General features: G+C 65.1%; 48 protein-coding genes and 1 tRNA gene (2 of these 49 only partly in view). 26 read left to right on the top strand and 23 right to left on the bottom strand.

Annotated elements, in window-relative coordinates; translation table 11 throughout:
* Positions 1 to 1,959 carry the 3' portion of an FUSC family protein gene (locus BMW28_RS07205; RefSeq protein ID WP_091815940.1) on the top strand. The gene continues 327 nt to the left of window position 1, outside the view, so 1,959 of the gene's 2,286 nt are visible here — the last part of the coding sequence; the start codon falls outside the window, past its left edge; the stop codon is at positions 1,957 to 1,959.
* Positions 1,960 to 2,035: 76 nt separating this feature from the next.
* Here BMW28_RS07205 and rimO read toward each other — a convergent pair whose 3' ends face one another.
* A complete protein-coding gene (gene rimO / locus BMW28_RS07200; protein ID WP_091815937.1) occupies positions 2,036 to 3,445 on the bottom strand; it encodes a 30S ribosomal protein S12 methylthiotransferase RimO in 1,410 nt (469 codons plus the stop codon).
* A 188-nt stretch (positions 3,446 to 3,633) separates the two neighbouring features.
* Complete coding sequence (phaR, locus tag BMW28_RS07195) at positions 3,634 to 4,230, bottom strand: polyhydroxyalkanoate synthesis repressor PhaR (protein WP_091815935.1); 597 nt, start codon at positions 4,228 to 4,230, stop codon at positions 3,634 to 3,636.
* Positions 4,231 to 4,327: 97 nt separating this feature from the next.
* Between phaR and BMW28_RS07190 the strand changes: the two genes are divergently transcribed.
* Positions 4,328 to 4,849 (top strand): HugZ family pyridoxamine 5'-phosphate oxidase, encoded by a 522-nt coding sequence (locus BMW28_RS07190; protein WP_091815932.1) that lies wholly within the window; start codon positions 4,328 to 4,330, stop codon positions 4,847 to 4,849.
* A gap of 7 nt (positions 4,850 to 4,856) precedes the next feature.
* On the opposite strand, the gene BMW28_RS07185 is transcribed toward BMW28_RS07190, so the two are convergent.
* The 3 genes from BMW28_RS07185 to BMW28_RS07175 are packed head-to-tail and all read right to left on the bottom strand — an operon-like array spanning position 4,857 to position 10,712.
* Positions 4,857 to 6,908, bottom strand: coding sequence for a TolC family protein (locus BMW28_RS07185; RefSeq protein ID WP_159430731.1), 2,052 nt, complete (start codon positions 6,906 to 6,908; stop codon positions 4,857 to 4,859).
* 54 nt (positions 6,909 to 6,962) lie between these two features.
* A complete protein-coding gene (locus BMW28_RS07180; RefSeq protein ID WP_091815927.1) occupies positions 6,963 to 8,225 on the bottom strand; it encodes an HlyD family type I secretion periplasmic adaptor subunit in 1,263 nt (420 codons plus the stop codon).
* A gap of 3 nt (positions 8,226 to 8,228) precedes the next feature.
* A complete protein-coding gene (locus tag BMW28_RS07175; RefSeq protein ID WP_091815924.1) occupies positions 8,229 to 10,712 on the bottom strand; it encodes a type I secretion system permease/ATPase in 2,484 nt (827 codons plus the stop codon).
* Between the two features lie 282 nt (positions 10,713 to 10,994).
* Here BMW28_RS07175 and crcB point away from each other — a divergent pair, with 282 nt between their 5' ends.
* A complete protein-coding gene (gene crcB / locus BMW28_RS07170; RefSeq protein WP_407640942.1) occupies positions 10,995 to 11,390 on the top strand; it encodes a fluoride efflux transporter CrcB in 396 nt (131 codons plus the stop codon).
* Here the strand turns inward: crcB and BMW28_RS07165 are convergent.
* The 11 genes from BMW28_RS07165 to BMW28_RS07115 form a co-directional block, all read right to left on the bottom strand.
* On the bottom strand, positions 11,387 to 11,905 hold the full coding sequence (locus BMW28_RS07165) for a DUF421 domain-containing protein (RefSeq protein ID WP_091815921.1): 519 nt from the start codon (positions 11,903 to 11,905) through the stop codon (positions 11,387 to 11,389). The two genes, crcB and BMW28_RS07165, sit on opposite strands and share 4 nt — an antisense overlap.
* 13 nt (positions 11,906 to 11,918) lie before the next feature.
* Positions 11,919 to 13,550, bottom strand: coding sequence for a nitrogen regulation protein NR(I) (gene ntrC, locus BMW28_RS07160; RefSeq protein WP_091816196.1), 1,632 nt, complete (start codon positions 13,548 to 13,550; stop codon positions 11,919 to 11,921).
* Positions 13,551 to 13,626: 76 nt separating this feature from the next.
* The gene (gene glnL / locus BMW28_RS07155) at positions 13,627 to 14,727 is read right to left on the bottom strand and encodes a nitrogen regulation protein NR(II) (RefSeq protein WP_091815919.1); all 1,101 of its coding nucleotides are present in this window, start codon (positions 14,725 to 14,727) and stop codon (positions 13,627 to 13,629) included.
* A gap of 99 nt (positions 14,728 to 14,826) precedes the next feature.
* Entirely contained in the window at positions 14,827 to 15,408 is a 582-nt protein-coding gene (locus BMW28_RS07150) for a hypothetical protein (RefSeq protein WP_234970060.1), read from the bottom strand.
* Positions 15,409 to 15,559: 151 nt separating this feature from the next.
* Positions 15,560 to 16,975: a type I glutamate--ammonia ligase gene (glnA, locus tag BMW28_RS07145; protein WP_091815916.1), complete on the bottom strand. Its 1,416-nt coding sequence runs from the start codon at positions 16,973 to 16,975 to the stop codon at positions 15,560 to 15,562.
* Positions 16,976 to 17,338: 363 nt separating this feature from the next.
* On the bottom strand, positions 17,339 to 18,205 hold the full coding sequence (locus BMW28_RS07140; protein ID WP_234970059.1) for a competence/damage-inducible protein A: 867 nt from the start codon (positions 18,203 to 18,205) through the stop codon (positions 17,339 to 17,341).
* Between the two features lie 151 nt (positions 18,206 to 18,356).
* On the bottom strand, positions 18,357 to 19,277 hold the full coding sequence (locus tag BMW28_RS07135; RefSeq protein WP_091815915.1) for an EI24 domain-containing protein: 921 nt from the start codon (positions 19,275 to 19,277) through the stop codon (positions 18,357 to 18,359).
* Between the two features lie 116 nt (positions 19,278 to 19,393).
* Positions 19,394 to 20,128, bottom strand: a complete 735-nt coding sequence (locus tag BMW28_RS07130; RefSeq protein WP_091815913.1) for a pseudouridine synthase — start codon at positions 20,126 to 20,128, stop codon at positions 19,394 to 19,396.
* 8 nt (positions 20,129 to 20,136) lie between these two features.
* Complete coding sequence (gene parC, locus BMW28_RS07125; protein WP_091815910.1) at positions 20,137 to 22,500, bottom strand: DNA topoisomerase IV subunit A; 2,364 nt, start codon at positions 22,498 to 22,500, stop codon at positions 20,137 to 20,139.
* A gap of 135 nt (positions 22,501 to 22,635) precedes the next feature.
* Positions 22,636 to 23,703: a lytic transglycosylase domain-containing protein gene (locus BMW28_RS07120; protein ID WP_091815907.1), complete on the bottom strand. Its 1,068-nt coding sequence runs from the start codon at positions 23,701 to 23,703 to the stop codon at positions 22,636 to 22,638.
* Positions 23,704 to 25,680 (bottom strand): DNA topoisomerase IV subunit B, encoded by a 1,977-nt coding sequence (locus tag BMW28_RS07115; protein WP_091815905.1) that lies wholly within the window; start codon positions 25,678 to 25,680, stop codon positions 23,704 to 23,706.
* A gap of 206 nt (positions 25,681 to 25,886) precedes the next feature.
* On the opposite strand from BMW28_RS07115, the gene BMW28_RS07110 reads away from it, so the two are divergent.
* From BMW28_RS07110 to BMW28_RS07045, 15 genes are all read left to right on the top strand, one after another.
* The gene (locus tag BMW28_RS07110; RefSeq protein ID WP_200785752.1) at positions 25,887 to 27,113 is read left to right on the top strand and encodes an MFS transporter; all 1,227 of its coding nucleotides are present in this window, start codon (positions 25,887 to 25,889) and stop codon (positions 27,111 to 27,113) included.
* Positions 27,114 to 27,124: 11 nt separating this feature from the next.
* The gene (locus BMW28_RS13010; protein WP_200785751.1) at positions 27,125 to 27,268 is read left to right on the top strand and encodes a hypothetical protein; all 144 of its coding nucleotides are present in this window, start codon (positions 27,125 to 27,127) and stop codon (positions 27,266 to 27,268) included.
* Positions 27,269 to 27,526: 258 nt separating this feature from the next.
* The gene (dapA, locus tag BMW28_RS07105; protein ID WP_091815902.1) at positions 27,527 to 28,411 is read left to right on the top strand and encodes a 4-hydroxy-tetrahydrodipicolinate synthase; all 885 of its coding nucleotides are present in this window, start codon (positions 27,527 to 27,529) and stop codon (positions 28,409 to 28,411) included.
* Between the two features lie 41 nt (positions 28,412 to 28,452).
* Positions 28,453 to 29,559 carry an outer membrane protein assembly factor BamC gene (gene bamC / locus BMW28_RS07100; RefSeq protein WP_091815900.1) on the top strand — a complete coding sequence of 369 codons (1,107 nt, stop codon included), beginning with the start codon at positions 28,453 to 28,455 and terminating at the stop codon, positions 29,557 to 29,559.
* 96 nt (positions 29,560 to 29,655) lie between these two features.
* A complete protein-coding gene (locus BMW28_RS07095) occupies positions 29,656 to 30,438 on the top strand; it encodes an MBL fold metallo-hydrolase (protein ID WP_091815899.1) in 783 nt (260 codons plus the stop codon).
* 108 nt (positions 30,439 to 30,546) lie between these two features.
* Entirely contained in the window at positions 30,547 to 32,004 is a 1,458-nt protein-coding gene (locus tag BMW28_RS07090; RefSeq protein WP_091815896.1) for a coniferyl aldehyde dehydrogenase, read from the top strand.
* A 189-nt stretch (positions 32,005 to 32,193) separates the two neighbouring features.
* Complete coding sequence (locus BMW28_RS07085) at positions 32,194 to 34,434, top strand: TonB-dependent receptor (RefSeq protein ID WP_091815894.1); 2,241 nt, start codon at positions 32,194 to 32,196, stop codon at positions 34,432 to 34,434.
* 80 nt (positions 34,435 to 34,514) lie between these two features.
* Complete coding sequence (locus tag BMW28_RS07080; RefSeq protein ID WP_091815891.1) at positions 34,515 to 35,192, top strand: Fe2+-dependent dioxygenase; 678 nt, start codon at positions 34,515 to 34,517, stop codon at positions 35,190 to 35,192.
* Entirely contained in the window at positions 35,192 to 36,388 is a 1,197-nt protein-coding gene (locus BMW28_RS07075) for an alpha-hydroxy acid oxidase (protein ID WP_091815889.1), read from the top strand. Before BMW28_RS07080 ends, BMW28_RS07075 begins: the two co-directional genes overlap by 1 nt.
* 123 nt (positions 36,389 to 36,511) lie before the next feature.
* The gene (locus BMW28_RS07070) at positions 36,512 to 37,276 is read left to right on the top strand and encodes an energy transducer TonB (RefSeq protein ID WP_091815886.1); all 765 of its coding nucleotides are present in this window, start codon (positions 36,512 to 36,514) and stop codon (positions 37,274 to 37,276) included.
* 48 nt (positions 37,277 to 37,324) lie between these two features.
* Positions 37,325 to 38,020: a MotA/TolQ/ExbB proton channel family protein gene (locus tag BMW28_RS07065; RefSeq protein ID WP_234970057.1), complete on the top strand. Its 696-nt coding sequence runs from the start codon at positions 37,325 to 37,327 to the stop codon at positions 38,018 to 38,020.
* Between the two features lie 4 nt (positions 38,021 to 38,024).
* Positions 38,025 to 38,441, top strand: coding sequence for an ExbD/TolR family protein (locus BMW28_RS07060; protein ID WP_091815883.1), 417 nt, complete (start codon positions 38,025 to 38,027; stop codon positions 38,439 to 38,441).
* Complete coding sequence (hemP, locus tag BMW28_RS07055) at positions 38,438 to 38,755, top strand: hemin uptake protein HemP (protein ID WP_327020814.1); 318 nt, start codon at positions 38,438 to 38,440, stop codon at positions 38,753 to 38,755. The genes BMW28_RS07060 and hemP overlap by 4 nt, the downstream gene beginning before the upstream one ends.
* A 106-nt stretch (positions 38,756 to 38,861) precedes the next feature.
* Positions 38,862 to 39,119: a hypothetical protein gene (locus BMW28_RS07050; RefSeq protein WP_143280555.1), complete on the top strand. Its 258-nt coding sequence runs from the start codon at positions 38,862 to 38,864 to the stop codon at positions 39,117 to 39,119.
* Positions 39,120 to 39,232: 113 nt separating this feature from the next.
* Positions 39,233 to 39,946 carry a Bax inhibitor-1 family protein gene (locus BMW28_RS07045; protein ID WP_091815878.1) on the top strand — a complete coding sequence of 238 codons (714 nt, stop codon included), beginning with the start codon at positions 39,233 to 39,235 and terminating at the stop codon, positions 39,944 to 39,946.
* A 74-nt stretch (positions 39,947 to 40,020) separates the two neighbouring features.
* Here BMW28_RS07045 and rlmD read toward each other — a convergent pair whose 3' ends face one another.
* The 4 genes from rlmD to surE all read right to left on the bottom strand — a co-directional run bounded on the left by rlmD (position 40,021) and on the right by surE (position 44,352).
* On the bottom strand, positions 40,021 to 41,676 hold the full coding sequence (gene rlmD, locus BMW28_RS07040) for a 23S rRNA (uracil(1939)-C(5))-methyltransferase RlmD (protein ID WP_234970055.1): 1,656 nt from the start codon (positions 41,674 to 41,676) through the stop codon (positions 40,021 to 40,023).
* Between the two features lie 83 nt (positions 41,677 to 41,759).
* Positions 41,760 to 42,572, bottom strand: a complete 813-nt coding sequence (locus BMW28_RS07035; RefSeq protein WP_091815875.1) for a peptidoglycan DD-metalloendopeptidase family protein — start codon at positions 42,570 to 42,572, stop codon at positions 41,760 to 41,762.
* An 82-nt stretch (positions 42,573 to 42,654) separates the two neighbouring features.
* Positions 42,655 to 43,560, bottom strand: coding sequence for a protein-L-isoaspartate(D-aspartate) O-methyltransferase (locus BMW28_RS07030; protein ID WP_091815871.1), 906 nt, complete (start codon positions 43,558 to 43,560; stop codon positions 42,655 to 42,657).
* Between the two features lie 3 nt (positions 43,561 to 43,563).
* A complete protein-coding gene (gene surE / locus BMW28_RS07025) occupies positions 43,564 to 44,352 on the bottom strand; it encodes a 5'/3'-nucleotidase SurE (RefSeq protein ID WP_091815868.1) in 789 nt (262 codons plus the stop codon).
* A 248-nt stretch (positions 44,353 to 44,600) separates the two neighbouring features.
* Between surE and BMW28_RS07020 the strand changes: the two genes are divergently transcribed.
* The 4 genes from BMW28_RS07020 to BMW28_RS07005 all read left to right on the top strand — a co-directional run bounded on the left by BMW28_RS07020 (position 44,601) and on the right by BMW28_RS07005 (position 49,252).
* On the top strand, positions 44,601 to 45,176 hold the full coding sequence (locus BMW28_RS07020) for a YceI family protein (protein WP_091815864.1): 576 nt from the start codon (positions 44,601 to 44,603) through the stop codon (positions 45,174 to 45,176).
* A 186-nt stretch (positions 45,177 to 45,362) separates the two neighbouring features.
* Positions 45,363 to 47,312 carry a DUF47 family protein gene (locus BMW28_RS07015; protein ID WP_091815861.1) on the top strand — a complete coding sequence of 650 codons (1,950 nt, stop codon included), beginning with the start codon at positions 45,363 to 45,365 and terminating at the stop codon, positions 47,310 to 47,312.
* Positions 47,309 to 48,940, top strand: coding sequence for a PEP/pyruvate-binding domain-containing protein (locus BMW28_RS07010; RefSeq protein ID WP_091815858.1), 1,632 nt, complete (start codon positions 47,309 to 47,311; stop codon positions 48,938 to 48,940). Before BMW28_RS07015 ends, BMW28_RS07010 begins: the two co-directional genes overlap by 4 nt.
* 114 nt (positions 48,941 to 49,054) lie before the next feature.
* A complete protein-coding gene (locus tag BMW28_RS07005) occupies positions 49,055 to 49,252 on the top strand; it encodes a hypothetical protein (protein WP_091815856.1) in 198 nt (65 codons plus the stop codon).
* Positions 49,253 to 49,549: 297 nt separating this feature from the next.
* Here the strand turns inward: BMW28_RS07005 and BMW28_RS07000 are convergent.
* A tRNA-Val gene (locus tag BMW28_RS07000) sits at positions 49,550 to 49,626 on the bottom strand.
* Positions 49,627 to 49,794: 168 nt separating this feature from the next.
* Here BMW28_RS07000 and BMW28_RS06995 point away from each other — a divergent pair.
* Positions 49,795 to 50,358, top strand: coding sequence for an antibiotic biosynthesis monooxygenase (locus BMW28_RS06995; protein WP_159430730.1), 564 nt, complete (start codon positions 49,795 to 49,797; stop codon positions 50,356 to 50,358).
* A gap of 143 nt (positions 50,359 to 50,501) precedes the next feature.
* Here the strand turns inward: BMW28_RS06995 and BMW28_RS06990 are convergent, their stop codons facing one another.
* Entirely contained in the window at positions 50,502 to 52,757 is a 2,256-nt protein-coding gene (locus BMW28_RS06990; protein WP_091816175.1) for a RelA/SpoT family protein, read from the bottom strand.
* Positions 52,758 to 52,844: 87 nt separating this feature from the next.
* Positions 52,845 to 53,720 (bottom strand): alpha/beta fold hydrolase, encoded by an 876-nt coding sequence (locus tag BMW28_RS06985; RefSeq protein ID WP_234970054.1) that lies wholly within the window; start codon positions 53,718 to 53,720, stop codon positions 52,845 to 52,847.
* A gap of 168 nt (positions 53,721 to 53,888) precedes the next feature.
* Between BMW28_RS06985 and BMW28_RS06980 the strand changes: the two genes are divergently transcribed.
* From BMW28_RS06980 to ribBA, 3 genes are all read left to right on the top strand, one after another.
* On the top strand, positions 53,889 to 54,671 hold the full coding sequence (locus BMW28_RS06980) for a 3-hydroxybutyrate dehydrogenase (RefSeq protein WP_091815849.1): 783 nt from the start codon (positions 53,889 to 53,891) through the stop codon (positions 54,669 to 54,671).
* A 143-nt stretch (positions 54,672 to 54,814) separates the two neighbouring features.
* The gene (locus BMW28_RS06975) at positions 54,815 to 56,038 is read left to right on the top strand and encodes a multidrug effflux MFS transporter (RefSeq protein ID WP_091815846.1); all 1,224 of its coding nucleotides are present in this window, start codon (positions 54,815 to 54,817) and stop codon (positions 56,036 to 56,038) included.
* A 208-nt stretch (positions 56,039 to 56,246) separates the two neighbouring features.
* A protein-coding gene (gene ribBA, locus BMW28_RS06970) for a bifunctional 3,4-dihydroxy-2-butanone-4-phosphate synthase/GTP cyclohydrolase II (protein WP_091815844.1) crosses the window boundary here: on the top strand, positions 56,247 to 57,343 show its 5' portion. The gene runs 49 nt beyond the window's last position; only the first 1,097 of its 1,146 coding nucleotides appear in the window; its start codon is at positions 56,247 to 56,249; the stop codon falls past the right edge of the window.

Raw genomic sequence — 57,343 nt, 5'->3', positions numbered from 1 at the left:
CAGGCGGCGAGCATGGTGCTGCTGACCTTTGGCTCGGCCCTTCTGCTGCTGTATGGCAACCGGGCCATGCCGGTGCAGTTTGCCATGCTGCTGGCGATGACGCTGTCGGTGGAACATATCGGGCAGAAGGCCGACCCGCTGGCCACGTGCGCCAGCTTCTTTCTGGGCGGGCTGTGCTATTTCGTCTACGCGCTGAGCGTAGCCTGGTGGCAGCGCCACCGCCTCAAGCAGCAGGTGCTGGCCGAATGCCTGTTCGAGCTGGCGCGCTATTTCGACATCAAGAGCGGTTTCTACGAGCGCAGTGCCGATATCGAGCAGCAGTTCACCCGGCTGATCCGGCAGCAGGTGGTGCTGGCCGACCGCCAGCAGGCGGCGCGAGATCTGGTGCTGCAGCCGCTGCAGGGCCCGCAGGATGCGCGGCTGATCCAGATCCATCTGGGCATGCTGGACGTGTACGAGCAGGTGCTCAGCACGCATACCGACTACCGTGCGCTGCACCAGCACTTCGGGCAGAGCGACATCATGCTGTTCCTGCGCGACCTGATTGCCAAGGCCACGCGTGACGTGGAGGCGGTGGCCTTTGCCGTGACGCGCGGGCTGCCTTCGGAGTCGCCCGTGACCTATGTGGCCGAGCAGCGCGCCATTGCCTTCGAGCTGCACCTGATGGAACAGGGCGAGTACAGTGTGCCGGTGTCGGACGATGTGTTTCTGCTGCTGCGCTCCACCTACTACAAGATCCTGGACACCATCACGCGCATCAAGCAGATGCATGCGGCCACGCACAGCTCGCCGGAGCAGCTGCCGGCCATCGACATGACGCTGTTCGTCTCGCGTCCGCGCATCGACTGGAATCTGCTGCAGCACAACCTGAACCTGCAATCGCCGATTTTCCGCTATGCGCTGCGCATTAGTCTGGCCATGGTGGCGGCGCTGCTGCTGGTGCAGGCCCTGCCCTACAAGGCGCATGCCTACTGGATCATGCTGACCATCGTGATCATCATGAAGCCCAGCTACAGCATGACGCGCGACCGGCGCCGCCAGCGGATGCTGGGGACGGTGCTGGGGTGCATCGTGGCGGCGGTAGTGCTGCAAGTGGTGCAAGGCACGCTTCCGTTGCTGCTGGTACTGTATCTGTCGCTGATGGTGTCGTCCACCTTTGTGCAGCTGCGCTATGTGTATACCGCTACGGCGGCCACGCTCACCGTGCTGGTGCTGCTGCACCTCACCACCAGTCAGGGCGGCCCCGGCCTGGTGATGGAGCGGCTGATGGATACCGCGCTCGGGGTGCTGATCGCAACGATGTTTGCCTATGTGTTTCCCAACTGGGAGCGCCAGGCCTTGCCCGGCCTGCTGCAGCGCCTGTTTGACGGCGCGCGCCGCTATCTGCGCGAAAGCCACGCGCTGCTGCTGGGGGATGTGACCCAGGACGAGGCCTACCGGCTCTCGCGCAAGCAGTTTCTCAACGAGATTGCGGGCGTGAACGCTGCCCTGCTGCGCATGCTGGACGAACCACGCGTGCGCCAGCGCGGGATCAGCGAAATCAACCGGCTGCTGGTGCGCACCTACCTGATGACTTCGCATGTGGCGGCGCTGCGCATGCTGCTGCGCAGGCAGCCCTGGCTGCAGCGGCAGGCAGATTACCGGCAGCAGATGCAGGAATCGATGGTGCTGACCCATGCGCTGGTGGAAGAGGCGCGCACGATTCTGTGTGTGTCGGAAGATAGTTGCGCTCCGGTGCAGGTGCTGGAACTTCCGGAGATGATGGGGGCAAACCAGCAAGGCACTGCCGACGGCATGTTGCCTGCGCCCGAAACCGCGCAACCTGAGGGGGAGCGTCTGCCCCATGCCACGCACGAGGTGCACAACGTACTGGAACACCGCATCCGTGCGCTGCGCGAGGATGCGGCCGATCTGGTGGAACAGAGCCGCCGGGTGAAGGCGGTGCTGGCGCCGGAGTAGGCTGACGCAGCCCTCGTGCGCTGCCCCAGCAGTGGTCGTGCCAAGGGGGTACTTGCACCCCGTGCAGGCGCCTCGGTCAGACGGGCAAAGCCACCAGATCGTGGCCGTCGGTGTCGACGATGCGGGCCTGCGTGAAGGTGCCGACCTTCAGGGTCTTGCTGATCTTCTGCGGTGGCAGCAGCTTGACGATGCCGTCGATCTCGGGCGCATCGGCGTAGCTGCGGCCAATGGCGCCCTTCTTGCCCTGGTTGGGCGCGCTGTCGACCAGCACCTGCATGGTGCTGCCGATACGCTGGCGCAGCTTGCTGATGGACACCTGCTCGGCCACGGCCATGAAACGGGCGCGACGCTCCTCGCGTACTTCATCCGGCAGCGCACCGGGCAGTTCATTGGCGGTGGCGCCCTCTACCGGCGAGTAGGCAAAGCAGCCGGCGCGGTCGATCTGTGCTTCCTGCACGAAGTCGAGCAAGTGCTGGAATTCTTCTTCCGTCTCGCCGGGGAAGCCGGCGATGAAGGTGCTGCGGATCACCAGTTGCGGGCACAGTTCGCGCCAGCGCTGCAGGCGCTCCAGGTTGCGCTCGCCGCTGGCCGGGCGCTTCATGCGCTTGAGCACATCGGGGTGGCTGTGCTGGAACGGCACGTCCAGATACGGCAGCACCAGGCCTTCGGCCATCAGCGGGATCAGTTCATCCACGCTGGGATAAGGGTAGACGTAGTGCAGGCGCACCCAGGCACCGTGCTGCTTCGCCAGCTCGCCCAGGGCCTGCACCAGCTCGAAGGTGCGCGTCCTGATCGGCTTACCATCCCAGAAGCCGGTGCGGTATTTCACGTCCACGCCGTAGGCAGAGGTGTCCTGGCTGACCACCAGCAACTCCTTCACGCCACCTTCGAACAGGGCCTGCGCTTCTTTCAGCACATCGCCGATCGGTCGACTGACCAGGTCGCCGCGCATGGAAGGGATGATGCAGAAGGTGCAGCGGTGGTTGCAGCCCTCGCTGATTTTCAGGTAGGCGTAGTGCTTGGGTGTGAGCTTGAGACCGGCTACGCCGAAACCGCCGGGCACCAGATCCAGGAAGGGATCGTGGGGCTTGGGGCAGTGGGTGTGTACGGCGTCCATCACTTCCTGCGTGGCGTGCGGGCCGGTAACGGCGAGCACGCTGGGGTGGATTTCCTTGACCAGGTTGTCGCTGCTGTGGCCGCTCTTGGCACCCAGGCAACCGGTGACGATCACCTTGCCGTTTTCGGCCAGCGCTTCGCCGATGGTATCCAGGCTTTCCTTGACGGCGTCGTCGATGAAGCCGCAGGTGTTGACGATGACCAGATCCGCGCCGGCAAAGGTCTTGGACGTGGTGTAGCCCTCGGCGGAGAGCTGGGTCAGGATCAGTTCGGAGTCGGTCAGCGCTTTCGGGCAGCCCAGACTGACGAAGCCGATCTTGGGCGGCTGCTGGGTAGTGGAAGCGGGGGCAATGGCGGCAGTTTCGGTCATGGCCGCTATTGTCGCAGTTTCGGCTGATGGCGGACATCCACCAACGGCCCTTCACGCCGGAAACGGCGTTTGCGCGCTACAGCGAGCGCTGATGCACCGAGCTCCCGACACTGCGACGAAGGTGCAAAAGCCCCCTGAGCGATCCGGCAGACGACTACCGACGCGCTTTCAGCTCCGCTTGCGCCTGTTCAGCGCTTGGGCGGCTGGAACGCGGCCAGCCACTGCTGCATGTTGGCCTGGTACTGATGCTGCAACTGCTCCTGCATCTGCTGCATCATGTGCTTGCTCTGCTCGGTGTAGTTGGCCATCATGTCCTGCACCATTTTCTGGCCGGGCATCTGGATCATCTTCTGCCAGGTCTCGGGATTGAGGCCCGGCGTCATCTCCATCATCTTCTTCTGCATTTCGCCGAAGGCATGGATGCTGCTTTCGAGGTTGGCACCGAAGAAGCCCTGCCAGGTGTGGCCGTAGTAGCGGATGATGCTGGACAGCACCTGCTCGGTGAAGATGGGGCTGCCGCCCGCCTCTTCCTCCAGGATGATCTGCAGCAGGATGCTGCGCGTCAGGTCTTCATTCGTCTTGGCGTCGCGCACGACGAAAGGCTCTGCCGACATGACGAGCGCCTTCACCTCTGCCAGCGTGACATAGCTGGAGCTGGCGGTGTCATACAGGCGCCGGTTGGGATACTTCTTGATGACGCGCACCTTGTCTTGCGTGGCCTCTTCGGCCGGTGCCTCTGCGTCTGCGGGGATTGCTGCCTGCTTGACCGTTCGGGACGTCGCCATATACTGGATTCCTTGTACTGCACCAGCGCTCGGCGGCTGGTGCGTATGGGTTCAATTATGCACTTTCCCCGGTGCATTCCACGCTCCAGTAAACCCTATGAATCTCCGTCCGCGTGAAGACCTGCTCAATCCTGTCGACGAGGCCGCGATGGCCCGTGCCGCCGAGGTACTCGGCCCGGCGCGCCATGGCTACCTGGCCGTGCTGCAACCCGGCAGCGGCTGGCCGGGATTGAGCCGTGTGGCACTGGGGCGCGATGCCGAAGGTGTGCCGCTGATCCTGATCTCGAAGCTGTCCGCACACTTCGGCGCACTGGCTGCCGATGCGCGTTGCTGCCTGCTGGTAGGAGAGCCTGGCAGCGGCGATCCACTGGCCCATGCACGGCTGAGCATCGATTGTCTGGCAGAGCGGGTCGATGAAGCGGAACGCCCTGCGCTGCGCGAGCGCTTTGTGGCTTGGCAGCCGAAGGCGGCGCTGTATGTGGACTTTGCGGATTTTGCGTTCTGGCGGCTGCGGCCGCAGCAGGCCAGCTTCAATGCGGGGTTCGGCAAGGCGTATGCGCTGGATGCGGCGCTGCTCGCCCGCCTGCTGGAGCGGGTCGTGCAGGCCGGGCCGAACTGACTGGGGATCAGGGAGCGTCGCGGAACTCGGGGCTCAGTGGTGCCGAAGACAGGATCGGCTTGAATTCGCCTTCGGGAGCTTCCAGTGCCTCGGGCACATCGTCCGGGCTGGCTGCAGCCTGTTCCACCGTCTTGGCCGGAGCCGGTGCGAAGGCCTTGACGCCAATGACCATATCTTCCGAGGACATTGCCTGCGTGGCGGGCGCTGGGTCAGATACGACGACAGGTGCGGAAGGGGCTTCCTGCGCAGTGGCAAGCGGAGCTGCTGCCACAGGAGCTGCCTCGGCAACGGCGGGCTGAGCGGGCACCGACTGCTGTGCCACCGGCGCAGCTAGCGGCTTGGCAGACACCGGTTGTGCAACTTCGATTGCTGCAGGAGCCGCTACCGGTTCCTGCACGGCAGGCGATGCTGCCGCAACCGGAGCTACTGGAGCCGCAGGCTCGTCCAGGGTGACTGGCGCCCAGCTGGCCTGCACATCAGGCGCTGCTACCGCCTGTGCGTCCGGAGCCGTGGCCGCTGGAGCTACAGGGACCTCAGGAACGACTGGAGCCGGCTCCACCGCGGCAGCCGGTGCTACGGGCGCTGGTGCCGCCATCAGGGGGGGCGCTGCGGACGCAGGCGCTTGCAGTGCCGAAGCCACTGCGGGCACCGCGCCGGCTCCGGACATCGGCCGGTCGCCCTGCGGCACGACTTCGGGCTGTGCAGATTTTGCAGCCGCCCCTGTTCCCTCCGGCAGGGTCAGGCTGCGACGCTCGGGCAAGCGGCCCGTGGTGGCGAGACGCGCCCAGTCCGCCAGGGACGCATTGGCATCCAGGTAGCTGGCCACGGCATTGCGATAGTCGTTCTCCGCGACGACGCGGGACACTTCGACGTTGGCCAGTTCCGCATAGGCGTTGAGCACATCGAGCAGGCTGCGGCGTGCGATGCGGAACTGCATTTCGTACAGGTCCACCACCTGGCGGGAAGCACTGATTTGCTGCTCTGCTGCGGCGGCCTGCAGCTTGCTCTGTGCCATGTCCGCTTCTGCCGTCTGCGTACGCTCGTCGATCTCGCGCTGCAGCAGGTCGACACGGTTCTGCGCAGCCGTGAGTTGCTTGGCTGCGCTCTGCTGGCTGTAGTAGGCGCCGCGATCCAGGAAGTTCCAGTTCAGGACCACGCGCGTGCTGCGGTTCTCGCGTCCGGCGGCAACCACCAGATCGACGCTGGGCCAGCGCGACTTGCGCAGGTTGTCCAGTTCGGCACGGGTTGCCTGCATGGAGTTGTACTGGGCCTGGATGCTGGGATGGTGCGAAACACCATCGGCAGAGGCACGCACGGCCTTGCGCCATTCGGGACCGAAGGGGTTGGCCAGCGTGATCTGCTGGTCGGTGTAGCGCGTGAGCTTGCTGAGCGACAGGCGCATGGCTTTTTCATACTGCACCATGCGCATGCGAACCTGCAGTGCACGCGATTGCGCCTGCACCAGTTCGTAGTTGCGGCCCGGATCGTGACGCACGATCACATCCAGATCGCCGATGATCTTGTCGTGGCGCTTGAGGTTGGCCTGCTCGGTCTCCAGCAGTTCCTTGTTGCGCAAGGCACCGAGGTAATGCTGGGCCATGGTGGTGGCCAGATTCTCCTGCGTTTCCGCCGTCTTGTTGTTGTAGAACTTCTCGTGGAACTGGTCACGCTCGACGCGCGAGGACACTGCGCCGGCCGAGAACAGGTTGAGCCTGCCGGTGAGCGCCACCGGATCCGGATTGGTCAGGTCCTTGTATTTCTTGTCGAACTCTTCCTGCGCCTGCACGCCCAGCACCGGCCAGTGGCCGCTGCGTGACACCTGGGTCTGCATCTGCGCCTGCTCTTCGCGGGCCAGTGCTTCAAGCACGGCGGGGTCCTTCTGCACGGCACCGTCGATCAGCGCGGCAAGGCCGGCGGCGTGGACCGGCGTCATGGCAAAAGGCAGCGGCAACAGCCCGGCGGCGCACAGGCAAGCCGCCATCAGGCGACGTTTCAGCGGACGAGAGGCAGGAGCGATTGCCGGGCTTGCGGCCGGCGACAGGGAATGGCTTGTCGTCATGGTGTGGCAATCAGGAGCGCGAGAGGAAGGCATGGGAGGGTGACTGGGTTGGGCTCAACGCTCGCGCAGGGCCTGCTTGAGTCGGGTAATGGGTTTGACCAGATACTGGAACACGGTCTTCTCGCCGGTCTTGATGTCGACCGAGGCGATCATGCCGGGGATGATGGGCATGTCCTTGCCGTTCTTGTCCTTGAGCGTATTCTTGTCGGTCGTGACAATGACGCGGTAGTAGGATTCATCCGGATTGAGCTTGAGTTCGCTCGGGCGGCGGTTATCCTGCAGCGTATCCGGGCTGATGTGCGTCACCCTGCCGTCCAGACCACCATAGATGGCGTAATCGTAGGCGGTGAGCTTGACCACGGCGGGCGCTTCCGGGCGGATGAAGGCCACGTCCTGCGGACGGATGTAGGCCTCGACCAGCAGCGGGCCTTCCAGCGGCACGATTTCCATGATGTCCTGACCGGCGCTGATCACGCCGCCCACGGTGTTGATCTTGATGTTCTTGACGATGCCGCGCAGCGGCGCCTTGATGGCGGCGCGCTTCATCGGATCGGCACGGGCGGCCATGTTCTCGGTGCTTTGGGCCAGTTCGGATTCGACACGCACCAGTTCGGTGTTGGCATCGGCGCGGAACTTGTTGCGGCGCTCGGTGATCTGCATGGCCAGCTCGCTGGCCTGGCGGCGCATGCGCAGCACTTCCACTTCGGAGACCACGCCCTTGCCGACCATGGGCGCGGTGATGGAGATTTCCCGATCCAGCAGCGCCTTGCTGCGTGCCAGGCCACGCACACTTTCGTTCATGGCACGCACGCGCGAATGGTAGGCAGCAGTTTCACGCTGCACCAGCTCGGGGCTGAGGCCTTCCTTGAACTCCAGGGGAATGCCATACGCCTCGGAGCGCAGGCGTGCTGCCGTGGCTTCGAGCGCCTGCACCTTGTTCTCGACTTCCCTGAAGACGGCAGTGGTGCGGGTGTCATCCAGGCGCAGCAGGATCTGGTCCTTCTCGACCACATCGCCTTCACGCACCAGCATTTCGGCCAGCACGCCGGGATCCAGGCTCTGGATCACCTGTTCCTTGCTGCTGGGGATGACGCTGCCCTGGCCGCGCGCCACTTCCTCGACGTTGCTGAAGTAGGCCCAGGTGACGAACGCGATGAGCAGGGCCGCCAGCAGGCCGACGGTCCAGAACATGCCGCGGTGCTTTTCGTGCTGCAGGGCAGCCTGCAGGTCGTTGAGGAGCGGCAGGTCTTCCTTGGAAACGCGCTCCTGGCTGGACGTGCTTCCGGAGTTGCCGGACGGTTTCTTGCTGCCGAACATGTGTTACTTCCCTGTGATTTCTGGTGCTGCGGGGGGCTGTTGCGTTGTCGGTGCCGCTGGACTGGCTGCGCTGGCTGCAGGCTGAGTGGCAACAGCCGTGCTGCCCTCGCCCGTGGCGGGCGTGACCCGCACGGAAATCTGGCCCGGACCTGCGACAGGCGCTGTTTCTGCAGGCGCTGCTGCAGTCGCCTGCTTGACCGAGGCAGAGACGACAGCCGGGCGGGCGCGCACGACCTGGGTCTGGCCAGACGCCACTACCCTGCCCTGCTGGACCGTTACCGTGCCCGCCTGTTGCGCCGGAGCGCCGGCTTGCGGGTGCGCATGCACGCCACCCTGTTGCTGTGCCCGTTCGTTGGCCGCCAGGCGCTGCATGACGGCATCGCGCGGACCGTCCATGACGATCTGGCCCTGGTCAACCACGATGATACGGTCGACGATATTGAGTACCTGCGGACGGTGGGTGACGACGATCAGCGTGCGCTCGCCCGCCTTGGACCAGTCGGCCACGGCGCGCAGGGCGTGCATTTCGGTCATCTGGTCCAGGCCGCTGGTGGGTTCGTCCAGCAGCACGACACGGGGATCGCGCAGGGTGAGGCGTGCCAGACCGACGAGCTGCTTCTGGCCGCCGGACAGGCCGGCGCCATCTTCGCCGATGGGCATGTTCAGGCCCTGCGGGTGGCCTTGCACCATGCGGTCCAGGCCGAAGCGGCGCAGGGCTGCAACCAGCTCCTCGTCGGTGCTGAGGCGGTCCATGCGGCCCATTTCGAGGTTGTCACGCAGGGTCCCGAGGAACAGGCGTGGATGCTGACCGAGCAGGCTGACGTAGTTGCGCACGTCGCTGGGGTCGATCTGGCGCAGGTCCATGCCGTCGAGCAGCACGTTGCCCTGTTGCGGCTCGAACAGACCGGCCGCCAGGCGCAGCATGGTGGACTTGCCGCTGCCGATGCGCCCCAGCACGCCGACACGCTCGCCCGCCTTGATGTGGAAGCGCATGTCCTTGCAGACCTGCGGGCCCTTTTCACCATAGTGGAAGGAGGCCTTGTCGAAGGTGATCTCGCCCTTGATGTGGGTGGGACTGATGTAGCTGCGGTGGATGTCGCGCTCGGTCTTGCGCTCGACGACGCTGTTCAGGCCCTGCAGTGCGGTGCGCGCCTGCTGGTAGCGGATCATCAGGCCGGCGACCTGGCCCAGCGGCGCGAGTGCACGGCCGGACAGGATCACGCACGCAATCAGCGCACCCATGGTGATGCGGCTGGTGGGCTCGGGCTGGTGGATCAGGTAGGTGCCGTACAGCACCAGAAACACGGTGTTGGCCTGCTGCACCAGCTGCGTGAAGTTGACGACCAGGTTGCTGATGTCCTTCTGGCGCATGGAGGCAGACGCCGTGGTGGCGGTGAAGCGCTCCCAGCGTTGCTGCGCCCAGTTGGTGGCGTTGTTGGCCTTGAGGGTTTCGATGCCCTCGATGGCCTCGACAGCCAGGCCCTGGCGTTGCGAGCCCTCGCGCATGGAAATGTTGATGGACTCGGACAGCGGCTTCTGCGCCAGCAGGCCGGCAATCACCACGATGGGCACGGTGAGCAGCGGCACGATGGCCAGGGGGCCGGCCACCATGTACATGACGAAGATGAACAGCAGCACGAAGGGCAGATCGACCAAGGCCAGCAGGCTGGCGCTGGTCATGAAATCGCGCACCGATTCGAAATCGCGCAGATTGTTGGCGTAGGAGCCGGACGAGACCGGCTTTTGCGCCAGGTCGATCGCCATGACGCGGCGGAACAGGGCCGAGCTGATGATCAGGTCGGCCTTCTTGCCGGCGATGTCGGTGAGACGCGCGCGGATGTTGCGGGCAGCGAACTCGAACAGGTTGGCGAGCAGCACGCCGATACTGAGCACCCACAGGGTTTCGTAGGCCTTGTTGGGGATGACGCGGTCGTACACGTTCATCACGTAGAGTGAACCCACCAGCGCCAGGATGTTGATCAGGAAAGTGGCAACCACCACCTGGACGTAGTAGGGTTTGAAGCGCCAGATGACCTTCCAGAACCAGGCCTTGCCCATGGTGTATTCAGGCAACTCGGAACGGTTATCCTGCTCCGGCTTCATCTTGACGAACCAGCAGTAGCCAAGGTAGCGGGCGTCCATCTCGGCGTGGGAGAGCACTTCGGTGCTGCCGTCATCACGCATGAGGGTGTAGCGGCGCTGCTGGCCCTGGCCCTGGATTTCGGAGACGACCTCACCGCCGCCGTCCGAGGTGAGCAGCAGCAAGGGAGCCGCGAGCGCCGGCACCTCCAGCAGCGGGCGCTGGCTGAGCTGGTTCTCGTAGCCATGGCTGAGCAGAACCTGGCCGAGGCTATTGAGGTCCACCCTGCCCTCGGCGTTGCGCAGGGTTTGCGCAGTGAGGGCGTGGGCAGACAGGGGCTCGCCCTGCAGACGGGTTAGCAGGGAGAGTTTTTCTAGCAGGGTGGCTGAGTTGTCAGCTGGTGTCATGTCGCGCTGGATCCTGGTTGACTCGTGTGCGGGGGTGTCGCTGAGTATCCTAGTGTAAGCGGATTGTGTGTATGGACATATATGGGTGTGCCCGTGGCAGGCCGGATGACGGTGCAGAGTAATAAAAATGCACGGTGTCTCCCCCTGCAGAGCGCGTCTGTAAAACACGGCATGATACCGATCCCCGGACTCCCGGAATCAGCTTCCCGGCGCCCGGTCCGGGGTGAGACCCCTACAATTCAGGGAAAGCAAAACACATGTCGCATCGCCTTTGACTGCTCAATGACTACCCTGCTCCAGTCCCTCCTCGCCATCTGCCTCGGCGCCTCTGCAGGTGCCGTGTTGCGCTGGCTGCTCGGTCTGGGCCTGAACGCACTGTTCCCTGCCATCCCTCTCGGCACGCTGCTCGCCAACCTCATCGGAGGCTATCTGATTGGTCTGGCCATTGCCTGGTTTGCGCATTACCCGGACTTGCCTGTCGCATGGCGCCTGCTGGTGATTACCGGATTTCTCGGAGGACTGACGACGTTCTCCACCTTCTCGGCAGAGGTGGTGGCCCTGCTGCAGCAGGGCAGAACGCTGATGGCAGCGAGCGCCATCACCCTCCATGTAGCCGGCTCGCTGCTGATGACCCTGCTGGGCCTGGCCACCGCAGGGTGGGTCAGGCTGGGGCGCTAGACCGGCGACGAGGTACTGGCGGAGGTTCCGCCCTCGGCCTCCTGCTTCTTCGCGATACGTGGCGTGAAGCTGATGCTGCCATTGGTCTCCAGCACTGCCGTATGCACATCCTCCACCGACAGGTAACCCCCTCCGCGCAGCGCCGCATTCAGCTCGTGCCGCGTGATCTTCGCCGCCACCAGCACATCCTCGTACACCACCCCGTTGTGGATCAGCAGTTGCGCGCGCCCCTCCACCAGATCAGCCAGCTTCTTGCTGCGGAAGGTGACGAAGTTCAGCAGCCAGTTCAGGGTGACCAGCACCGTCGCCGAAATCAGTCCGCCAGTCAGCGAGTTGTCGCCCGCATTCATGGCGTTCTGCACCGCGTTTGACAACACCAGCAGCAGCACCAGATCCATGGGCGAGAGCTGCCCGATCTGCCGCTTGCCGGTCACCCTGAGCAGCAGGATCAGAAAGGCAAACACCGCTGTTGCACGCAGCACCAGTTCCCACCACGGTACAGACAAGTCCCACATACACGGCCTCCCGTCAATCCAGCCCCAGCTCCTGCATCTTGCGGCTGATGGTATTGCGGCCGATGCCCAGCCGCTGCGCCGCCTCGATTCGGCGCTGCCCGGTCCACTCCATGGCCGCCAGGATCAGCGCCCGTTCGCATTCGGCCATCAGCGTGTCCCACACCCCGCCATGACCCTCCATCAGCAGACTGCGAGCATGGTGACGCAAGCCCTCCTGCCACGGGAGATCGCTGTCGGGCAGGCACGAATCCACAGAGGTATCACCTCGGCCCGCAGCAAGGCCACCCACAGCCGGGTACGTGTCACTGCCCTTCGCAGCAACCACATCCGCAGTCCATCTCTGCGCCTCCCCACTCCAGCTGACACCCGTCCCCCCTGCCTCCGCAGCCAGGTCGCCCTCTTCAAGCTGCCGGAACCCGCCAGAATCCAGCCCCACATTACCGGCATCCGCCTCGATGCCCGCCATATCCCGCACCTCGGCCGGCAGGTCCTGCCGCTCCACCAGCTGCGAAGGCGCCATCACCGTCAGCCAGTGGCAGATGTTCTCCAGCTGGCGCACATTGCCCGGAAAATCGAACGCCGTCAGTCGCCGCGCAGCTTCCGCGCCCAGCCGTTTCGGCTCCATGCCCAGCTGCTGCGCACTGCGCTGCAGGAAGTGGCGCGCCAGCATGACAACGTCCTCCCGCCGCTCGCGCAAGGCCGGCAGGCGCAGGCGGATCACGTTTAGCCGGTGAAACAGGTCCTCGCGGAACACCCCTTCCCGTACGCGCTCTTCCAGATCCTGATGCGTAGCCGCAATGATGCGCACCCGCGCTTTCACCGCCTGGTGTCCCCCGACGCGGAAGAACTGCCCGTCGCTCAGTACACGCAGCAGCCGCGTCTGCAGCTCCAGCGGCATATCGCCGATTTCGTCCAGGAACAGCGTGCCTCCTTCCGCCTGCTCGAAGCGCCCGCGCCGCTGCGCCTGCGCCCCCGTGAACGCCCCGCGCTCATGCCCGAACAGCTCGCTCTCGAGCAGATCCTTCGGAATCGCCGCGGTATTGATGGCCACGAACGGCCCGTCAGCACGTGGAGAATGCCGGTGCAGCGCCCGCGCTACCAGTTCCTTGCCGGTGCCGCTCTCCCCGGTGATCAGCACCGTCGCCGCGCTGTGCGCCAGCCGCCCGATGGCACGAAACACCTCCTGCATGGCCGGCGCCTGCCCCAGCATCTCCTGCGGCAAAGCGACGGGCTCTTCCGCGCGCTCGGCCTCAACCGCCCCGCGCCCCTGCTCCACGGCACGCCGGATCAGCTCCACCGCTTTCTGCACGTCAAAGGGCTTGGGCAGATACTCGTACGCCCCGCCCTGGAACGCCGACACCGCACTGTCCAGATCGGAAAACGCCGTCATCACGATCACCGGCAGCGCCGGATGCGAGCCCTGCACCCGCGCCAGCAGATCCAGGCCGGACAGCCCCGCCGCATCCGGCATGCGGATGTCGCTGACCAGCACCACGGGCACACCGTAGCTTGCCGGATCCTCCAGCGCGGCCAGCACCTGTCCCGGGCTCTCGAAAGACATGGAAGGCAGCTGCGCGCGCTGCAAGGCCCGCTCCAGCACAAAGCGGATGGAGGCGTCGTCGTCGACAATCCAGACTGATTTCATGGCAGCATCCTGTTTGAAATGCCAGTATGCACCATTTTGGTGCATACCGACAGCCAGCGAAGCGTGCTGCAGCCGCTCAGCCCAGTGGAATGGTCACGCGGAACACGGTATGCCCCGGCGCACTTTCGCATTCGATCAGGCCCTGGTGCTGCTGCACGAAGGACTGGGCCAGGGTCAGCCCCAATCCGGTGCCGTCGGCCTTGCCCGTCACCAGCGGATAGAACACCTGCTCCAGCAGCCCGGGGGCAATCCCCGGACCGTTGTCAATCACAAGCAATTCCAGTGCCAGTTTGTGCCGCTGCCGTCCCAGCGTGATCTGCCGCGCGACCCGCGTGCGCAAGGTGATGCAGGCCGTGCCTTCGCGCATCTGCGGCACCAGCGCCTGCGCCGCGTTGCGCACGATATTCAGCACCGCCTGGATCAAGCGTTCCCGATCGCCCTGAAACTCCGGAATCGAGGCATCGTAATCACGCACCACGGTCAACCCCGACGGAAACTCCGCCAGCACCAGCCGCTGCACATGCTCGCAGACCTCGTGGATATTCACCCACTCCCGCTTGGGCGCACTGCGGTGCGGTGCCAACATGCGGTCCACCAGCGCCTGCAGACGATCCGCCTCGCGCACGATGACCTGGGTGTAATCCTTCAGCGCCGGATCCTCCAGTTCCATCTCCAGCAGCTGCGCCGCGCCGCGCAGGCCACCCAAGGGGTTCTTGATCTCGTGCGCCAGATTGCGCACCAGTTCCTTGTGCGCCTGCGCCTCGGCCAGCAGGCGGTCCTCGCGTTCGTGGCGGGCCTGGGTATCCAGCGGCAGCATCTCGATCACCACCTGGTCCGGCTGCTCGCCCTGCGCAATCACCACATGCACCGGCAAGGCCTCCTGCCCCGGTCGCAGCAACTGAGTGTCATAGCGCAAGGCCGAAAAAGCCCCGCTGCCTGCATCGCGGATCGCCTGCACGAACGCGGTCGGGTCGGCCATGCAGCGATCCAGAGCCAGCCCGTGCAGATTCAGGCGCGACAGCCCCCAGGCGTTTTCCAGTGCGGTGTTGGCAAAGCGGATACGCGCATCCTCCCCGACCACGGCGATCAGCGTGGCGAGCCGGTCGAAGGCGGCAAACGCAGCATCGGGAGACGTGCGCGCTGCCGGTGCAGCAGGAAGCGGTTCGGGAATGCTCATGGTGATGGCATGCTAGCGCATGACAGCCGGAACAACTGGTCGGTGAACTGCTTCTGCGTTTGCCATGGTGCTGTCATGCTAATGCATGACGGCCGGGCCTCAGCTGCCGGCGCGACCCAGTTCACGCTGCAGACCGGCAATGTCGCTTTCAGCACGCTGGATGCCGGCGCGCAAACCGGCCACGCGATCCAGGTATTTCTGATAATTCTTTGCCTCGCTGCCCAGACGCTCGGGCTCGCCGTTGTTGTACTCGCGGCGCAGTTCGCCCAAACGCTGCATGGCCTTGTTCAACTCTGCCTGCAGAATGTTGCGGGCGCCACCATCCCGCGCACGCTGCACCGAACTGGCAACCACATGGCGCGAAGAAGGCAGGCTCACCGCCTGCACATTGGCTGCCGCCTTGCGTGGAACAGCCGCCTTTGCCGCGGACACAGGCCGTGCATTGCCACGACCCGCATTGCGCACCACCGTCACCGCCCCGCCGGTGACGATCACACAGCCACCGCGCTGGATGCGACTCGGCTGGTTGGTGTACTCGTTGCCGCACCGGTAGACATTGCCCGATGCCTGCACCGGAGCCACGGCCACAGCCGCGACGGCAAACACACCGGCAGATACAGCAGAGAAAGACAGGCGGACGATGCGCGGGCTCACCATGAAGGACACCAACTCGCCACGCATCCAGACAAGCGGATACGCAGCAGGAATCAAATAGAACTATATTACTATATTCGAAATTGATGAAAATTTCGTGACAAAATGGTAACGCAGTCCACGCGACATGCCATGAAAAAAGCGGCCAAAGCCGCTTTTCCCAGAGTTCATCACTGCATCACAGCGAATAGTACATGTCGAATTCCACCGGGTTCACCTGGATGCGCACGCGGTTCACTTCGGTCATCTTCAGGTCGATGTAGGCATCGAGCATGCTGTCGGAGAACACACCGCCCTTGGTCAGGAAGGCGCGATCCTTGTCCAGCTCTTCCAGCGCCTGATCCAGGCTGTGGCACACGGTCGGGATCAGCTTGTCCTCTTCCGGCGGCAGGTGGTACAGATCCTTGGTGGCAGCCTCGCCCGGATGGATCTTGTTCTCCACGCCGTCCAGACCCGCCATCAGCAGCGCGGCAAAGCCCAGGTAGGGGTTCATCAGCGGATCGGGGAAGCGGGCTTCGACCCGGCGTGCCTTGTCGCTGGCCACGTGCGGAATGCGGATGGAAGCAGAACGGTTGCGGCTGGAGTAAGCCAGTTTGACCGGAGCCTCGAAGTGCGGCACCAGGCGCTTGTAGCTGTTGGTACCGGGGTTGGTGATGGCATTCAGGGCGCGCGCGTGCTTGATGATGCCGCCGATGTAGTACAGGGCGAAATCGGAGAGGCCCGCGTAGCCGTTGCCGGCGAACAGGTTCTTGCCATCCTTCCACACGGACTGGTGCACGTGCATGCCAGAACCGTTGTCACCGTGGTAGGGCTTGGGCATGAAGGTCGCGGTCTTGCCATAGGCATTGGCCACGTTCCAGATCACGTACTTCTGCAGCTGCGTCCAGTCGGCGCGCTCGACCAGCGTGCTGAACTTGGTGCCGATCTCGTTCTGGCCGGCGCCAGCCACTTCATGGTGGAACACCTCGACCGGAATGCCCAGCGATTCCAGAATCAGCACCATCTCGGCACGCATATCCTGCGTGCTGTCAACCGGTGGCACGGGGAAATAGCCACCCTTGGTGGTCGGACGGTGACCCTTGTTGCCGCCTTCAAACTGACGGCCGCTGTTCCAGGGCGCCTCGTATTCGTCGATGGCGTAGAAGGTATTGCCCGGTTCGGTACTCCAGCGCACATTGTCGAAGATGAAGAATTCGGGTTCCGGGCCGAAGTAGGCGGTATCACCCAGACCGGAGGCCTTCAGGTAGGCTTCGGCACGCTTGGCGATGGAGCGCGGATCGCGGTCATAGGCCTTGCCATCGCCCGGCTCCAGCACGTCGCAGCTCAGGATCAGCGTGGTCTCTTCAAAGAAGGGATCGATGTTAGCCGTGCTGGGGTCGGGCATGAGCAGCATATCGGAGGCCTCGATGCCTTTCCAGCCGGCCACGGAGGAGCCGTCGAACGCATGGCCTTCGTTAAACTTCTCCTCGTCAAAGTGGGAGATCGGCACGGTCACGTGCTGTTCCTTGCCACGCGTGTCGGTGAAACGGAAGTCAACGAACTTGACCTCGTTCTCTTCAACCATCTTCATCACATCGGCGACGTTCTTTGCCATGCTGGTTCTCCTCAAAGGGTTACATCTATGTTGCCGTCCGGCTGGGCTCGCAGGCTAGCTTCCCCGGTCTGTCCTGAGACCAAGCAGGATGCGTGCCAACTTTGCAGCCAGATGAAAAAATCCATGCTCCACGCCACTGAACCAAATCCGAGCGGGAGCGATCTTCCTCTGGAATTGTGCACCTGATGCAGCCGCTTGGGGGATGGTGAGGTGTTGCGCAAGGGCAAATATTTCTTCACCGCACATTGCCATCCGGTCAGGCTGATGCCCGCCCTGACCCACTCCGCGGTCATCATGCACCAATATGGTGCATTTTCTCTCAACGCCTTTGCACACAAATGGTGCACCCGCCGTCGCCAGAACCTAGCGCGCCACCGGATGCTGCACCGGCCCCAGATCACAGCCCATGGCGCGCAAGCTGTCGAGCATCTCGCCAAAGGCGCGCTCCACCTGCACCGGATCGCCCTTCACGCCCAGATCGATATGCGGCCCATGTTCGGGATGTTGCAGCGTCGGCAGGCTGAACACCTTGATGCCCGCGTAGCGCGCTTCCAGCGCCTCCATCATCGGCGTGAGCATGGCCTCGGAAGCGCTCTTCACCACCACGGCATTTTCCGCCCAGGCGCGCTGGTCGAACCAGAAGGAGTAGTAGGTATCCAGCGTCCACTCCATCATGGGCCAGGCCATGGCGGGGAAACCGGGAAAGAAGTGCACATGCCCGAGCGAAAAGCCCGGAATGCGGTTGTAGGGATTGGGCACGATCTGCGCCCCTTGCGGAAACACACCCATCTGCAGGCGCTGCTGATGGTCCGCGCTGTCCGGCTCGAAAGGAATACCCTTTTGCGCAGCCAGTTCGGCAAAGCGCTGGCCGATCAGCGCTTCCGCCTGCGGATGCAGGGCCAGCGGCACGCCAGCCGCCTCGGCCGCTGCCTGCCGCGTCTGGTCATCCGGCGTGGCACCGATGCCGCCGCAGGAAAACACCACGTCGCCGCTCGCCAAGCTGCTCCGCAACTGCGCCGCAATATCCGCCCGTGCATCCCCCACCATGTGCACATAGGACAGCGTCAGTCCGCGCGCAGCCAGCAACTCGATGGTCTTGGGCACATGCTGATCAGCTCGGCGGCCGGAAAGCAGTTCGTCCCCCACCAGCAGCAGGCCGAAGCGTGGCAAGGTCACATGCGGAGCCGGCGGCACAATGCCGGAGGATTCAAGCGGAGTCGGTGCGTTCACAGTCTCTCCTGTGGGCGGCCCGGCAGCAGGCCTGCGTTGAGGTGTTCGGAACCCTGTTCATTATGACGCGGCTTGGAGACCTTCCGAACGCGCGCACGCTTGGGCGACGGGCCTGCCTCGGAACCTGGCCCGGCCGCCCTCCCGAGCGGCCTCAGGGCGTGGGGTTGCGCGGCAGTTCCATCAGCTCCCCCGCGCCGTTCGCAGGCCGGCGCCCCACTTCATGCGCCTGCACGTCGAGCGTGGTCTGCACGCCGGTGGAGCCGCGATAGCCGGACTCCTGTTCCTGACGCAACTGCTGCAGGGTTTGCAGACAGAAGTGGCTGAACCAGAGCGAGGAAAAGGCGAACACCAGCGCATAGATCCAAATCGCCGCCGGAATCAGTACCACGAAGGCGGCGATGAAGACCGCCGCCGATGCCCACACCACACTGGGTGCAGCGCCCAGCAAGCCGGTCACGATGCCCATGGTCAGCAGCTCGAAGCGGTGGCGCTGCATCAGCGCACGGCGCTCCTGCTTGCTGGCGTGCTCAGCCCAGGCATCGAAACTCATCACGCGATAGGTCAGCCAGCCCCAGATCAGCGGCGGGACTACCAGCACCAGCGGCGGAATGAACCAGAACGGAATGCTGACCACCAGCAGCCCCAGCGCCAGCAGCGTATGCCCGAGCGACCAGCCCAGACTGGGAAAGAAACCGGCGCCCTGCCGGCGCTCCAGATCCGGAAAGCGCCGCGCACCCACCATTTTCACCAGCGCAGGCGTCATCAGCGTGGCCACGGCCAGCAGCGAGAGGATCACGATGAGCGGCGTTACCAGCACCACCACGAGCAGCGAGGGGATCACCGACTTGAACTGCGGCACCCCGAGCCAGTCGAAGCCCTGGTCGATCACGGTCTGCACCGCCGTGCCGTCGAGCCACTGGCGCACGGTATCCACCACCGGCCACCAGCCCCACTGGGCAAAGGCGATGCCTGCCACCACCATCAGCAGCAGCGGCAACAGCGAAAGCAGGACCACGCGCGGGTGCAGGCAGTAGGCCAGCGCGCGCCAGAAGGCATCCAGCATGATTTTCATGGCGTGCAGTGTAGCAATTCCGGATGACCGCCGCGAAGAAATCAGCGGTTGGTCATGGTGGCCAGTGCCGTGCAGGTTCCGGTGAAGAAGCGCAATCCGGGGCCTTTGGCAACCGCTTATTTCGTCGTCAGCGCCACCAGTTGCGCCTCGCTCAGCCAGCGCCATTGCCCGGCGGCCAGATCGGCAGGCAGCTCCAGCGCCCCGATGCGGCTGCGATGCAGCCCCTCCACGCGGTTACCCACGGCAGCCAGCATGCGCTTGACCTGGTGGTACTTGCCTTCGGTCAGCGTCAGGTCCAGCGTGTGCTCGCCGGTCTGCACACAGGCGGCCGCCTTCACCGACTTCGGATCATCATCCAGCACCACCCCATCCAGCAGGCGTTGTACCTGCTTCGCATCCACCGGATGCTTGCACCTCACCTGGTACACCTTGGGCACGTGGTGCCTGGGCGACGCCATGCGGTGGATCAGCTTGCCGTCATCGGTCAGGATCAGCAGGCCGGTGGTGTCCTGATCCAGCCGGCCGATGGCCTGCACGCCCTGCACCGCGCCCTTTTGCGGACGCTGGCGCAGCGGCGCCGGCAGCAGCGTGTAGATGCTGGGCCAGGCCGAGGGCTTCTGCGAGCATTCGGTGCCGGCCGGCTTGTGCAGCATCACATAGGCCGGGGCGTGGTATTCCCAGGCCTGCCCCTGCACGGTGAATGGCAGGCCTTCGCGCACTTCCACCTCGTGCAGGGCATCGGTCACTGTGTTGCCGTCGAGCTGCACCAGCCCCTGCTGCACCAGCCCGGCGCAGACACGGCGCGTGCCGAAACCCTGGGTAAACAGCATGTCGGAGAGAGATTGCATCATGAATTCCCTCACTCCACGCGTTCAATCCGCTGCGGCTTGAAGCCCCAGTTCGCCGCCTTGCCCTTGCGCCCGCGCGCGGCAGCCGCATTGTTGAGCGAGCGGATCTCCAGCACTTCCTCGCGCGCCTTGCCGCCCCGTCCCGTACCTTCCACGCGGATGCTGCGGGTATAGGCGGCGGCGCCCACCAGCGTGTCCTTGTCCTCCAGCCCCATCAGCATCAGGCCGCGACCACCCTTGGGCATCTGGCGCAATTCGGCCAGCGCAAACGTCAGCAGGCGGCCACCCGCGCTCGCGCAGGCCACATGTGTCGCTTCCGGCAGCGCCACACTGCCGCTGCTGCCCGCCACATGCGAGGGCGCACACACGGTCTCGCCCTCGTTGCAGCCGATAAAGGCCTTGCCGCCGCGCTGGCGCGACAGCATGTGCTCCACCTGCGCCAGAAAGCCATAGCCGCCACTGCTGCTCAGCAGCAACTGGGCCTGCAGCGGTCCGGCAAAGTAGTGCAGCAGATGCGTGCCCTTCTCCAGCTCGATCAGCGTCTGCACCGGCTGTCCATCGCCACGCGCACCCGGCAGGCTGGCCACCGGCACGCTATATACGCGGCCGTTGCTGCCAAAGGCAATCAGCTGGTCCACCGTGCGGCATTCGAAGGTGCCATACAGGCCATCGCCCGCCTTGAAGGCAAAGCTGGACGCCTCATGACCATGACCCGTTCGCGCGCGCACCCAGCCCTTCTCGCTGATCACCACCGTCACCGGCTCATCCACCACGCGCACCTCGGCCACCACGCGCTTCTCATGCTGAATCAGTGTGCGGCGCTCGTCGCCGAAGGTCTTGGCATCGGCCTCGATCTCCTTGACCATCAGGCGCCGCAGGCTGGCCGGGCTGCCCAGAATGTCTTCCAGCCGCGCCTGCTCGGCGCGCAGGTCCTTCAGTTCCTGCTCGATCTTGATCGCTTCCAGCCGCGCCAACTGGCGCAGGCGGATTTCAAGAATGTCCTCGGCCTGCCGGTCCGTCAGGTTGAACGCCTGCATCAGCGCCGGCTTGGGCTCGTCGCTCTCGCGGATGATGCGGATCACCTCGTCGATGTTCAGCAGCACGATCTGCCGGCCTTCGAGGATGTGGATGCGGTCCAGCACCTTGTCCAGACGGTGCTGGCTGCGCCGCGTGATGGTGCTCTGGCGGAAGGTGATCCACTCCTCCAGCATCGCGCGCAGCGACTTCTGCACCGGCTTGCCGTCGATGCCGACCGAAGTCAGGTTGACCGGTGCCGTGGTTTCCAGACTGGTCTGCGCCAGCAGCGTGGTGATCAGGTCCTGCTGGCTTACGGTGCGGCTCTTGGGCTCGAACACCAGCCGCACCGCGGCTTCCTTGCTCGACTCATCGCGCACACCGTCCAGCACCGCCAGCACGCTGGCCTTGAGCTGCAGCTGGTCCTGGCTCAGCGCCTTCTTGCCGGACTTGACCTTGGGATTGGTCAGTTCCTCTATCTCCTCCAGCACCTTCTGCGCGCTGACGTTCGGCGGCAGTTCGTTGACCACCATCTGCCACTGTCCACGCGCCAGATCCTCGATGGTCCAGCGCGCACGCACCTTGAGGCTGCCGCGGCCGCTGCGGTAGGCATCGGCAATATCGGACGGGCTGCTGATGATCTGACCGCCACCCGGAAAATCCGGCCCCGGCAGCAGCGCCAGCAAGTCTTCTTCCGGCAGCTTGGGGTCCTTCACCAGCGCCACGCAGGCATCGGCCACTTCGCGCAGGTTGTGGCTGGGAATCTCGGTGGCCATGCCAACGGCAATGCCGCTGGCGCCGTTCAGCAGCGCAAACGGCAGGCGCGCCGGCAGCTGCGCCGGCTCCTGGGTAGAGCCATCGTAGTTGGGCACGAAGTCCACCGTGCCCTGGTCGATCTCGTCCAGCAGCAGCGTGGCAATCTTCGACAGCCGTGCCTCGGTGTAGCGCATGGCGGCAGCACCGTCGCCATCGCGCGAGCCGAAGTTGCCCTGGCCGTCGATCAGCGGGTAGCGCTGTGAAAAATCCTGCGCCATGCGCACCAATGCATCGTAGGCCGCCTGGTCGCTGTGCGGATGGAAGCGGCCCAGCACATCGCCCACCACGCGCGCGCTCTTTACCGGCTTGGCGCCGGCAGCACCATTGCTGCCGCCAAAGGACAGGCCCATGCGGTCCATCGCATACAGGATGCGGCGCTGCACCGGCTTCTGGCCGTCGCACACATCGGGCAGCGCACGCCCTTTCACCACGCTCAGCGCGTATTCAAGATAGGCGCGCTGGGCGTATTCGGCGAGGTTGGGGTTGTCATCCTGCGGCAGCGCAGGGGCGGAATCGGGTTGCGGGAAATCGTCAGGGGTGGTCATGCAGGGTGAGCAGAAAAGTCGCGGCCTGCGAAGGCTGCCGGAAGCAGCGATCGCATGGCGGAATACCCCCCATTTTGCCAGCAGCGCGCAGCCTGCCTCAGAAACCCGGACAGGGCGTGAAAACGCAAGACGCGGTCAGTGAATCGGCGGCGTGCGGTCCGTCGGATCCTTGATCACCACATCATCCCCGACGATGTTCGCCGGGGCGGGCGCTGCCTCGGCCACCGTCACCTTGCTGGCCACGGTATCCATGGCGCTGGGCTGCTCGGCCTTGGCGGCCACATCCTTGGCCAGGGCCACGGTTTCAGGCGTCTGATAGGTCGTACGGACGACCGGAGCCGGCACCGCCTGCGGCGCCTTGGTCTTCGCGCCCGCCAACGTCATGCTGACGCGGCCATTGCTCTTGGGATTGCGCGCCAGCGGAATCGGCGTGGCCCCGGCGTAGGCAGTGCCTGCCGCGCCCGGCTTCAGCGTCTGGTAGATCGCCAGCACGGTGCGCACATAGTTCTGCGTCTCGGTATAGCGCGGCACGGCGTAGCCGGCACGCTGCACGGCTCCGTGCCCGGCGTTGTACGCGGCAATCGCCAGGTCGAGGCGCCCCGGGAACTTGTTCATCAGGAACTTCAGGTAGCGCGTGCCCAGCTTGACGTTGAGCGACGGATCGGTCAGCTTCTGCTCCACGGTATAGCGCTCGTCGGACTGCACGCCCATGTCGCGCGCCGTGGCCGGCATGATCTGCATCAGGCCGACGGCCCCGGCACTGGATACCGCACTGCTGTTGAAGCCGGACTCGGCCGCAGCCACCGCCTTGATCAGCTCGAAATCCACGCCGGTGCGCGCCGACTCACGCTGCATGTGCTTGCTCACGTTGCGGTACGCGCCCGACTGGTTGATCAGCGCCACCAGGCGCTGCGCCTTGGTGCCGGCAGCCGAATCTGCCTTGGGGTTGTAGACCAGACCCGCAGCGCCCACGCCCCGCGTGCGCGCCCCGCGTCCGGTTGCCATCACCGTCGCCTTGCGCGGATCGAATTTGAAACTCTCGGTCTTGAAATAGAGCTGGTAGCGGGCATCCAGCTTCTTCTCGGCGAAGTGCGTCATGCCGTTTTCGTCGACATAGCCCCACACGTCCGCCTGCGCGGCCAGCGGCAGCAAGCTGCCCATGGCCGTTGCCAGCAGGAGGAAAACACCGCGGAGTTGCTTCATTCAGATATCCAGTTCAAGTTCCATGGCATCGCCATGCAGTTCCATCAGCTCGCGGCGTGCCGCGGCTTCGCCCTTGCCCATCAGTTTGGACATGGTGATTTGGGTCTCCAGCCAGTCCAGAGTTCCCAGCTGCACCTGTAACAGCCTGCGCGTGTCCGGGTTGAGCGTAGTTTCCCACAGCTGCTCGGCCGTCATCTCTCCCAAGCCCTTGAAGCGGGAGATGGTCCACTTGCCTTCCGCCACGCCATCCTTGCGCAGTTTTTCCAGAATGGCCTGCAATTCGGCCTCGTCCAGCGCATAGTGCTTGGCGGCCGGTTTCTTGCCGCGGGCCGGTGCATCGACACGGAACAGCGGCGGTCTGGCCACGTACACATGGCCAGCCTCTATCAGTTTAGGGAAATGGCGGAAAAACAGTGTGAGCAAAAGTACCTGAATGTGTGAACCATCCACGTCCGCGTCGCTCAGAATACACACTTTTCCGTAACGCAGGTTGCTCAGGTCGGGTTTGTCGTCCGGTCCGTGCGGATCCACGCCAATGGCCACGGAGATGTCGTGGATCTCGGTATTGGCAAACAGGCGGTCGCGTTCCACTTCCCAGGTGTTGAGCACCTTGCCACGCAGCGGCAGCACGGCCTGGGTTTCCTTGTCGCGCCCCATCTTGGCGCTGCCGCCGGCACTGTCGCCCTCCACCAGGAACATCTCGTTGTCGCGGATGTCGCGGCTTTCGCAATCGGTCAGCTTGCCCGGCAGCACCGCCACGCCACTGCCCTTGCGCTTTTCCACCTTCTGGCCGGCACGCTGGCGCGATTGCGCGGCCTTGATCACGATCTCGGCCAGCTTGCGGCCGTAGTCCACATGCTCGTTCAGCCACAGCTCCAGCGACGGGCGCACAAAGCCCGACACCAGCTTGACCGCGTCGCGCGAGTTCAGCTTTTCCTTGATCTGTCCCTGGAATTGCGGATCCAGCACCTTGGCCGAGAGCACAAAGCTGGCGCGGGCAAACACGTCCTCCGGCATCAGCTTGACGCCCTTGGGCAGCAGCGCATGCAGGTCGATAAAGCTCTTCACTGCCTGGAACAGGCCGTCGCGCAGGCCGCTGTCGTGCGTGCCGCCGGCCGGCGTGGGAATCAGGTTGACGTAGCTCTCGCGCACCGGCGCGCCTTCTTCGGTAAAGGCCACGCACCAGGCAGCGCCTTCGCCGTCGGAGAATTGTTCGCTGTTGTCGGCGTACTGTTCGCCCTCGAACAGCGGAAACATCGGATCGGCCGGCAGCTCCTGCATCAGGTAGTCGCGCAGGCCGCCCTTGTACTGCCATTGCAGCTGCTCGCGCGTCTTCTCGTTGGTGAGCCAGACGCTCACGCCCGCCATCAGCACCGCCTTGCTGCGCAGCAGATGCACCAGTTCGGCCCACGGCAGCGTGGCGCTTTCAAAGTATTTTGCTTCCGGCCAGACGCGCACCGTAGTGCCCTGTTTGCGGTCGCCACTGGCCGACGTACGCACGCTCAGCGGCTCGATCACGTCGCCGTGCGAGAACACCATCGTCGCCACCTGCCCCTCGCGGTAGCTGGTTACTTCCATGCGGCTGGAGAGCGCATTGGTCACGCTCACGCCCACGCCATGCAGGCCGCCCGAGAAGCTGTAGGCGCCGCCTTGCCCCTTGTCGAACTTGCCGCCCGCATGCAGGCGGCTGAACACCAGTTCCAGCACCGGGGCGTTTTCCTCGGGATGCATGCCGAACGGAATGCCGCGCCCGTCATCCTCGATGGTGATGGACTGGTCATCATGCAGCACCACCTTGATCTTCTTGCCGAAACCCGCCAGCGCCTCGTCGGCAGCGTTGTCGATCACCTCCTGCACGATGTGCAGGGGGTTGTCGGTGCGGGTGTACATGCCCGGGCGCTGCTTGACGGGCTCCAGCCCCTTCAGCACACGGATGGAACCTTCGGAGTAAGCGATATCAGGATGTTTGCTGGCCATGGCGCTGGATTCTAGGCGACGAACCGGAAAACCCTCGTCGATGCCTGCCAAGGCTCGGCGCCTCTCCGTGGTGTTTGCAACACTTTCCACGCCTACACAAGCTTCACTGCAGCACCGTTCAGCACGCGGGTGCCAATACTGCTACCATCACCGAAACCCCTTGATCATCCGGCCTGCAAGCGCCGGTTTTTTGTTGCAGTTCACCCATGTCCAGCGCCGCACCGCACCGCCCCCTGCCGATGTTCCAGATCCTGCTGTGCGGGGCCTTGATCGTCACCCTGTCGATGGGCGTGCGCCATGGCTTCGGCCTGTGGCTGCAGCCGATGATCTCCGACAACAACTGGACGCGCGAGCATTTCTCGCTCGCCATGGCGATCCAGAACCTGACCTGGGGCTTTACCGGCATCTTCGCCGGCATGCTGGCCGACCGCTTCGGCGCCTTCAAGGTGCTGGTGGTCTGTGCGCTGTTCTACGCGCTGGGTCTGGTCGGCATGGCCTACTCGCCCACCCCCACCCTGCTCGCCCTCACCTGCGGCGTGCTGATCGGCCTGGCCCAGGCCGGCACCACCTATGCCGTGATCTATGGCGTGATCGGCCGCAACATCGACCCCGAGAAGCGCTCCTGGGCCATGGGCATTGCGGCCGCCGCCGGCTCCTTCGGCCAGTTCCTGATGCTGCCGCTGGAGGGCTGGATGATCAGCACGCTCGGCTGGCAGCAGGCGCTGGTGTGGCTGAGCCTGGCCACGCTGCTGATCATTCCGCTGGCCATCGGCCTGCGCGAGCCGGGTTTCCATGGCAGTGCCGCGCCCAAACGCGACCAGAGCATCGGCGAAGCCATGCAGGAAGCGCTGCGCTACCCCAGCTTCCTGCTGCTGATGGGCGGCTATTTCGTCTGCGGCTTCCAGGTGGTGTTCATCGGTGTGCACATGCCCAGCTACCTGCGCGACTACGGCATGCCGACCGAAGTGGCCAGCTACTCGCTGGCGCTGATCGGCCTGTTCAACGTGTTCGGCAGCTACCTGACCGGTGCGCTGGGCCAGAAGCTGTCCAAGAAGTACATCCTGGCTGCCATCTACCTTTCGCGCTCGGTGGTCATCACCATCTTCCTGCTGGCACCGCTCACGCCCACCAGCGTCTACATCTTCTCGGCGGTGATCGGCTTCCTGTGGCTGTCCACCGTGCCGCCCACCAACGCCATGGTGGCGCAGATCTTCGGTGTGGCGCACCTGTCCATGCTGGGCGGTTTCGTCTTCTTCAGCCACCAGGTCGGCTCCTTCCTCGGCGTGTGGCTGGGCGGCGCGCTGTATGACAGCACCGGCAGCTACGACATCGTCTGGTACATCGCCATTGCGCTCGGCGTGCTGGCTGCTGCGCTCAACCTGCCGATCCGCGAAAGCGCCATCCAGCGCGGCCTGCGCGCGCGGGCGGCGTGAGGGGAGCTGCCATGTCGGTCATCAAGCGTCTGCTGCTCTGGCTGCTCGCCCTGCTGGCGCTGGCGCTGGTGTTCCTCCTGTACGCGCGACCGGATTTCATGGTGGATGTGAGCAACCTGGTCTGGAGCTGTTTCGGGCCTGCGCCCGGTCAATAACGCCAGCGTAGCCGACACACGCCCGGGCCACGACGCGGCTCCTTGAGGGGCCGCCCGGCTCTCTGCGTCCCTCGTCACGGCGCTTCTGCGCCCGGCCTTCCCCTGTTGTGCGATACCCCACGTAACGGAATTGTTGCGTCCGCCTCTCGGCAGAAGCGGCGTTTGTGTGGCAATATCTGTTGATTACAATCAGATGTCGCGTCGCCGGCAGCCCTTGCCGGCAGCGTCAGCTTTATCGTTCACACTGAGAATCACCCCATGCAACCCCTTACCGGCAGCATTGTTGCACTCGTCACCCCGTTCCAGCCTGATGGTCAGGTCGACTACGTCGCCCTGCGCAAGCTGGTCGACTGGCATATCGAACAGGGCACGGACTGCCTGGGCGTGGTCGGCACCACGGGCGAATCGCCCACCGTCAACGTCGAGGAACACGTCGAGATCATCCGTGTCACCGTCGAGCATGCCGCCGGTCGCGTGCCGGTCATGGCCGGCTGCGGTGCCAACTCCACCGCCGAAGCCATCGAACTGGCCAAGGCCGCCAGGAAGGTCGGCGCCGACTGCCAGCTGCAGGTCGTGCCCTACTACAACAAGCCCACGCAAGAGGGCCAGTACCAGCACTTCAAGGCCATTGCCGAAGCCGTGGGCGAGCTGCCCATGATCCTGTACAACGTGCCCGGCCGCACCGTGGCCAACATGGAGCACGAGACCGTGCTGCGCCTGGCCGAGGTGCCCGGCATCGTCGGCATCAAGGAAGCCACGGGCGATATCGCCAAGGCCGAATGGCTGATCCGCGATGTACCCAAGGGCTTCAGCGTGTACTCGGGCGATGACCCGACCGCCGTCGCCCTCATGCTGTGCGGCGGCCAGGGCAACATCAGCGTGACCGCCAACGTGGCGCCGCGCCTGATGCATGAGCTGTGCGTGGCCGCCATTGCCGGCGACCGCGAAACCGCCATGCGCATCCAGTTCCAGCTGATGCCGCTGCACAAGCACCTGTTCGTTGAAGCCAACCCGATCCCGCTGAAGTGGGCCATGGAACGCATGGGCCTGTGCGGTGGTGCGCTGCGCCTGCCGCTCACGCCGCTTTCGCCCGGCAACCATACGGTGGTCGAGTCCGCGCTGCAGGCCGCCGGCCTGCTCTGATCCGAATCCGATTCTCTCTCCTGCACCAAAGGAAATCCTCTGTGAAGAACTTGCAGAAACTGTCCGTGCTGACCCTGGCTGCGGCCGCCCTGACCGCCTGCTCCCCGTTCTCGGGCAACACCGGTGTCGACTACAAGTCGGCCCAGCGCGGCAATCCGCTCGAAGTTCCGCCCGACCTGACGCGCATCAGCAATGACGGTCGCTACAACATTCCGGGCAGCGCCAGCGCCACGGCCTACGATGCACAGCGCGAAGCCGGCCAGAAATCCGGCGCCACCGCCCTGCAGAACGTGGGCGACGTGCAGATCAAGCGCGAAGGCAACCAGCGCTGGCTGGTTGTGGCCCGCACACCGCAGCAGCTGTGGGATCCGGTCAAGACTTTCTGGGAAGACAACGGCTTCGTGCTGGCCATGGAAGACCGCCGCGTGGGCGTGATGGAAACCGACTGGGCCGAAAACCGCGCCAAGATCCCGCTGGATCCGATCCGCCGCACCATCGGCAAGGCGCTGGATTCGCTCTACTCCACCGGCGAGCTGGACCGCTACCGCACCCGTCTGGAAACCAATGCCGCTGGCGGCACCAATATCTACGTGAGCCACCGCGGCATGGAAGAAGTGCTGCGTGGCCGCGAGAAGGAACAGTCCACCTGGGCACCGCGCGCCAGCGATCCGGCACTGGAAGACGAAATGCTGCGCCGCCTGATGATGTCGCTCGGTGTGAGCAAGGAACGTGCCGATGCCATGCTGAGCCAGGACAGCGCCAGCAAGGGGGCCCAGGCCAGCAACATCGCCTACAGCACCAACACCGGTGCGCTGCAGCTGAACGAGGACTTCGACCGCGCCTGGCGCCGTGTCGGTCTGTCGCTGGACCGCACCGGCTTCACGGTGGAAGACCGCGACCGCGCTGCCGGCACCTACTACGTGCGCTATGTGCCGTACGAGGCCGTCAAGCAGGAGCCGCCCGGCTTCCTCGGCCGCCTGTTCGGCAAGAAGACTCCCGAAGCCAAGCCGGTGCGCTACCGTGTGGTGGTGCAGTCCCAGGGTGCCACCAGCGTGGTGGGTGTGCTGACCGAATCCGGCCAGCAGGCCAATGCGACCGACCGCGACCGCATCCTGAAGGTGCTGGCCGAGGATCTGAAGCGCCTGTAAACGGCCCTCCTGCCTGAAGCACAGCCGCCCGCCTGTCTGCAGCCGGGCGGTTGCCATTTCCGGCATCGCCTTTTTCTTCCGAGTTCGACCAATTTCGTGGCCATCCGTTTCAAGAGTCTGGGCAGCGGCAGCGCCGGCAATGCCACATTGGTGGAATCCACCGAAGGGGCACATACCAGCCGTCTGCTGATCGACTGCGGCATGTCGCCGCGCCAGCTCACGCTGCGGCTGCAGCAGGCCGGCGTGGAACCGGAACAGCTCACGGCCATCTTCATCACGCACGAGCACAGCGACCATATCGGCTGTGCGCCGGTGTTCGCTGCCCGCCACCGCATTCCTGTCTGGATGAGCCGCGGCACCCATGCCGCTGTGGGGCGGCCCGAATCGCTGGATGACCTCGTCTGCTTTGCACGCGATGGCGAGGCGATCGACCTGGGCAGCATGCTGGTGCAGCCCTTCACCGTGCCGCACGATGCGCGCGAGCCGCTGCAGCTGCTGTGCTCGGACGGCGACCGCCAGCTCGGCATCGCCACCGACCTGGGCCATGCCAGCGCCCATGTGATCGCCATGCTGGAGCGCTGCCACGCCCTGCTGCTCGAAGCCAACCACGATCCGGACATGCTGGCGGCCTCGCGCTATCCGCCGTTCCTGAAGCGCCGGGTCGCAGGCGACTTCGGCCACCTCAGCAATGGCGCCGCCGCGGCACTGGCAGCGCGCATCAACCACGCCTCCCTCGGCCATGTGCTGGCCGCCCACCTGAGCGAGCGCAACAACCTGCCGGAGCTGGCGGCCCAGGCCCTGACGGCGGCGCTCGGACGCTCGCAGGACGAAGTCATGCTGGCCACGGCCGCCAGTGGCAGCATCTGGCTGACGGTGTGATGGCGCGCGTCCGATCGACGCCCCTGTGACAAACTTCCTTACAAAACCGCGCCATCTGCGCATGCCGCTTCGGCGCAAGTGCCATACAGACTTCGTACACTTGAGTGCATGACTGCTTCCCTTCCCCTTTTTGGAGCCACTTCCGCCAGCCCCGCCGGGCTGTCCGCCTCGGCCGATGACCTGCACGCCCTGCTGGAACAGCAGCAGGCCGCACACCGCGCCGATCCCCTGCCCCCGCTGCGCCAGCGCCTGGAGCGTCTGGACCGCCTGCAGCGCATGCTGGATCACACCAGCCAGACCTTCATCGATGCCATTTCGGCCGACTTCGGCCATCGCTCGGCCCACGAAACCCGCATGGCCGAAATCCTGGTGGTGGAACTGGAGCTGCGCCACACGCGCAAGCACCTGGGGCGCTGGATGAAGGCGCGCCGCATGCCCACGGCCATGAGCTACCTGCCGGGCAGCAACCGCCTGATGCCGCAGCCGCTGGGCGTGGTCGGCGTGGTTTCGCCCTGGAACTATCCGCTGCAACTGGCACTGGCCCCCGCCCTCGGAGCGCTGGCCGCCGGCAACCGGGTGATGATCAAGCCGTCCGAACTGACGCCACGTTTTTCGGCCGAGCTGCAGCAGGCCATCGGCAAATACTTTGCCGCCAACGAAATGACGGTGGTGCTGGGCGATGCCGAAGTGGGCAAGGCCTTTGTGCAGCTGCCGTTCGACCACCTGCTGTTCACCGGCTCCACCGCAGTGGGTCGCCAGGTGGCCAAGGCCGCCGCGCGCAACCTCACGCCGGTCACGCTGGAGCTGGGCGGCAAGTCGCCGGCGCTGATCGACCTGTCCGCCGACATGGGTCTGAGCGCCGAGCGCATTGCCACCAGCAAGCTGCTCAATGCCGGCCAGACCTGTGTCGCTCCCGATTACGTGCTGGTGCACCGCAGCCAGCAGGACGCCTTCGTCGAGGCCTATACCCAGGCCGTGCGCAAGCTCTATCCTGCCTTCGGCGACAACCCCGACTACAGCAGCATCATCAGCCAGAAGCACTTCGGCCGCCTGGTCGGCATGCTGGAGCAGGCACATCAGGGCGGTGCTCAGATCGTGCCGCTGGGCGACACCGACATGGCCCAGCGCAAGCTGGCGCCTTGCCTGGTGCTGCAGCCGCAGCCGGACATGCAGCTGATGCAGGAAGAGATCTTCGGCCCCATCCTGCCAGTGGTGGTGTACGACAACGCCGAGCAGGCAATCGAGCTGATCCGCCAGGGCGATCATCCGCTGGCGCTGTACTGGTTCGGCAACGATCACCATGCGCGTGACAAGGTGCTGGAGCAGACCATCTCCGGTGGCGTCACCATCAATGACTGCCTGTACCACCTGACGCAGCAATCCCAGCCCTTTGGCGGCGTGGGAGCCAGTGGCATGGGCGCCTACCATGGCGAATGGGGCTTCAACACCTTCAGCAAGCTCAAGCCGGTGTTCACGCAGTCGCGCCACAGCGGCACGCGCTGGCTGCAACCGCCCTATGGCGAGCGTTTCGAGAAGCTGATGCGTCTGCTCAAGCGCTACGGCTGAGTACTGCCAGCCTGCGTGCTGTTGCAGGGAGGAAACAATGGCACGCATATAAATGATAATCGTTATTATTTCTATACAATGGCAGCCTGATGCCGGGCCACCGGGCATGGCATCGCGTTAGCCAGCCACACTGCCGCGCGTCGCGCAGACATAGCCAGCAAGTTGTTCCCCCGCATTCCCTTTGCTGCTATGACCCAAGCTTCTCCATCGCGACGCGCTGTTTCCCATTCCACGTCTTCCCCCACTGCACGCAAGGTCGTCCCCCTGGGCGCTGCGTTGCTGCTCGGCAGCCTCGGCTCTTCCGCCCTGGCGCAAACCACTGCTTCCGAGGATGCCACCCTGCCCACGGTGGAGGTGCGCGAAGCCGCCCTCACGCCGGAAGGCAAGGACACCCTGCGTGCCACCACTGCCCATATCGGCAAGGGCAAGCAGAAGCTGCGCGACATCCCCCAGTCCGTCACCGTCGTCACCGAAAAACTCATCGATGACCGCCAGCTCGATACCGTCAAGGAAGCGCTGAAAAACACCGCCGGCGTGACTTTCCAGGCTGGCGAGACCGGCGAGGAGGACATCCGCCTGCGCGGTTTCTCGCTCGCCGCCAGCGGCGACATCTTTGTCGACGGCATGCGCGACCCGGCCTTCTACGACCGCGACACCTTCAACATGGATCAGGTGGAAGTGCTGCGCGGTTCCGCCTCCATGCTGTTCGGCCGCGGCTCCACCGGCGGCGCGGTGAACCAGGTCAACAAACTGCCGCGCCTGATCGACGAGAACGAGGTCTCTGCCACCATCGGCAGCGGCAGCCGTGTGCGCGTGACCGGCGACTTCAACAAGCAGACCGGCGAGAACCAGGCCCTGCGCGTCAACGTGATGGGCGACCGCGCCAGCAAGAACGGCATCGGCGCCAAGGAGAGCAAGAAAGGCATTGCCGCCGCCTACCGCTGGGGCATCGGCACGCAGGACGAGTTCATGGTGAACCTGTTCCACCTGGACAACCGCAACGGCATCAACTACGGCCTGCCCTACCTGCTGCCGGCCAACCCCTCCGGCCCCTCCGAACGCAAGCTGCTGCCGGTGGATCCAAAGAACAACTACGCCATGGCGAGCGACCGCAACCACAGCAAGGCCACGCTGCTGGGTCTGTCGCATACGCACCGGTTCGACGATGGTGGCGAGCTCACCACGCGGCTGCGCAAGGGCCGGTTCGAGCGCGACATCCGCTCCAGCGCCATCGGCTTTGCCGACCGCAGCACCAACGAGAACACGTTCAGCAATGCCTCGGCGCTGGTGCGACGTCCCAAGTTCAAGATCCAGGACGTGGACACGCTGCACGCGCAGAGCGACTACACCAACAAGTTCCGCACCGGCAGCATCGAGCACACCATCACGACCGGGGTTGATTTCGGACGCGAGGAAAAGGATGTGTATGCGCCGCTGAGCACGGGCAGCAAGCCCGGCACCACCATCGGCACGCCAGCGGATGGCGCCTGGATCAACGAAGACGCGCGCCCGCTGTACCACTCCAGCCACTATCGATCCAACGCTTTCGGCGCCTACGTGCAGGATGTAGCCCAGGTGGCGCCGCACTGGAAGCTGGTGGGTGGCCTGCGCTATGACAATCTCAAGGGGGACTACGAAACCTACACCGCCGCCGGCAAGACCAGCCGCTACCAGATGAAGGTGTCCGAGTGGAGCCATCGCCTGGGCGTGCTGTACCAGCCGACGGAAAACCAGTCCTACCACCTGTCCTACGGCACCTCGTTCAACACCTCGGGCGATACCTATTCCCTCAACGCCAGCAATGCCGGCATCGACCCGGAAAAGAGCCGCAACATCGAGCTGGGCGCACGCTTCGACAGCCCGAACAAGCAGTTCAGCACGCGGGTGGCGCTGTTCCACTCGACCAAGTACAACGAGCGCAACACCGACCCCGACCTGCCCGTGGCCAACCTGAGCGGCCAGCGCCACACCGCCGGTCTGGAGCTCGATTTCACCGGACGCATCACGCCGAAGTGGGAAATCTACGCCTCCTACATGTACCTGCCGGTCGCCAAGGTGGACAAGGCCGCACCCTGCCCTGCCACCGGCAGCTGCAGCCAGAACCAGCCCGGTGAGCGCGTGGGCGAGCGCCCGGGCCTGACGCCCAAGCACAGCGGTACGGTATGGACCACCTACCAGTTCCATCCGAAGTGGCGTGCCGGCGCTGGCGTCAACTTCCGCAGCAGCCAGAAGCCGGTGCTGTCGGACATCAAGGTGCCGGGCTACGCCACCTATGACCTGATGGCCGAATACCGCCACAGCGACACCCTTAGCTTCAAGGCCAACGTCAGCAACCTGACCAACAAGCACCATGCCTCCGAGCTGTATCGCGGCTTCTACGTGCCAGGTGCCGGCCGCAGTTACGCGCTGACCGCGACGCTGAAGTTCTGATCCTGCTTGCCGCCGCTCCGGTTCGGAACGGCGGTTTCCACCCCTGTGCGGGCCTGACCCGCCTGTCCTCCTGTTCCGCCATGCTCGTCACTCTCGATTCCGTCCTGTCTGCCGCCGACATTGCCCGCCTGCGTCCGCTGCTGGAGGCCGCACCCTGGACCGACGGACAGCGTACCGCCGGCAGCCAGGCGCGCCACGTCAAGCACAACGAGCAGCTGCCTTCCGATTGCGAGGCTGCCGTGGCCGTGCGCCAGACCGTGCTGCAGGCGCTGGACAGCCATGCGCGCTTCTTCAGCGCCGCGCTGCCCAAAAAAGTGTTCACCCCGCGCATCAACCGCTACCAGGGCGAGGGGCACTACGGCATGCATTACGACAATGCCATCCTGCGCCGCGCCGACGGGCAGCAGGTGCGCTCGGATGTCTCCTGCACGGTGTTCCTGAACGAGCCGGACGAGTACGAAGGGGGCGAGCTGGTGATTCACGACACCTATGGAGAGCAGCGCGTCAAGCTGCCCGCCGGCAGCGCGGTGCTGTATCCCGGCACCAGCCTGCATGAGGTGCGTCCGGTGACACAGGGACAACGCCTGGCCTGCTTCTTCTGGATCGAAAGCATGGTGCGCTTTGATCCCCAGCGCGCCCTGCTGCATGAGCTGGACATGGCCATCACCAGCCTGCGCGAACAGCACGGCGAAACGCCGGAAACCCATACTTTGACCGGCACCTATCACAACCTGCTGCGCATGTGGGCGGACACCTGATGACCGCTTCCATTCCGCTGCCCCGCATCGAGGCCTTGCCACCGGGTCTGGTGGCCCCTGCCGATTTCGAGCGCCAAGCACTGGCCACGCTCGACCCCGCCACGAGTGCCTATTTTCTGGGCGGCGCGGCCGACCAGCACACCCTGCGGGCCAACTCCCGCGCCTGGAGCGAACTGCAGCTGCGGCCCCGCGTGTTGCGCTCACTGGCCGGCGGACATACCCGCATCCAGTTGTCGGGTCGCACACTGGACTGGCCGGTGCTGCTTGCCCCGATCGCCCACCAGCGGCTCGCGCATCCGGATGGCGAGATCGCCACGGCCCACGCCGCTCTGGCCTGTGCCACCGGCATGGTGCTGAGCACCCAGTCCAGCGTTGCGGTGGAAGATATTCACGCCATCCTGCATTCGGAGGGAGCTGACAACGCGCCGCCACTCTGGTTTCAGCTGTACTGGCAGCACAGCCGCTCCCGCACCCTGGCCCTGGTCCGGCGCGCCGAAGCCGCCGGCTGCGAAGCCCTGGTGCTGACCGTCGATGCGCCGGTGCAAGGCGTGCGCGATCTGGAACGGCGCACGGGGTTCCGCGTGCCGACGGAATTTTCCGCACATCAAACGGACGGTTTGCAGGCAAGCCCTGCCTTCCCCCATCTGCATGCCCTGCCTGCTGCGCCAGCAGACCATCCCTCCATCGGCCTGTGCCAGGGCCTAGCCGCCCAGGCACCCGACTGGGATGATGTGCAGTGGCTGCTGCAACACACGCAGTTGCCCGTCTGGCTCAAGGGCATCACCCATCCCGAGGATGCGCAACTGGCCCGCGAACTTGGCGCCACCGGCCTCATCGTCAGCAACCACGGCGGACGCACGCTGGACACCCTGCCTGCCTCCGCCACCCTGCTGCCCGCAATCCGCTCCGCCGTCGATCCCGACTACCCCATTCTGGTGGATGGCGGCATCCGCCGCGGCACGGACATTTTCAAGGCACTGGCCCTGGGCGCCAACGCCGTCCTGATCGGGCGCCCGCAAATCCTTGGCCTGGCCGCCGCTGGCGCCGTCGGCGTCACCAGTGTGCTGCGCCTGCTACGCGACGAGTTCGAAGCCTGCATGACGCTGTGCGGCTGTGCTTCGGTGGTCGACATAGGTCCCAGGCATCTCTTTCCCCCGGCAAAATCCTTTTTAATAGATAATGATTCTCATTTATAATTTGCAGACCGTTTTCCCAGCCCGAGGAGTTCCGCCATGGCCTACAGCCTGTTGATTGCCGCACTGATTGTTGCCCCCGCCTGCTGGCTCATTCTGCGCCCCTGATGTTTTTTCCGTTTCCGCATGTCCTTGTCCCTGTCTCTTTCCGGATCATCCCGCCCCGTCCTCGTCAGTACCGGCATCACGCTGTTGCATCTGGGCTTGTTCGGGATACTGGCCGCCAAGGCAACCACGCCAGCCGTCCTGCCGGAAATCACGCCGGTACAGCTGATTGCCCTGGTGCCGGAACCTGCGCCCGCCGCACCCGCGCCTGAACCCGCTGCGGCGCCAGCCCCGCCCAAACCGGAAAAGCCCGCCGAAGCACCCGTACGCAAATCGCCGCCCAAACCCACCGTCAAGCCAGAGCGCAAGCCCGATCCGATTCCACCGGCCAAGACACCTGCCCCGAAGGAGCCGGCACCACAGCACAGCCCCGCCGCAGAGCAGCCCACCCAGGCTGAAAAACCGGACAGCAGCACAGACTCAGCGCCGCGCAACAGCGACAGCTCCGGCAAGGCCCCCTCCGGCCAGGGACAGGCCAGAAGCGATGCCCCTGCAGCCCCGACCGTCGAGCTGCCCAGCACCCGTGCCAGCTACCTCAACAACCCCAAGCCCCCCTATCCCGCTTCCAGCAAGCGTCTGGGTGAAACCGGCACCGTGCTGCTGCGCGTGCTGGTCGGGGCCGACGGCAGCGCAGAACGCGTCGCCCTGAAAAAGTCCAGTGGCTTCGACGCCCTCGACAGCTCCGCGCTGGAAACCGTGCGCCGCTGGCGCTTCGTGCCCGGCAAGCGCAACGGCGTGCCGGCGGCCATGGAATACACCGTGCCCATCGCCTTCCGCCTGGAATAAGCCCCGCATCTCCATTTCCCCAAGAATTTTCCTGAAAGGTAGTTTCGAATGACGAGCCCCTCCCCCATCGCCGCCATGGACCTGTCCCTGCTCTGGACGCAGGGCGACTGGGTCACCCGCAGCGTTGCCCTGCTGCTGCTGGCCATGTCCATCGCCACCTGGAGCGTGATTGCCCTCAAGAGTTGGGACCTGTGGCGCGCACGCCGCCAGGCCGCAGGCGCCGAGCAGTTCTGGCACAGCGCCAGCCTGCCCGAAGGCATGCGCCATCTCGGCGCGAGCGACAGCCCCTTTCACCAGTTGGCCACCCAGGGCCAGGAGGCCCATGCCCACCACCGCCAGAATGCCAACGAACTGCACGGCAGCCTGAGCGCCAGCGACTGGATCAGCATGTGCCTGCGCAACAGCATGGACGGCAGCCAGGCACGCATGCAGTCCGGCCTGTCCATCCTCGCCTCGATCGGCTCCACCGCCCCCTTCGTCGGCCTGTTCGGTACCGTCTGGGGCATTTACCACGCCCTCATGGGCATCAGCGCCAGCGGCGCCGCCACCATTGACAAGGTGGCCGGCCCGATCGGCGAAGCCCTGATCATGACGGCCCTGGGCCTGGCCGTTGCCATCCCTGCCGTGCTGGCCTACAACGCGCTGCTGCGCGGCAACCGCCGCGTGCTGCTCCAGCTGCAGCGCTTCGCGCATGACCTGCATGCCTACCTGATCACCGGCGCGCGCGTCGCCAGCAAGGGGTGACAGCATGGCCATGCAGTCCTTCCATGACCAGAACGAGGATGCCGTGATGGGCGAGATCAACATGACGCCGCTGGTGGATGTCATGTTGGTGCTGCTGATCGTCTTCATCATCACCGTGCCGGTGCTGCAGCATGCCGTGCCGCTATCGCTGCCCAGCGCCAACAGCGCTCCCGAGCAGCTCAAGCCCGACCATATCCAGATCGCCATCGACGCCCAGGGCAAGACCTTCTGGAACGGCCAGCCGGTCGTCGCCGAGGCGCTGCCGGAGCGCATGCGCACCGAATCGGGCAAGCAGCCGCAGCCGGTGGTGCAGTTGCGCGCCGACCGCAACGTGCGCTACGACGCCGTGGCACGCACCCTGGCCGCCGCACAGCAGGCCGGGCTGACGCAGATCGGATTCGTGACGGAGCCGGTGCGATGAGCAGCAGCGCTCCTTCCCTCGATGCACAGGAGCACACGGCAGCAGCGGACAAGGCAATGTCTCCAGCTTCTGCCTTGCCGTCTGTCCCGGCACCGAAGTCCGCTTCAGCGGAGACAGCGTCGGTCAGTCCCGCGCACTGGCCTGTACAGACACAGTCGCACGCGTCTCCGCTGCCTGAAACCGCTGCCGAAACTCCCCCCGCCTTCAGCAGCAGCGAACTCATGCAGGGCCACCGTACCATCGCCATTCGCCACAACGGCATCACCTACCGGCTGCAGGCCACGCGCCAGGGCAAGCTGATCCTGACCAAGTAGCTCGCTGCAGGCCGCACTTACCAATGGAAACCATTGCATGCGGCCGTTTTTGCCAATGTTGGCCATGTTTTACGCTACTCTTTGTGATGAAAAGGAGTATCACACCATGACACCATCCACCCACCGCACCGCTTTCCGATGGCTCGCAGCCACTGGCGGCGCCTTGGTGCTGGCCAGCCTGACGGCCTGTGCAGGCCATTCTCAGCCGGTGAGCCAGGCTGCCACGCCCCTGGGCTCCAGCGGCATCGGCATCAGCGGCTCCAGTGGCAGCGGCGTGCAGATGTACGGCGTTGTCGACGTCGGTGTGGGCACGACCCGCACCACAGTCAACGGCCGCACCACCACTTCGACCGGCCTGCGCTGAAGCCTGTGCCCAAGCGCTTGAATTGCGTGAAAAAATCCGCATGTATGATGCGGTCTGCCGTTGCGGGATGGTCCCGGGCCGGCAAGCAAATCAATTGAATGGAGATTGACCTTATGGACAACCGTTTGCAAACCGGCAACAGCCCCCTCGGTAACAGCTGGGGCCGCGGCAATGTCGTCAGCACGGCCGCCCAGCGCAACAGCGTATTGCGCAACACCTACTGGCTGCTCGCCCTGAGCATGCTGCCCACCGTCCTGGGCGCCTGGATCGGCGTAACCACCGGCATCACGGCCCGCCTCGGCGGCGGTCTGGGTCTGGTGTTGTTCCTGGGCGGTGCGTTCGGCTTCATGTACGCCATCGAGAAGACCAAGAACTCCGCCACCGGCGTTGCCGTGCTGCTGGGCTTCACCTTCTTCATGGGCCTGATGCTGTCGCGCATGCTGTCCGTCGTACTCGGCATGGGCAATGGCGAACAGATCGTGATGACGGCATTTGCCGCCACGGCGGGCGTGTTCGGCGTGATGGCCGTGCTGTCTTCCGTCATCAAGCGTGACCTGTCCGGCATGGGCAAGTGGCTGTTCGTGGGCGCCCTGGTGGTGTTCTTCGGCGCCATCGTCAACGTGTTCGTCGGCTCCACCGCGGGCATGATGGCCCTGTCCGTGCTGCTGATCGGCGTGTTCAGCCTGTACATGCTGTACGACCTGAAGCGCATCGTGGACGGCGGCGAAACCAACTACATCAGCGCCACCCTGGCACTGTACCTGGACATCTACAACGTGTTCCAGGGTTTCCTGGCCATCTTCGGCATTGGCGGCAGCAGCGACTAAGCGCTGAACGCTTCAAGGACGAAGCCCCTTGCGCCGGATGGCCAAGGGGCTTTTTCTTGGGAATTTGGAGGAGCTCAGTCGCCGTTCTTCCAGGCCGCATCATCCCGCTCGAACACCGCCATGCTCTCCACATGCGCCGTATGCGGGAACATGTTGACCACGCCCGCCGCCGCCAACTTGTAGCCGGCCTGGTGCACCAGCAGGCCGGCATCGCGCGCCAGCGTGGCCGGGTTGCAGCTCACGTAGACGATGCGCCTGGGCGGCTGCCAGTCGGCTGGCGCCACAAACGCGCCCTCTTCGCCCTGGCCGATGCGCTGCTGGTGGATGTCCGCCAGTGCCTTGGACAGCGCAAACGCGCCTTCGCGCGGCGGATCGACCAGCCACTTGTCGGCCACACCGTCCTGCACCAGCATCTCGGGTGTCATCTCGAACAGGTTGCGCGCCACGAATTGCGTGGGTGCCAGCGTGCGACCATAGGCGTTCGGGTTGTTGGCCGCGTAATTTTCGCGCGAGCGCGCCACCAGCGTCTCGCTGCCCTCGATGCCCAGCACCTCGCGCGCCTGTGTCGCCAGCGGCAGGGTGAAGTTGCCCAGACCGCAGAACCAGTCGATCACGCGTTCGTGCGGCTGCACCTGCAGCCGCTGCAGCGCACGGCTCACCAGCACGCGGTTGATGTAAGGGTTGACCTGCGTGAAATCCGTGGGGCGGAACGGCATGGTGATGCCGAACTCGGGCAGGCTGTAGCCCAGCTGCGGCGTGTTCTCGCTGATGCAGTGCACGGTGTCCGGCCCCTTGGGCTGCAGCCACCACTGCACGCCCGGGTGTGCGGCTGCAAAGGTGTGCAGCCTGGCCAGATCAGCCTCGCTCAGCGGCTCCAGATGGCGCAGCACCAGCGCTGTCACTTCGTCACCGCAGGCCAGCTCGATCTGCGGACAGGTATCACGCGCCTCCATGCTGGCGATCAGCGCGCGCAGCGGCAGCAGCAGATCGCTCACATGCGGCGGCAGGATGGCGCAGCTCTGCATGTCGGCGATGTAGCGGCTCTTGCGCTCATGAAAGCCGATCAGCACCTCGCCCTTCTTGATCACATGGCGCACCGACAGGCGCGCGCGCCAGCGGTAGCCCCAGTCAGGCCCATGGATGGGGCGCAGCAGATGGTCGGCCTTGCACTTGCCCAGATGCCAGAGGTTGTCTTCCAGCACGCGCTGCTTCATCGCCACCTGCGCGGCAGGGTGCAGGTGCTGCATCTTGCAGCCACCGCAGGCGCCGGCATGCAGGCCGAAGTGCGGGCAGCGCGGCGTCACGCGCTGGGACGATTCCTTGTGCACCGCCGTGACCGTGGCCGCTTCCCAGGCATTCTTCTTGCGGTGGCTGGTGGCGCTCACCCACTCGTAAGGCAAGGCCCCGTCGATGAAGATCACCTTGCCGTCAGCACGGCGCGCCACGCCCTTGGCGTCCAGATCCATGGCATGCACCAGCAGCCAGTCGTCCTGCGCATGCGGCGGACGTTCACCGAAGTGCGGGAGCAAGGCGGCCAGTTTGTCCCCCGTTCCTCCTGCGTGCTCGGCGCCAAGGTCAGACCCTGCACCTGCCGCATCGCCAATCGCCGGACGTGCCGAGACGGGAGCAGACGCAGACACAGGGGCAACCTCGGATGCCGGCGCAGCGGCAGCCCCGGTGCTGGCAACAGTAGAAGTTTCAGAAGAACGGTCGGACTCGGTGGCACTCATGGCATTCATCACTCAAAAAACAAAAACCGCTTCCCGCACCGCAAGGCACGGGAAGCGGGCTGGCAGCCTGCTGGCGCTGGAACTCAGCGCGGCAGGTAGCTCAGCGGATTCACCGTCTTGCCGTTGCGGCGCACCTCGAAGTGCAGCTTCACGCGGTCGGCATCGGTCTTGCCCATTTCGGCAATGGTCTGGCCCTTCTTCACGCTCTGGTTTTCCTTCACCAGCAGCTTGCTGTTGTGGGCATACACGGTCAGGAAGGTGGTGTTGTGCTTCAGGATCACCAGATTGCCGTAGCCGCGCAGGCCGGAGCCTGCATACATCACGGTGCCATCAGCGGCGGCCGTGACCGGATCACCCTCGCGGCCGCCAATGCCGATGCCCTTGTTCTTCACGTCATCGAAGGGCGTGACGATGGTGCGGCTCTGCGTTGGCCAGGCCAGCGCGATGCTGGCAGCGCCAGCGTCGGACGGCGGGGTGACGCGCGGAGCCGGCGTGGTGCTGGCAGGTGATGTGACGCGCGGGGCCACTGGCGTGGTACGCGCCACCGAACCGGCCGGCGGCTCGATACGCAGCACCTGGCCCACTTCGATCAGGTCGGGGTTCGGCACCCACTGGCTGTTCCAGCGCACGATGTCGCGCCAGTCCAGATTGTTGTTGCGCGCAATGCTGCGGATGGTTTCACCCGGCTGCACCTGGTAGTAGCCAGGCCTGTTGCGGAATTCGTAGCCCGGCAGCGTGGCCGGATCGACACGGGGAATGCTGATGCCGCCCGTGGAACGGTTCTCGACCGGCGCACGCGGGGAAGAGCCGCAGGCTGCCAGTACTGCGGCGATACCTGCACACACAGCCACGCGGAACAGGCGTCCGCCGCGGCCAGGGCCTTGATTCAAAGTCATGCAATTCATCCTTGTTGTGCAACCTGGAACCGTACCCCGAATGAAGTCAGGCCAGCCCAAGACTGGCATCGGGGGGTACGGGCTATGCCAGACCGGATTTTAAGGGAACAAAAAACACAGGCTCGAGCACAGTTTGTTGCAAACCGTTCGCCGTCTTGTCCAGCACCACCAGCACCTGGCTCTGCGGCCCGGTCGCCATCGGCGCCACGATGCGCCCGCCCATGGCCAGCTGGTCGACCCAGGCCTGCGGAATCGCCTGCCCGCCCGCGGCAGCGATGATGCCGGCGTAAGGCGCACCCGATTCGAAACCCTGCATGCCGTCACCCAGCAGCAGATGGATATTGGGGATGCGGAACGGACGCAGATTGTCGCGTGCCTTCTCGTGCAGCCCCTTGAGGCGCTCGATGCTGTACACCTCGCTCGCCACCTGGCTGAGCACGCTGGCCTGGTAGCCGCAGCCGGTGCCCACTTCCAGCACGCGGCCCAGCCGGGCATCGGGCGACTGCCGCTGCATGGCCGGACTGGACAGCAGCAGCTCGATCATGCGGGCCACCACGCTGGGCTTGGAAATCGTCTGCTGCAGGCCGATCGGCAGGCTGGTGTCCAGATAGGCCTGGTTCAGCAGCGCACTGTCGACAAAGCAATGCCGCTCCACCGCCAGCATGGCCTGCACCACGCGCGCATCCTGCAGGCCCTCTGCCTGCAGCTGCTGCACCATGCGGGAGCGCATGGCCGCGGCGTTGCCCAGCCCCGTATTGCCGACAGTGCTGCGCGTCTGTACCGGCACCACATGCGGGCGCACCGGTGCCGGGCGCGACTGCTGCACCGCCGCCAGCCGGTCGTACTGGCTGGCATCCACCGGCAGCGTGGGCACCAGCGGGCCGCTGCCCGGGGGCACACGCGGCACCGCGCGGGGCGCAGACGGGCGTGCCGGCTGCGCCGCATCGGCGTTCCACTGGTTGCGTGCCGGAAAGGTGGGACGCCCCATCGCTCAGGCTCCTCCCGTCCCCAGATCGGGGCCGTGCGCGGTGAAGGCCTGCGCCCAGTAGCCCAGCGCCTCGTGATCGGTCAGGTCGATCTTGAGCGGCGTCACGGACACATGCCCATGGGCCGTGGCGTGGAAATCGGTGCCCTCGGTATCGTCCTTGACAGCGCCGGCATTGCCGATCCAGTACATGGTCTCGCCGCGCGGGCTCTGCTGCGTGATGACGCGCTCGGCCGAATGGCGACGGCCCAGGCGGCACAGGCGCATGGGCTTGAGTTGCTCCAGCGGCAGATTGGGAATGTTCACGTTCAGCAGCCAGGGCGGTGCCATGCCAGGCTTTTCCGGCAGGAAGCGTGCCATGTGCTGCACCAGCCGTTTGGCCGTTTCGGCAGCCGCCTCGATATGCTCCCAGCCCTTTTCCACCTGCGAGAAGGCAATCGCCGGAATGCCGAACAGGTAGCCCTCCATGGCAGCACCCACGGTGCCGGAGTAGATCGTGTCGTCGCCCATGTTGGCGCCGTTGTTGATGCCGGAAACCACCAGATCCGGCGGATTGTCCAGCAGGCCGGTCAGCGCGATGTGCACGCAATCGGCCGGCGTGCCGTTGATGTAGCGGAAACCGTTGGCCGCCTGCTGCAGGTACAGCGGCGAGTGCAGCGTGAGCGCGTTGGACTTGGCGCTGTTGTTGTATTCGGGCGCGATCACCTCGACATCGGCCACGCCGCGCAGCGCCTGATACAGCGCCTCGATGCCGGTGGCCTGGTAGCCATCGTCGTTGCAGATAAGGATTTTCATGGCCCGGGAAATTCGGTGGAGAACAGCAGTTTTGCAACCGATTGTAGTGGCTTGCCTGCCGCTTTCGGTGACAGCAGGGCGATGCCCCCAGTCTGCATCGGCAGGCACCGGCAGCCTCCTGCCGGCACCCCGGCAAAGACCTTGCATTTTCGTAGGCGATCGGACGCGATGCTACATTGTTCATTGCGAGTCATTTGCATTGACTGCATCTCCCGTGAACCGGATCCTCCCTGCTGAAAGGACACTCCATGCGCAAAACCGCCCTCGTTTCCCTCGTTGCCGCCCTGCCCCTGCTGGCTACCCTGCCCGCACAGGCTGCAACTTACAAGATCGATCCGGCCCACACCTTTGCCACCTTCGAGATCGACCACTTCGGTGCCTCGGTCAACCGCGGCCGCTTCGACAAGAAGAGCGGCACCGTCGAATTCGACAAGGCCGCGAAAAAGGGCAAGGTCACGCTGGAGATCGACGCCGCCTCTATCAACAGCGGTACGCCCGATTTCGACAAGCACCTGAAAACCGCCGATTTCTTCAACGTCGAGAAGCACCCCACGATCCGCTTCGTTTCCGACAAGTTCGTCTATGACGGCGACAAGCTGAAGGAAGTGACCGGCAAGCTGACCCTGCTGGGCCAGACGCACCCGATCACCTTCAAGGCCAACCAGTTCACCTGCTACCCCAACCCCATGGTCAAGACCGAAGCCTGTGGCGGCGACTTCGTGGCCGAGATCGACCGCACGCAGTGGGGCATGAACTGGGGCGTGAACATGGGCATGCCCAAGAAGGTGCGCATCATCGCCCAGATCGAGGCGTTCAAGCAGTAAACACGTGCCCGGGCGCTGGCGCGGCTTGCCAGCTTCCAGCGCCTGACCTGAGGCGGCCGCCCTCGTCGGCAAGGGCGGCATCCGCAACTCCGATGCTGCACCTGCACATCAGACATCCGGCTTTCATACAAGGTTCGCAGAATTGTCTTTTTAACGCCGCCGCAATGGCGTGGAAAGGACAGTGCCTTGCTCAAAGACAAAGCCGTAGCCTCGCTCGGCCAGCAGACCCTGCTGATGCCCGCGTGGATCACCGCCGCCCTGGCGGCCAATGACCGACTCAAACTCTATCTCTCGCTGACCCAGGCCGCCGCCCAGCACGCGCACAAGCCCGAGGACAGCATCGGCAACTGGAGCCAGGAACTGGCCCGTGCCGGCCTGCGCGATGCCGGCTGGACCCAGGATCTGGTGCGCCACGCCTACAACGACGAAGGCATGCTGGTGCTCTCGCACATGCCGCAGCTGCTGCAGGCACTGTGCGAAGACCTGCAGATCATGGCACGCCCCGTCGTCGATGGCGGCATGGTGAAGGATGCCTCCGGCTTCGAACAGCGCCGCAATCACTGGCTGGAACTGCTGCAGTCCATGCACGACCACGAGGGCCTGACGCAGGAAGCCCTCACCGCACTCACCCATGGCGAACGCAAGGCGGGCGACAGCTTCCACCTGCTGGTGATGGACCTGCACAAGCAGATCAACGCCCTGGCCAGCAGCGTCGCCACCGAAAACCTTGATGGTGCCCATGTCTGGAACATCCAGAAGGACGACCGCGCCCTGGTGCGCGCCTTCATGCGCGGCCTGCACCGCACGGCGCCGCTCAAGTTCAACCACCCGGGCCTGGACACCGCCGTCACGCGCGACGGCAAGCGCCTGCTGATCCAGAACGACATCGGCACCAACGATGCCCACGTGCTGGTGATCGAGGTGGAAGAGCAGACCATCCGCCTCACCTACTCCGACCTGCATCCGCCCCGCTTCAAGTTCTTCCAGAGCCTGCTGGAGAACGCGGGCTTTGTCTGGAAAGTGTCCGAGCCGGTCATCTCGCGCGACCTGAACGAAGGCAAGCCCTACACCGTGGGCATCGCCACGCTGCAGGCTGCCGACCAGACCGCACTGGAACAGGGCCTGGAAGACATCGCCTCGCGCATCGTGTTCGTGATCGACTGGAACCGCGCCCGCAAGCGCCTGCAGATGTTCGTGAGCAAGGCGCAGGCCATCTCCATTCTGGAGCACACCTCCGAGCACCGCTGGGGCCACATGGGCTGGCTGCTGGCCGGTGGCGAAAACCTGGTGTATGACACCATGGAGGCCGTGGGCAGCGACACCTTCCGCATCGGCGAGCGGCTGGATGCCGTGCTGGGCGAAACCGGCGCCCGCGCCTTCCTGATCGAGCTGCTGCGCAACTGCAGCGAACTGCTGCAACAGCAGCAACCACTCACGCTGGTGCAGGACAAGGCGCGCCTGCTGCTGGGCCGCGTGCTGCAGCAACGCCATGTCGAATTCGACCTGCTGGCCGAACATGCCGCCTTCTGCCACGCGCTGGCGCAGACGCTGTGCGATGTGCTGACGCAAGGCTGCAACGGCCATTGCGACCAGGTGGTGCAACGCGCCAAGAACTGGGAACACCGCGCCGACCACCTGCTGGCAACCGCACGCCAGCGCGCCGAACGCCAGCCGCACTGGCGCGCCGTGGTCGACCTGCTGGTTCAGGCCGACAACGTGGCTGACGCCCTGGAGGAATCTGCCTTCATCTACACGCTCACCCTGGTGGAGCCAATCAACGGGCTGCCGCCGTCCGTCATGGAAGTGCTGGGCAAGCTGGCCGACACCACACTGGTGGCGATCCAGGATCTGGTCAAGGCGATCGAGATCGCCCGCCTGCTCGATGCCGGCATTGACACCACCGACAGCGATGCCTTCCTGCAGATCCTGTGGCGCATGCTGCGCGCCGAGCGCCTGTGTGATGACCTGCTGCGCACCGCGCGCCAGCACATCGTGCAGACGCTGCACGCCCAACCGGCCGCCATGCTGCTGGCCACCGAACTTGCCACCACCATCGAAGGCGCCTCGGATGCGCTGGTTGCCACCGGCTACGCACTGCGCCAGATGGCCTTCCTGAAAACCGGAGTCCCGGCATGACGACCCACCACCCCTTTCCCTGGCCCGACCACCTCTACCTGATTGCCAACCCGGCTGCCACCGGCAAGGCCGACCACACCCCCTTCGTGCGCAACGGCGTGGCGCCCAGCCGCGACACCATGGGCTCCAAGGCCTTCAACCTGCTGCGCATGGCGCAAGCCGGCCTGCCCGTGCCCTCCGCCCTGGTGCTGGGCACGCACTATGCCCACCATCGCAAGCAGTGCATCCGCCCGCTGTTCGACACCGGCATTCCGGCGCTGGAACAGACCTCCGGCTACCTGTTCGGCGACACGCGCAAGCCGCTGATCGTGTCGGTGCGCTCCGGTGCGCCCATCTCCATGCCAGGCATGATGGAGACTTTGCTCAACATCGGCCTGTGCGATGCCACCCTGCCCGGCCTGCTGCGCCAGACCGGCAATCCGCGTCTGGTGTGGGATGCCTACCGCCGCCTGGTCGCCAGCTTTGGCGAAGTGGTGGAAGGGTTGCCCGCTTCGCTGTTCGAGAACGCGCTGCAGGATCTGACGCAAGGCCGCGACGAGCGCCTGCTGGATTTCAGCGAACTGCGCCAGCTCACCCGCACCTTCCTCGCGCTGTATGCCGAGCATGCCGGCCACCCCTTCCCGCAGGATGTGCGCCAGCAGCTGGCGCGTGCCGTGCTGGCCGTATTCTCCTCCTGGGACTCGAACAAGGCGCGCGAATACCGCAAGCTCAACGGCATCGACAGCGCCATGGGTACGGCCGTGACCATCCAGCGCATGGTGTTCGGCAATGCCGGTGGCCGCAGCGGCGCCGGCGTGGGCTTCACGCGCAACCCGAGCAATGGCGAGCCGGCGCTGTGGATCGACTTTTTGGCCAACGCCCAGGGCGAGGACGTGGTGTCCGGCCGGCGCAATGCGCACGGACATGAAGCCATGGCCGATCTGGCACCGGAGGCCTGGGAAGAGCTGTCTGAAGCCACACGCACGCTGGAGCAGGTCTTTGGCGACATGCAGGATTTCGAATTCACCGTGGAGGACAGTCAGCTCTACCTGCTGCAGGCGCGCTCGGGCAAGCGCACGCCGCTGGCGGCCGCCCGCATTGCGCTGGACCTGCATGAGGAAGGCCTGATCGACCGCGCCACGGCCCTGCAGCGCACCGAGGCGCTGCAGGATGCCGAGCTGAGCACGGCACACCTCGCCAGCGACAGCGGCGCGCCGGCCCGCCCGGTGGGCCAGGCAGCCAGCGCCTGCTCCGGCGTGTGCAGCGGCGAGATCGCCCTGGACCCGCAGCGCGCGGCCAAACGCGCAGCCAAGGGCAAGGATGTGATTCTGGTGCGCAATGACGCGGAAACCAATGACATCGCCGCTCTGGAGCAGTCCGTGGGCCTGCTCACGCGCAACGGCGCCCGCACCTCGCACGCGGCCGTGGTGGCGCGCCAGCTGGGCAAGGTCTGCCTGGTCGGCTGCGAAACCCTGCGCATAGACAGCAGCGACGGCAGCATCCAGCTGGGCGAACTGACCCTGCGCGAGGGCGACACGCTGACCCTGGATGGCAACCAGGGGCTGGTGTATCAAGGCTATATTGCAACCGTGCGTGAGCCGGACCAGCAGGTGATCGAACGGCTGGGGCAGTTGCGCAAGGGCAAGTAAGCAGAGGGCGCTCTCCGGAGTGCCCTGCTAACGCCACGTTACGCCTTCCGCCTTGAGCTTCGGCACATGCGCGGTTAGGCTGACCCTTCCCCAACCACACAGGAAGGAGCTCCCATGCATCTGCTGTCCATCGTCCACGACCCCGAAGCCAACGGCTGGAACTACTGGATCTGGAAAGACAACGACCTCGGCGGCGTCTGCGGGCTGGAGGCCCACAGCAAGGGGCCGGCTTATCCCAGTTATGAGGAGGCCCTCAAAGCAGGCTCGGCCGCGCTTGGCATGGTGGATCACGCGGACGAACTGGCTCCCTGAGATTGGCCCTGCTTGCCGGCCAATCATTGATATGCTTGATGGGCATTATCTCAGCGCCCTACAACCAGTCATCAGCAAGGACTCGATGGCGCCTTTGGCGATGCAGACGCCGATGCGATTGTGGGACTGGTGCGCGAACTCAGGGAAATGGCTGCGTAGCCGACGAATTTGGGCAACGCATGCTGTGAGGCCAAATAACGGAAACAGGTTTCCGTACCTGTTTCATACTGGCCCATACCGGCAAGAAAAAAGCACCTGGCCCAAAAAAGCCAAGTGCTTGATTTTCCTACCAATTATTGGTAGGCGCGAGAGGACTCGAACCTCCGACCCCCACCATGTCAAGGTGGTGCTCTAACCAGCTGAGCTACGCGCCTGTAATTCAGAAGCGAGAGTATAACACGCGTTTTTGGCGATTTTCAAGATCGCCAGGGATTTCGTCGGATTTCCGCACTGCTGCACCGCGCAGGGTCAGGGCTCGCGTGCCAGAATCGATGGGAGCACCCATACACGAAGCGCCCCAGGCGCCACTCAAGGAGGATTCCATGGCCACCAGTCCCGCCGCCCCTGCTGCCGCAGTCACCCGCATCGCCAGCCGCCGCACGCGCCCCGGGCAGGAGGCGGCCTATGAAGCCTTGGTGCGCGAGATGTTCGAGCAGATGCGGCAGACGCCCGGTTTCCGCCATGGCCAGCTGGTGCCGCCCGAGCAGCCCGGCGGCCTGTACCACGTGATCTCCCAGTTCGATTCCGAAGCGGCCCTGCAGTCCTGGAATGCGTCGCCCAAGCGCGCCGACATCCACGCCCGCATGCGCGCCGTGGCCGAGGACGAACCCGAATACCGCGTGCTGACCGGCCTGGAAGCCTGGTTTGCCCCCGCCGTGGTGCCTGCCACCATGCATCCGCCCCGCACCCGCATGGCCTTTGTCACCTGGCTGGGCATTTTCCCGACGGCAGCCTTCTTCCTCTGGTTCGTGGCACCGCTGGTGGCACACTGGCCCTTCCTGCTGCGCACCGCCCTGATCACCGGCCTGATTGTCGCGACCATGACCTGGTTTGTCGCCCCGCGGCTGACACGCTGGATGCGCGGCTTTCTCAACCCGAAACGCTGAGGCATGGCGCCGCGCAGGTGCAGCATTGGCCACTCTTGGCAGCCAGCTTCACCTCACGCATGACGACGCCGGCAATCCGTACTTTCACGCAGGCCTTTGCCACCTGGCTCCCCTGCATCTGCGGCGCAGTCAACTGACCGCCCTCAGCGCCGCCGCGCCGACATCACCCCTTCCATCACCGCCAACTCGCCCAGCACCTTGTTGAGGCGGTGCGTGTCACTCACCTGCACGGTGATCATCATGTGGCTGATTTCCTTGCCCGCATCGCTGTGCAGGCCGACCACGGGCATCTTCTCGCGCGCAAACAGTTCGCTGATATCGCGCAGCAGGCCGGCACGGTCCGTCGCCTGCACCAGAATGTCGACCGGATAGGCAGCAGCGCCGCCCTCCAGCCCCTGCCACTGCACCTCGATGGCGCGTTCGGGGTTGTCGCGCACCATGCTGCGGTAGTTGGGGCAGTCGGCCCGGTGCACGCTCACGCCCTTGCCGCGCGTGACGAAGCCGCCGATATCGTCCGGCGGTGCCGGCTTGCAGCACTTGGCCAGCTGCGTCATCAGCGAGCCCATGCCCACCACCAGCACGCCCCCCTTGGGCGCAGGCCGGTGCGTCTTGCGATCACCCTTGGCGGCCTGCTTCTGCAGCAGGAATTCGTCCTGCGACAGCTGCGGCGCCTGCGGCTTGAGCACGGCCTCGATGTTGCGCAGCGAGAACTCGTCCTTGCCCACCACCTCGAACAGCGCATCCGCGTCCGAAAACCCGAGCTGTCCGGCCAGATCGTCGAGCTTGAGCGCCGTCTTGCCCTCGCGCTGCAGCAGCTTCTCCACAGCCTCGCGACCGCGTGCAATCGCATCCTGCAACACCAACGCATTGAACCAGGCACGCACCTTGGCGCGCGCGCGGTTGCTCACCAGATAGCCCTGCTCCACATTCAGCCAGTCACGCGAAGGGCCGCCCTCCTTGGCCGCCGTGATGGACACGGTCTGCCCGTTGCGCAGCGGCGTGTTGAGCGGCACCATGGCGCCGTCCACCTTGGCGCCGCGACAGCGGTGGCCCAGGCTGGTATGCACACTGTAGGCAAAGTCCACCGGCGTGGCGCCCTGCGGCAGCTCGACAATGGCCGCTTCCGGCGTCAGCACATAGATCTTGTCTTCCAGCAGGGCCGGCTGTTCGGGTGAAGGCGCCTCGTCACCGCCGGCGGCAAAATCACGCTCCCAGGCCAGCAGCTGGCGCAGCACGGCGATCTTGGCATCGTAGGCGCTGTTGGCGCTGTGGCCGCTGTAGCCCTTGGCTCCGGCCTCCTTGTAGGCCCAGTGCGCCGCCACACCGCTCTCGGCGTGGTCGTGCATCTCCTGCGTGCGGATCTGGATTTCCACCGGCCGCTGGCGTCCATCCGGCCCTTGCTGCCGGATAACCGTGTGCAGCGACTGGTAGCCGTTCGCCTTGGGCTTGGCGATGTAGTCATCGAATTCGGAGGCAATCGCATCGTAGTGGCTGTGCACCCAGCTCAGCGCCTCGTAGCAGTCCTTCACCTCGGGCACGATCACGCGCAGCGCCATGCGGTCGTAGATCTGCTCGAAATCCAGCCCCTTGCCGCGCATCTTCTTGACGATGCTGTAGATGTGCTTGGGCCGCGCCTGCACATTGGCCACGATACCCTGCTCGCCCAGCCCGTCGCGCACAATGCGGCGCAGCTCCTCGGCGCGCTGCTCGCGGCCGATGCGCTTCTCGTCCAGCAGGCGGGCCACATCGCGATAGGTGTCCGGCTCCAGAAAGCGGAACGCCAGATCCTCCATCTCCCACTTGATCTGCCAGATGCCCAGCCGGTTGGCCAGGGGCGCCAGCACATGCAGCGCCTCGTAGGCCAGCGCATGCGGCACCGGCAGCTTGGTGGCGGCGTAGTGGCGCAGGGTCTGCAGGCGCGAAGCCAGCCGCAGCAGGATCACGCGCAGGTCGCGCGAAAAGGCCAGCAGCATCTTGCGCACGGCCTCAATCTGTTCGGCCTGCGTGCCCAGGCTGCTGCCAGGCTGTACGCGCTGGCTTTGTTGCAGTCGCATCAGGCGCGTGGCCTGCAGCGCCAGCTGGGCGTATTCCTCGCCAAAGGCCTGGGCGATCATTTCCTGCGGGCGGCTCAGGTGGTCGGCCGCGTACACCAGATAGGGCACGGCCTGCAGTGAGGCGGCGCCGCCCATCTGCGCCAGGATGTTGGCCACGCCGTCGGCATGCTCCAGCTCGTTCTCGCCGGAGGGCAGCTGGCAATTGACCAGCAGCGGCCCGGCGAACTGGCGCGCCTGCGCCAGGATGTCGGCGTGCACAGGCAGCATGTCGGAACTGGCCTGCACGATGCCGGCTACTTCTGCATTGTCGGTATGGGTGCCCCCGGGGGCGCTTGCGGGATTCATGGTGGCATTCACGCCGGCATCCACACGCCGGCTCACTTCTGGGTCTCTCAGGCGAACGTCACGCGACGTCCGCGCCTTGCTCTTCTGTCAGGCATCCGCATCCAGCAGGAAATGCCGCACGGCCTCCACCTGGTCGTCCTGCACCAGCGTGGGCGCATGGCCCACGCCGGCAAACTCGACCAGATGCGGTTTGGGGCCATGCTCCGTCATCGCCCTGGCTGCGGGCGCCGTCAGCAGGTCGGAATCGGCGCCACGCAGCAGCAACGTGGGCGTACGCATGGCTTCGTACAACTTCCAGAGGATGGCCTCGCCCTGCACAAAGGCCTCGCGCGGCACATGGCGAAAGCCCAGGCCCAGCGTCGGGTCGTAGTGCAGTTGCAGGCCACCTTCATGGTGCGGACGCAGCATGGGGCGATTCAGTTCGGCCCATTGCTCGGGCGTATGCGGGCCGAAGTTGACGAAGCGCTGTTGCAACGCCGCCAGCGCCTCTGCCTCATCGGCAAAGTGGCCGGTATCCATCACGTAGCTGCCGATGCGCTGGATCGACTCCCAGGTGATCACCGGGCCCACATCGTTCAACACCAGCTTGTGGATGGGCGACGGCAGCGGCCAGCTTTCGGTGCCCATCACGGCATGGATGCCCATGGCGATCAGGCCGCCCATGCTGGTGCCCACCCAGTCGAGGCGGCCGATCGGCGCCTGCTGGTGCAGATAGGCCAGCAACTGCAGCATGGCGCCCACATAAGTTGGCACCTGGTACAGCGCCGGCTCGCGCAGCCATTCGCTGCGGCCACGGCCGGGCACATCGGGGCAGATGATGCGCATGGGCGGCAGGCCGCGCTGTTCGGCATCGGCCAGCAGCGCGCGCGCCAGTACGTCGAAGTCACGCCCCTGGCGCGTCAGGCCGTGCACACACAGCACCACGTGCGAAGCATTCGGGTCGCCCCACTGCCACCAGGCCATGCGAAAAGCGTGGTCACCGGACGTGCATACAATGTGCTGGAGTGTGGGCTGTGTCATGGTCGGAAATCCGCTGATGAAGGTGGATGACAGGCTGGCAGCGCGTCGCGCCCCATACGGATTTCATCGTACCTGAATAATGCCCCGACAGAGACAACAAGGAGAGACTGCATGCTCAAGGGAAAAACTGCGCTGGTGACCGGATCGACCAGCGGTATCGGCCTCGGCATCGCCAAGGCGCTGGCTGCACAAGGCGCCAATGTGGTGCTGAACGGCTTTGGCGACCATGAAGGCCCGCAACGCGAGGTCGAACAGGCCGGTGCCGCATACGGCATCACCACGGCCTACCACGGCGCCGACATGAGCAAGCCGGCCGAAATCGAGGCCATGATGGCCTTTGCCGCCGAGAAGTTCGGCCGCGTGGACATTCTCGTCAACAACGCCGGCATCCAGCATGTGGCGCGCGTGGAAGATTTCCCGGTCGAGAAGTGGGACGCCATCCTGGCCATCAACCTGAGCAGCGCCTTCCACGCCACGCGCCTGGCCATCCCCGCCATGCGCGAAGCCAACTGGGGCCGCATCATCAACGTGGCATCCATCCACGGTCTGGTGGCCTCCGTCGAGAAGTCTGCCTATGTGGCGGCCAAGCACGGCGTGATCGGCCTGACCAAGGTCACCGCGCTCGAGAACGCCACCACCGGCGTCACCTGCAATGCGATCTGCCCCGGCTGGGTGCTGACGCCGCTGGTGCAAAAGCAGATCGACGCCCGCGCGCAGGAAGGCAACATCAGCGTGGAAGAAGCGCAGAAGAACCTGCTGCGCGAAAAGGAGCCGTCCCTGCAGTTCACCACGCCCGAAGAACTGGGCGCGCTGGCCGTGTTCTTCTGCTCGCCCGCCGGCAACAACGTGCGCGGCGTGGCGTGGAACATGGATGGAGGCTGGACGGCGCAGTAAGCCTGGTGCGCAAAGAGCGGGGAATGTGCCCCGCTCCGTCCTGCCGGCGCGAGTCGGCCCCTGAGAACCGTCTGCCACCAACAGGCGGTTTTTTGATGGCATTTGCCTGCGCCACCACAAAAATCACCGTATCCTGATCGGTTATGTCTTCCTATTTCCGACTGCTCCTGCTGCTGTCCGCCCTCACCATGGTCGGCCCGCTGGCGATCGACGCCTACCTGCCGTCGTTCAGCGCCATCCGGCAGGATCTCAACACCGATGAAGTGATGGTCCAGCAGACGCTGGGCCTGTTCCTGTTTGCCTTTGCCGGCATGATGCTGTTCTACGGCACGCTGTCCGATGCGTTCGGGCGGCGCAAGGTGATCCTGGTGTCGCTGGCGGTCTACACGCTGGCCTCGCTGGGCGCCGCGCTCAGCCCCAGCATCGAATGGCTGCTGTTCTTCCGCGTGCTGCAGGGCCTGGGCTCGGGCGGCGGCACCGTGGTGAGCCGCGCCATCGTGCGCGACCTGTTCAAGGGGGCCGAAGCGCAACGCATGATGTCGCACATGACCATGGTGTTCGGCCTGGCACCGGCCATCGCGCCGATTCTGGGTGGCTGGCTGCAGGTGCTGCTGGGCTGGCGCTGGGTGTTCGGCTTTTCCGTGCTGTTCGGCGCGCTGATGCTGGTGCTGGTCTGGCGCCATCTGCCCGAGAGCCTGCCGCAGGAACAACGCCAGCCCTTCCACCCGCGTGCCATCGTCGCGCAATACATCAGCTGCCTGCGCCACCCGCGCTTCGTGCTGCTGATCCTGATGCTGGCCACCGCCTTTGCCGGCTTCTCGCTCTACATCGGCTCGGCCTCGCACTTCATCATGGACATCCTGCACCTGAAGGAAACCGATTTCGGCTGGATGTTCATCCCGCTGGTGGGCGGCCTGATCAGCGGCTCGGCCATCGCCAGCCGGCTGGCGCACCGCCTGCCGCGCCGCACCTTTGTGCAGACCGCCTTCATCATCATGGCCGTGGCGGCCATCTTCAACGTGAGCTACAACCTGATGCTGGGCAGCGAGGTGCGGATTCCGTGGGCGGTGCTGCCGCTGTTCATCTACTCCTTCGGCCTGTCTTTCCTGACGCCAGCCGTCACCATGGGCGCGATGGACTTCTTCCCGCACAATCAGGGTCTGGCCTCTTCGCTGCAATCGTTCACGCAGATGGTGGTGTTTGCCACCATGGCCGGCGTGGTGGTGCCACTGCTGTTCGGCAGCGGGCTGTATCTGGCGCTGGGCATGGCGGGCATGGCTATTGCGAGCCTGGTGTTCTACATCCTGTTCCGGGTGCTGCATGATCGCGCAGCCCCGCCGACGTTGCCGCCTGCCTCGTCGCGCTGACGCCTGCCTGCCCTGTTCGCCATGCGGTTCCGCATTCGCGGGGGAGCCGTCCTCTGAACACCGCTGCATGCATCGCCCTGGCAAGGCGGCCACCGTGAGCAACCGGCAGTCTGCCGCACACGACCTTATTGATACCCCTACGCCATGCATCGGCGATAATAGTCAATCCCTGCCATCCCGCAGGACCTGTTTCGAAAGCCATTGCCCCATGACAGACCAAGCTCCTGTCTCTACGCCCGTTTCTCCCGTTTCCATCTCCCCCGTCGAAGACATCGTGGCCGACATGCGTGCCGGCAAGATGGTCATCCTCGTGGACGAGGAAGACCGCGAGAACGAAGGCGACCTGGTACTCGCTGCTGACCACGTCACGCCCGAGGCCATCAACTTCATGGCCCGCTACGGCCGCGGCCTGATCTGCCTCACGCTTACGCGCGAGCGTTGCCTGCACCTGGGCCTGCCGCCCATGACGCAGCGCAACGGCGCCCAGCACGGCACGGCCTTCACCGTCTCCATCGAGGCGGCCGAGGGCGTGACCACCGGCATTTCGGCTGCCGACCGCGCCCGCACCGTGCAAGCCGCCGTCGCCCCCAATGCCGTGCCGGCCGATCTGGTGCAGCCCGGCCACATCTTCCCGCTGCAGGCGGTGGACGGTGGCGTGCTGATGCGCGCCGGCCATACCGAAGCCGGCTGCGACCTGGCCGCCATGGCCGGCTGCAGCCCGACTGCCGTGATCTGCGAGATCATGAAGGACGACGGCACCATGGCCCGCCTGCCCGATCTGCAGCTCTTCGCTGCCGAGCACGGCCTGAAGATCGGCACCATTGCCGACCTGATCGAGCACCGCGCCCGCAACGAATCGCTGATCCGCAAGGTCGCCAGCCGCACGCTGATGACGGCGCATGGCGAATTCATGGCCCACGCCTACCAGGACATGCACGGCCACAACCTGCACCTGGCGCTGGTCAAGGGCGTGTGGAACGAGGGCGACGAAGTGCCCACCCGTGTACATGAGCCGCTGTCGGTGCTGGACGCGCTGGAAACCGGCCGCCAGATGCACAGCTGGAGCCTGGAAGACAGCCTGCGCTACATCCACGCGCAACAGCGCGGCGTGGTCGTGCTGCTCAACTGCGGCGAAAGCGCGCAGCAGCTGCTGGCCCAGTTCGACGGCACCGCCGAATCCAGCCACGCACCCGGCAAGGGTCTGGACCTGCGCAGCTACGGCATCGGTGCCCAGATCCTGCGCGAATGCGGCGTGCGCAAGCTCAACATTCTTGGCACCCCGCGCCGCATGCCCAGCATGGTCGG

The organism is Allobrachymonas denitrificans DSM 15123 (assembly GCF_900110225.1).
Taxonomy (GTDB): Bacteria; Pseudomonadota; Gammaproteobacteria; order Burkholderiales; family Burkholderiaceae_C; genus Brachymonas; species Brachymonas denitrificans.
The sequence above is the reverse complement of the archived record's forward strand: the minus strand, read 5'-3'. Positions and strand labels throughout refer to the sequence as shown.

Excerpts from the sequence above, each read along its gene's own strand:
- dapA (WP_091815902.1), top strand. The coding sequence starts at position 27,527 with ATGCAACCCCTTACCGGCAGCATTGTTGCACTCGTCACCCCGTTCCAG.
- BMW28_RS07120 (WP_091815907.1), bottom strand. The coding sequence starts at position 23,703 with ATGAAGCAACTCCGCGGTGTTTTCCTCCTGCTGGCAACGGCCATGGGC.
- BMW28_RS07035 (WP_091815875.1), bottom strand. The coding sequence starts at position 42,572 with ATGACTTTGAATCAAGGCCCTGGCCGCGGCGGACGCCTGTTCCGCGTG.
- ntrC (WP_091816196.1), bottom strand. The coding sequence starts at position 13,550 with ATGAAATCAGTCTGGATTGTCGACGACGACGCCTCCATCCGCTTTGTG.
- BMW28_RS07090 (WP_091815896.1), top strand. The coding sequence starts at position 30,547 with ATGACTGCTTCCCTTCCCCTTTTTGGAGCCACTTCCGCCAGCCCCGCC.
- glnL (WP_091815919.1), bottom strand. The coding sequence starts at position 14,727 with ATGAGCATTCCCGAACCGCTTCCTGCTGCACCGGCAGCGCGCACGTCT.
- BMW28_RS07045 (WP_091815878.1), top strand. The coding sequence starts at position 39,233 with ATGGACAACCGTTTGCAAACCGGCAACAGCCCCCTCGGTAACAGCTGG.
- surE (WP_091815868.1), bottom strand. The coding sequence starts at position 44,352 with ATGAAAATCCTTATCTGCAACGACGATGGCTACCAGGCCACCGGCATC.
- BMW28_RS07135 (WP_091815915.1), bottom strand. The coding sequence starts at position 19,277 with ATGAAAATCATGCTGGATGCCTTCTGGCGCGCGCTGGCCTACTGCCTG.
- BMW28_RS07060 (WP_091815883.1), top strand. The coding sequence starts at position 38,025 with ATGGCCATGCAGTCCTTCCATGACCAGAACGAGGATGCCGTGATGGGC.
- BMW28_RS07020 (WP_091815864.1), top strand. The coding sequence starts at position 44,601 with ATGCGCAAAACCGCCCTCGTTTCCCTCGTTGCCGCCCTGCCCCTGCTG.
- BMW28_RS07010 (WP_091815858.1), top strand. The coding sequence starts at position 47,309 with ATGACGACCCACCACCCCTTTCCCTGGCCCGACCACCTCTACCTGATT.
- BMW28_RS07070 (WP_091815886.1), top strand. The coding sequence starts at position 36,512 with ATGTCCTTGTCCCTGTCTCTTTCCGGATCATCCCGCCCCGTCCTCGTC.
- BMW28_RS06975 (WP_091815846.1), top strand. The coding sequence starts at position 54,815 with ATGTCTTCCTATTTCCGACTGCTCCTGCTGCTGTCCGCCCTCACCATG.
- parC (WP_091815910.1), bottom strand. The coding sequence starts at position 22,500 with ATGACCACCCCTGACGATTTCCCGCAACCCGATTCCGCCCCTGCGCTG.
- BMW28_RS06980 (WP_091815849.1), top strand. The coding sequence starts at position 53,889 with ATGCTCAAGGGAAAAACTGCGCTGGTGACCGGATCGACCAGCGGTATC.
- BMW28_RS07075 (WP_091815889.1), top strand. The coding sequence starts at position 35,192 with ATGACCGCTTCCATTCCGCTGCCCCGCATCGAGGCCTTGCCACCGGGT.
- BMW28_RS07030 (WP_091815871.1), bottom strand. The coding sequence starts at position 43,560 with ATGGGGCGTCCCACCTTTCCGGCACGCAACCAGTGGAACGCCGATGCG.
- BMW28_RS07115 (WP_091815905.1), bottom strand. The coding sequence starts at position 25,680 with ATGGCCAGCAAACATCCTGATATCGCTTACTCCGAAGGTTCCATCCGT.
- rlmD (WP_234970055.1), bottom strand. The coding sequence starts at position 41,676 with ATGAGTGCCACCGAGTCCGACCGTTCTTCTGAAACTTCTACTGTTGCC.
- BMW28_RS07185 (WP_159430731.1), bottom strand. The coding sequence starts at position 6,908 with ATGACGACAAGCCATTCCCTGTCGCCGGCCGCAAGCCCGGCAATCGCT.
- BMW28_RS13010 (WP_200785751.1), top strand. The coding sequence starts at position 27,125 with ATGTCGGTCATCAAGCGTCTGCTGCTCTGGCTGCTCGCCCTGCTGGCG.
- BMW28_RS07065 (WP_234970057.1), top strand. The coding sequence starts at position 37,325 with ATGACGAGCCCCTCCCCCATCGCCGCCATGGACCTGTCCCTGCTCTGG.
- BMW28_RS07050 (WP_143280555.1), top strand. The coding sequence starts at position 38,862 with ATGACACCATCCACCCACCGCACCGCTTTCCGATGGCTCGCAGCCACT.
- BMW28_RS06985 (WP_234970054.1), bottom strand. The coding sequence starts at position 53,720 with ATGGCCTGGTGGCAGTGGGGCGACCCGAATGCTTCGCACGTGGTGCTG.
- BMW28_RS07190 (WP_091815932.1), top strand. The coding sequence starts at position 4,328 with ATGAATCTCCGTCCGCGTGAAGACCTGCTCAATCCTGTCGACGAGGCC.
- crcB (WP_407640942.1), top strand. The coding sequence starts at position 10,995 with ATGACTACCCTGCTCCAGTCCCTCCTCGCCATCTGCCTCGGCGCCTCT.
- BMW28_RS07080 (WP_091815891.1), top strand. The coding sequence starts at position 34,515 with ATGCTCGTCACTCTCGATTCCGTCCTGTCTGCCGCCGACATTGCCCGC.
- phaR (WP_091815935.1), bottom strand. The coding sequence starts at position 4,230 with ATGGCGACGTCCCGAACGGTCAAGCAGGCAGCAATCCCCGCAGACGCA.
- BMW28_RS07005 (WP_091815856.1), top strand. The coding sequence starts at position 49,055 with ATGCATCTGCTGTCCATCGTCCACGACCCCGAAGCCAACGGCTGGAAC.
- glnA (WP_091815916.1), bottom strand. The coding sequence starts at position 16,975 with ATGGCAAAGAACGTCGCCGATGTGATGAAGATGGTTGAAGAGAACGAG.
- rimO (WP_091815937.1), bottom strand. The coding sequence starts at position 3,445 with ATGACCGAAACTGCCGCCATTGCCCCCGCTTCCACTACCCAGCAGCCG.
- BMW28_RS07165 (WP_091815921.1), bottom strand. The coding sequence starts at position 11,905 with ATGTGGGACTTGTCTGTACCGTGGTGGGAACTGGTGCTGCGTGCAACA.
- BMW28_RS07180 (WP_091815927.1), bottom strand. The coding sequence starts at position 8,225 with ATGTTCGGCAGCAAGAAACCGTCCGGCAACTCCGGAAGCACGTCCAGC.
- BMW28_RS06990 (WP_091816175.1), bottom strand. The coding sequence starts at position 52,757 with ATGAATCCCGCAAGCGCCCCCGGGGGCACCCATACCGACAATGCAGAA.
- BMW28_RS07110 (WP_200785752.1), top strand. The coding sequence starts at position 25,887 with ATGTCCAGCGCCGCACCGCACCGCCCCCTGCCGATGTTCCAGATCCTG.
- BMW28_RS07175 (WP_091815924.1), bottom strand. The coding sequence starts at position 10,712 with ATGACACCAGCTGACAACTCAGCCACCCTGCTAGAAAAACTCTCCCTG.
- BMW28_RS07150 (WP_234970060.1), bottom strand. The coding sequence starts at position 15,408 with ATGCGTGGCGAGTTGGTGTCCTTCATGGTGAGCCCGCGCATCGTCCGC.
- hemP (WP_327020814.1), top strand. The coding sequence starts at position 38,438 with ATGAGCAGCAGCGCTCCTTCCCTCGATGCACAGGAGCACACGGCAGCA.
- BMW28_RS07085 (WP_091815894.1), top strand. The coding sequence starts at position 32,194 with ATGACCCAAGCTTCTCCATCGCGACGCGCTGTTTCCCATTCCACGTCT.
- BMW28_RS06995 (WP_159430730.1), top strand. The coding sequence starts at position 49,795 with ATGGCCACCAGTCCCGCCGCCCCTGCTGCCGCAGTCACCCGCATCGCC.
- BMW28_RS07130 (WP_091815913.1), bottom strand. The coding sequence starts at position 20,128 with ATGATGCAATCTCTCTCCGACATGCTGTTTACCCAGGGTTTCGGCACG.